The following is a 55,868-nucleotide window of genomic DNA, read 5'->3' on the forward strand; positions in this document are numbered from 1 at the left end:
GAGAGGAAAGTGGCCGTTTTTTCGATCAAAAGCGGCCCAAGCCCATGGGCATGCCCGATTGTGCGCCGCACGCCGCCGCGTTAAGCCTCGCTCATGAGCGCTACCGCCCCTGCCTGCCCGCAATGCACCTTGGAAGACACGCATCTTCAGGGAGCGAACCATGTCTGCCTCACCTGTGGCTATGAATGGCCCGCCGAGATTTCCGCGCCCGGGGGCGCTGACGAGGTGGTGCGCGATGCCAATGGCGTGGCGTTGGCCGATGGCGACACGGTGCTGGTGATCAAGGACCTTAAGGTGAAAGGCTCTTCGACAACGCTGAAGGTGGGAACCAAGATCAAGAACATTCGCGTGCGCGGCGGTGACCACGCGATTGAAGCCGGCAGCTACATGCTCAAAGCCGAGTTTCTGCGCAAGGCGTGAGGCGTTGCCGCCCCCATCGCCCATACCCCAAAATAACAAAGTTTTTTTGCTACTTTTTGTTCACAAAAAGTAGCCCTTCCTTGTCTGTCTTACTGCTGCACCTGGCTGATGCGCTGCGCGTCAAGCGCCCGCCAGGAGGCGTTGGCCGGTGCGTGGGCGATGGATTGTTTGAACAGCGTCAGGGCTTCGGGCGTGATGGTGCCGGCGCGTTCGGCCAGGGCTTCGCCGAGATAGGCCTCGCCCTGGCTGGCGTCGGCGGTGTTGGCCGGTTCGGCCGCCAGCCTTGTGCGGAGCAGGGCGATGAGCTGGTCGAGCTGCGCGTCGGCCTTCTGTTGCTTGGCCAGCCACTCCGTGTGGGGTTCGGAGGGAACATAGGGCGTGCTGCCCGGCAGATAGAGCGCGAAGGCGGCGATGGGGATGGCGATGAGGGTGAGGATCAGCAGGAGCCGTGCGTTGCCGTCCAAAGGGCGTTCTTTGAGGCTGTCGGCGGCGAGCAGGCGGCGCTCCACTTCCAGCTTGGCGGCGGCAAATTCCGGTGCGCCGATGCGCTGTTCGGCGAAATCGTGGCTGAGCTCATCGAGCTGCGCGCGGTGAATGGCGAGTGCGGCCGCGCGGCGGTCGCGCGGGCGGCCGCCGCGAAACGCGAGCGCCACGGGCGCAATCAGCACCAAGGCGAGGCCGAGCATGTAGAGAAAAATCATTGCAGCAATTCATCCAGGCGCTTGGCGTCTTCTGCGCTCAAAGGGGCGGGGGGCGTCACGCGGATGCGTCTTGCTACCCAGAAGATCAGCAGGCCGATGATCAGGGCGAGGGGCGGCGTGGCGTAGAGCAGGTAGGTGAGCGGCGTGAAAGGCGGCTTCAGCAGCACGAAAATGCCGTAGCGCTGCACCATGAACTGCATGATGCTTTTGTTGCTGTCGCCTTCCACAACGTGCTGGCGAATGATGATTCGCAGTTGCTTGGCGAGCGTGGCGGAGGAGCCTTCGATGCTCTCATTCTGGCAGACCAGGCAGCGCAGCTGGTCGCCGATCGCCTCGGCCCTGGTTTCCTGCGTCTGGGTCAGCGTCACGCCATCGCGCGTGACCATCTGCGCCTGGGCCAAAGCCGGCAGAAACGCCAGCAGAAATAACAATACCCGTTTCATGAATAACGGCGCAGCAGCTTGTTCAGCGTGCCGTTGACGATATCGGGGGTCAGCGGTCCGGCATAGCGCCAGCGCACGATGCCGGTTTTGTCGATGAGATAGGTTTCCGGCACGCCATAGACGCCCCAGTTGATGGCGGTAAGGCCGGAAATGTCGGTCGCGATGCGGGTATAGGGATTGCCGTTTTGCGCGAGATAGTGCGCGGCGGTGTCCGCCTTGTCCTCATAGTTGATGCCCCAGATGGTCAGGCCGTTTTTCGTCAGCCAGTCGAGCATCTGCGCTTCCTGCACGCAGGGAATGCACCAGGAGGCGAACCAGTTCACCAGCATCGGCCGGGGCGGCGCCAAAAGATCGAGATTGCTGAAGCCGGGGCCGCCATTCAGGCCGGGCAGCGAAAAAGCCGGTGGGCGCTTGCCGATGAGCGGCGAGGGCAGAGCGTGCGGGTCGTAATCGTTGCGCTGCATCCGGCGCAGGATGGTGTAGAAACCTTCGCCACCGACGACCGCGAGGGCGAGCGGGATGCCGAACAGCAGGCGCCGCCTTGTGGCCGACATCGCCATCTAGGCCGCCACCTCAGCCGGCTTTTTGCGCTTGGCGCGCGCCGGGGCGCCGACGCGCAGGCGCCGGTCGGAGAGTGAGAGCGCGCCGCCGAGCGCCATGATCAGCCCGCCGAACCAGATTTCCGGCGCGAGCGGGTGGCGGTTCAGGCGCAATTCCGCGCCGCCCCCGGCGGGCTCGTCAGAGAACACCGCGTAGATGTCCTGGAACCCGTTGGTGTTGATTGCGGCGTCGTCGGTGACGGTGCCCTGGGCGGCGAAATTGCGCCGCGAGGGGTGCAGGGTCAGGAAGGGGTGGCCGTGCGCGCTGAGCGTGACATCGGCGATGCGCTGCGAATAATCCGGGCCGGGCGCGCTGCGGATGTCTTCCAGGGTCCAGCTGTAGCCGCCGAGTTCGGTGGTCTGGCCCGGCTGCATGACGATGACCTTCTGGGTCGCCAGCGTCATGCCGGCAATGCCGAGTATGGTGACGCCGAAGCCGAGATGGCCGAGCGCGGCGCCGATCGCACTGCGGGGCAGGGACGCCAGCCGGGCGAAAGAGGCGCTGAGCGGCACGCGGAACAGGCGCAGCCGCTCCGCGAAGTCGGTGAGCGCGGCCAGCATCACCCAGGCGCCGCCGGCCAGGCCGAGCGCGGTGACCACATGGCGCTCGGCGGTGGTCACCAGGAACACCACCAAAGCCACGCCGGCGGCGAGCCACAGGCGGGCCAGGGCCGGGGCCAGGTCGGCGCGCTTCCAGGGCAGCAGCGGGCCGACGGCCATGGCGAGAATCAGCGGCGCGGTCAGAGGCAAAACCGTCTGGTCGAAGAACGGCGCGCCGACTGAAAGCTGGATGCCGAAGAACAGATCGACGAAGGGCGGATAGAGCGTGCCGACGAACACCACGGCGGCGATGGCGCAGAGGAAGATGTTGTTGAGCACCAGGGCGCTTTCGCGGCTGAGCGGCGCGAAGATCCCAGCGGCCGCCAGCACCGGGGCGCGCACCGCGAACAGCAGCAGCGAGCCGCCGATGGTCAGCCCCAGCAGCACCAGCAGGAACAGGCCCTGGCCCGGCGCGGCGGCGAAGGAATGCACGGAGTTGAGGATTCCGGAGCGGACCAGGAAAGTGCCGGACAGGCTGAGCGAGAAGGTGGCGATGGCCAGCAGCACCGTCCAGGCCTTCAGCGCCTCGCGCTTCTCCACCACGATCGCGCAATGCAGCAGCGCCGTGCCGGTGAGCCAGGGCAGCAACGCGGCGTTTTCCACCGGGTCCCAGAACCAGAACCCGCCCCAGCCCAGCGTGTAATAGGACCACCAGCTGCCGAGCGTGATGCCGGCGGTGAGAAAAATCCAGGAGAGCAGCGCCCAGGGGCGCACCCAGCGGCCCCAGGCGGCGTCGATCCGGCCTTCGATCAGTGCTGCGACAGCAAAGGCGAAGGCGACCGAAAAGCCGACATATCCGGCGTAAAGCACCGGGGGGTGGAAGGCGAGGCCGGGGTCCTGCAGGATCGGGTTAATGCCCGCCCCTTGCAGCGGCGGCGGCCAGAGCCGGGCCAGCGGGTCGGAGACGGTGAGGGTGAACAGCAGGAAACCGCCGGAGACGAGGCCGAGAACGCCGAGCACGCGGGCGCGCAGGGAGGCCGGCAGGTTATGGCCGAACAGCGCGACCACCCCGCCGCACAGTGAGAGGATGAAGCACCAGAGCAGGATCGAGCCGTCATGGTTCCCCCAGGTGCCGGTGATGCGGTAGAGCAGAGGCACGGCGCTGGACGAGAAATCCGCGACATTCTCGACCGTGAAATCGGAGACGATGCCGGCATAGATCAGGCACAGCAAGCTGGCACCGATCGCCAGCAGATGGCTGATCGCCAAAGCCGGGGTGGCGCGCATGGCCCGCGGGTCACGCAGGCCGGGGGCGAAAATGCCGACTACACCTTGCGCAAAGGCCAGCGCCACGGCGAGGGCCAGGGCGAAATGTCCGATCTCGGGGATCATGAACTCGTGCTTTTAACTTGCATTGTATTCCAGCTCGAGGCCGCTGGAGGCGGCCCGTAGATCGGGTTCCATTTGCCGGCCTGTTTCAGCGCCTGTTCCACGTCCTTGGGCATGTAGTCGGAACCGTGCTTGGCCAGCACGTCGCTGGCCGCGAACGTGCCGTTGGCGGTCATGGCGCCGATCGCCACCACGCCCTGGCCTTCGCGGAACAGATCCGGCAGCACGCCGGTGAAGGTCACCGGCACCGAGGCCTGGCCGTCCGTCACCCGAAACGAGGTGGTGGGCGCGTCGCTGCCCGCGGCGATTTTGGTGTTCACCGTGCCGACCTGGACGATGCCGCCGAGGCGGAAATCCACGCCGGGCGCCGGGTCTTTGGCGAGCACCTGACGCGGGCTGAGGAAATAGGTGAGGGTGGACGAGAAGGCGGCGAGCATCAGCCCGGTCGCGGCACACAGGCACAGGCCGCAGGTGAGAACCAGATAGAGGCGGCGTTTTTTGCGCGCCTGCATCAGCGGGTTTCCACCGCGCGCAGCCGGCGCAGGGCGCGGCGGTAGCGGGCGAAGGTGAGGGCGCCGATGCCGGCCAGGAACAGCACCGTAACGCCGTAACTGCCGTCGATGAAGGGGGCGAGGTTCATGAGTTGCGCTCCGCCGCGGCGAGCAGCAGGCCGCGTGCGCGCCGCTCCATGATAGCAGCGCAAATCCGCGCGCCGACGATGGTGACAAAACAGAGATAGAAGCCGAGCGAGGAGATGATCAGCGGGTAGAGCATCGTGATGTAGATCTTCGAGCCGCTGCCGAAGGAGATGCTGTTGCCCTGATGCAGCGTGTTCCACCATTGCACCGAGAACACGATGATCGGCAGGTTGATGGCGCCGACCAGCGCCAGGATGGCGGCGGCGCGGTGGCCATGAGCCGGATTATCGAACGCGCGGATCAGCGCGATATGGCCGAGATAGAGAAAGAACAGGATCAGCACCGAGGTGAGCCGTGCGTCCCACACCCAGTAGGCGCCCCATTCGGGCTTGCCCCAGAGCGAGCCGGAGACCAGGCACACGAAGGTGAAGCCGGCGCCGACCGGGCCGATCTCCTCCGCCGCGAGATCCGCCAGCGGATGCCGCCACACGATGGAGAAGAACGAGCAGACCGCCAGCGTGGCGTAGCCCGCCATCGAGACCCAGGCGGCGGGAACATGCACATACATGATGCGCGATGCGGCGCCCTGCTGCCAATCCGCCGGCGCGAATTCATAGCCCCAGACGATGCCGGTAACGGTGACGACGAGCGACAGGACCGCGAGCCATGGCAAAGCCGGTTGCACCAAGCGGAGGAAGCGTCCCGGATTGGCGAAACGGTGAAGCCAGGATCCGGTTTTGCCGACGCGGGCGGCAAGCAGCGCAGTATCCTTCATAATCTGGATGATATGGTATGGATGGTGGGATTTGAAGCCATGCGGTAAGGCATTAAGTTCGTGGCATGACAAATTATTGGCTGATCAAGTCCGAACCCGACGCGTTTTCCTGGGATGAACAGGTGAAAAATGGCGTGGAGCCTTGGACCGGGGTGCGCAATCACAGCGCAAAAAATAATCTCAAGGCGATGAGAAAAGGCGATCTCGCCTTCTTCTATCACTCGAACATCGGCCGGGAAATTGTCGGCATCGTGCGCGTGGCACGCGAAGCCTACCCCGATCCTACCGCCGAGTCGGGAGACTGGGTGTGCGTGGACATGCAGGCTGTGCGCCCTGTGCCGCGGCCGGTCCCGCTCGCCGAGATCAAGGCCGATCCGCGCTTCAGCAGCCTCGCGCTGGTGCGGCTCTCCCGGCTCTCCGTGGCGCCGGTGAGCGCGGAGCATTGGACCCAGCTTTGTGAACTGGGCGGCATTGAGAAAGGAGCGACATCATGACGGAGACGGCGATTTTGGGCGGTGGCTGCTTCTGGTGCACCGAGGCGGCGTTCAGCGAGCTTCGGGGCGTGAGCGCCGTGCAGTCGGGCTATGCCGGCGGCAACAGCGAAAACCCGACCTACAGGCAGGTCTGTTCAGGGACGACCGGCCATGCCGAAGTGGTGGAGGTCACCTTCGACCCGGCGGTGATCTCCTATGAGGATCTGTTGCGGGTGTTCTTCACCATCCATGACCCCACAACCCCGAACCGCCAGGGGGCGGATATCGGCACGCAATATCGTTCGGTCATTTTCTACACCAATCCGGACCAGGAAAAGGCGGCGCGGGCGGTGATCGCGGAATTCGATAAAGCCGGGGTCTGGGGGCACAAGATCGTCACGGAAGTTCAGCCGGCGCCGGCCTTCTGGCGGGCCGAGCCGGAGCATGACCAATATTTCGCCCGCAACCCGTTCGCCGGCTATTGCCAGGCGGTCATTGCACCCAAGGTCGCGAAGCTGCGCAAGCTGTTCGCGGAGCGGCTGAAGGCCTAGAGCGCGACGACTTTAAGCCGAACCATTTTATGGTTCGGCTTAAAGTCTGAATCGCCCTCTACCTTATCTCTCTCGAGCCTGAGGCGACGCTCAAAAGCGCGGCACGACCGTTCACGAAACTTGCTTGCGCCCCCTGCCGGGGCGTAAGCTTTCGGCCCGTCGCTGTTGCGACACGGCCTGCCGAGAGCGCATCTTCCAAAGCATTTTGGCATCGAAAAACAAGAAATAACAGGGGGTTGTGGTGCGTTTCTCGGGGGCGCTGATGCAACCGCGGAGGACCATGCCATGGCTGATCACAAACACCAGAAAGACCAGGACCAGAAGACCGAACACAAATCCTTCGCCCACTCTGAGGAGCGCCGGGAATTTCCTCACGGGCACGCGGAAATCCTCGAGATCGGCGGCACCAAGATCGGCCGCATGACCTTCGAGCCGGGGTGGCGCTGGTCGAAGGACGTGAAGCCGATCGTGCACACCAAAAGCTGCGAGGCGCCGCATTTCCAGTATCATGTGAGCGGCCGGCTCGCGATCCGGATGGATGACGGCACGGAATTCATCGCCGGGCCCGGCGACATCACCTCGCTGCCCAGGGGGCACGATGCCTGGGTGGTGGGCAACGAGCCGGTGGTGGTGGTCGACTGGTTCGGGGCGAGCAGTTACGCCAAGGCGCAATAAGGCCAGAAAGCGCTACTTTTTGTGAACAAAAAGTAGTTTTTTATTAGTTTGGGCCGTGCTGGTTTCGTCGCCCATGACCCAGCGTAACCAAAAGTTTTTGCGCCGCTTTTTTCAAAAAGCGGCTGCTTACTTGCTTTACAGCCTACGCAGCACGAACAGTTCGGCAAGCGAAGCCTCGATGGCCGCGCCGTGGGCGGCGTCGCGGGCTTCGATCATCACTTCGAGTTCGGCATCCTGCACCGAGGGGGACGAGAACAGGCGGTGATGCGCGACCTCGATGATGTTGCCGCCGCGCGCCCCGATGCGGGCGGCGACTTCCGCCAGCATGCCCGGCCGGTCCGGCATTTCCAGCACCACGCGCATGATGCGGCCATCGCGCAGCAGCGTGCGCATCAGCGTGTTGGCGAGAATGCGGGAATCGATGTTGGCGCCGCAGATCGGGATGCCGATTTTCTTGCCGCGGAACCGATCGGGGAAGGCGAGCACGGCGGCGAGGCCGGCGGCGCCGGCGCCCTCGGCCACCTGCTTGGCGTTCTCCACCAGGGCGGCAATGGCGCCTTCGATGTCGTGTTCGGTGACCACCAGGATTTCGACATTCAGCGCCCGCAGCACGCTGAGCGGCTTCTGGCCGATATCGCGCACGGCGATGCCCTCGGCGACGGTCGGGCCGCCGACCTCGATCGGCTTGCCGGCCAGGGCCTTGGCGAAGGCGGCGTAGTTTTCCACCTCGACGCCGAAGATTTCGAGGTCGGGCCGCAGCGCGCGCGCCACGGTGGCGCAGCCCGAGATCAGTCCGCCGCCACCGGCGGCGACCACCATCATGTCCAGGTCCGGCACGTCCTGGAGCATCTCCAGCGCCATCGTGGCCTGGCCAGCCATGACGCCGAGATCGTCATAAGGGTGCAGAAAGAACAGCCCGTCGCGCCGGGCCAGCTCATGCGCGTGGGCGGCGGCCTCGGCCAGGGTCTCGCCATGCAGCACCACTTTCGCCCCCCAGGCGGAGGTGCGGGTGACCTTGGTGGCCGGCGTATGCTTCGGCATGACGATGGTGGCGCTGATGCCGGCCAGAGCGGCGTGGCGCGCCACCGCCTGGGCATGGTTGCCGGCGGACATGGCGATGATCCCGGCCTCGCGCTCGGCGGCGCTCAGCAAGGCGATGCGGTTCGCGGCGCCGCGCTCCTTGAACGCCCCGGTGGCCTGCAAATGGTCGTATTTCAGGTAGATTTCCGCGCCGGTGAGGCGGGAGAGCGCATCGGAGCGCAAGAAGGGCGAGCGCAGGATGCGCCCCTCGATCCGCTGCGCCGCGGCCTCGATGTCGGCCAGGCTGAGCAAGGCGGCTTCCGGGCTGTGAGGTTGGGTCATGGAGCTTAGCCTAGAGCATGAGGGGAGCAGACGAATTCACACGAAAGGAAGGAAGCGGCCGCTTTTTGAAAAAAGCGGCGTAAAAACTTTTGTTATGCTGGGCCTGAGACCGTGTCGGCGCCAACACCCATGACCCAGCGTAAACAAAGTTTTTTTGCTACTTTTTGTTCACAAAAAGTAGTGCTTCCTTCCTGATGTCCTGAGGCGGCTCAGCCGTACGTGATTTTCAGGATTTCATAGGAACGGTCGCCGCCCGGCGCCGGCACGGCCACCGTGTCGCCGACGCGCTTGGCGATCAGCGCCTTGGCCAGCGGGGAGGTGATCGACAGGCGCGACTGCTTGATGTCGGCCTCATGCATGCCGACGATCTGATAGCAGACCTCCAGCTCGGTATCCTCGTCGATCAGGTGAATCGTCGCGCCGAATTTCACGGTGTCGCCGGACAGGCTAGCCGGGTCGATGACTTCGGCGGCGGAGATGATTTCTTCCAGTTCGGCGATGCGGCCTTCCACGAAGGACTGGCGCTCACGCGCGGCATGGTATTCCGCATTCTCGGACAGGTCGCCATGGCTGCGTGCCTCCGCGATGGCGCGGATGATCGCCGGACGCTCCTGGGCCTTGAGAGTGCGCAGCTCTTCCTCGAGCGAGGCAAGGCCGGACGCGGTCATCGGAAATTTCTGCACAGTATCTCCTCAGGGAAAACCCTGACGGGGTTGGGGTTGATGTAATAGCCCCCACCGGCGCCCCGTGAGAGCGCCGGTGTTGAGCTTAGAACGGTTGCGCAAAGTACGACTGAAGCGGCGCAACTTCAAGGCTGCCTGAAATTAAGGCAGAAATGGCGTGCGCCACGGCCCGTGCCGCCGAAATTGTGGTGAAGTTCGGCACGCCATGGGTCAAAGCGGAGCGGCGGATGTCGTAGCTGTCCGCCACCGATTGCGGGCCGCGCGCGGTGTTGATCACCAGCTGGATGTCGCCGGAGCGGATCGCATCCACGCAATGCGGCCGCCCTTCCAGCACCTTGTTCACCTTCTTCACCGGGATGCCGGCGGCGGCGATGTGCCTGGCGGTGCCGGAGGTGGCCATGATCGAGAAGCCGAGCTCCGCCAGGCGCCGCGCCACCGGCACGATCGCGGATTTGTCGGAATCCCGCACCGACAGGAACACCGTGCCGGACCGCGGCAGCGACACGCCGGCGCCGAGCTGCGCCTTGGCGAAGGCGCGGGCAAAATTGGTGTCCAGCCCCATCACTTCGCCGGTGGATTTCATCTCCGGCCCGAGGATCGTGTCGACATTGGGGAAGCGGGCGAAGGGGAACACCGCTTCCTTCACCGCCACGTGGCGTGTGGTCAGCGCATCATCGAGCTTGAAGCTCGACAATTTCTGCCCGGCCATGACCAGAGCGCCGATTTTCGCCACCGGCACGCCGGTCGCCTTGGCGACGAACGGCACGGTGCGCGAGGCGCGGGGATTCACCTCGAGCACATAGATCTCGTCATTTTGGATCGCATACTGCACGTTCATCAGCCCGACCACGCCGATGGCTTTCGCCATGGCGGCGGTCTGCGCACGCAGTTCCTCGACGATGGCCGGGGAGAGCGAATAAGGCGGGATCGAGCAGGCGGAATCCCCGGAGTGAATGCCGGCTTCCTCGATATGCTCCATCACCCCGGCGACATACACGGTTTCGCCGTCGGCGATGCAGTCCACGTCGACCTCGGAGGCCTCGTTCAGATAGCCGTCGATCAGGACCGGGTTTTCGCCGGACACGCGCACGGCCTCGCGCATGTAGCGGGCCAGCCCGGCGCGGTCATACACGATCTCCATGGCGCGCCCGCCCAGTACGTAGGAGGGGCGGATGACGACCGGGTAGCCGATGCGCTCGGCGACCGCCTCGGCCTGCTCGGTGGAGCGGGCAATACCGTTCTCCGGCTGGCGCAGGCCGAGTTTCTGCAGCAGGGCCTGGAAGCGCTCGCGGTCTTCCGCGAGGTCGATCGCGTCGGCGGTCGTGCCGAGGATGGGAATGCCGGCCTCTTCGAGCGCCTGGCTGAGCTTCAGCGGGGTCTGCCCGCCATATTGCACGATGCAGCCGAGCAGCGTGCCGTTCTGCTGCTCGGTGCGGATCAGTGAAATCACGTCCTCGGCGAACAGCGGCTCGAAATAGAGCCGGTCCGACGTGTCGTAATCGGTGGAAACGGTCTCCGGGTTGCAGTTGACCATGATGGTCTCGAACCCGGCCTCGCGCAGCGCGTAGGAGGCGTGCACGCAGCAATAATCGAACTCGATGCCCTGGCCGATGCGATTCGGGCCGCCGCCGAGAATGACGATCTTCTTGCGGTCGGTCGGCTGGGATTCGCACACCGGCGCGCCGTAACCGCCCTCGAAGCTGCCATACATGTAGGAGGTCGTGGAGGCGAACTCGCCGGCCGAGGTGTCGATGCGCTTATAGACAGGCGTGACGCCGAGCTTGAGCCGCGCCGCGGTGACGGCGGCTTCCTTTTGGCCGGTCAGCGCGGCCAGCCGCTTGTCGGCGAATCCCAGGGCTTTCAGGCGGCGGAACGACAGCGCGTCGCGCGGCAGGCCGTTCTTTTTAACCTCGGTCTCGGCATCGATGATCGTCTGCATCTGCCGCAGGTACCAGGGGTCGAATTTGCAGGCGGAAAAAATTTCCTCCACCGAAATGCCGGCGCGCAGCGCTTGCGCGGCCACCAGCAACCGGTCCGGGCGCGGGGTGGAGAGCGCGGCCTTGAAGGCATCCTGGGTGCCGTCGCCCGGAGCAGGGATCTCGTCGAGGCCGGAGAGCCCGGTTTCCAGTGAGCGCAAGCCCTTTTGCAGGGCCTCGGCGAAATTGCGGCCGATCGCCATCGCTTCGCCGACAGATTTCATCGAGGTGGAAAGCAGCGCCGGGGTGCCGGGGAATTTCTCGAAGGTGAAGCGCGGGATCTTGATCACCACATAATCGATCGTCGGCTCGAAGCTCGCCGGGGTGCCCTTGGTGATGTCGTTGCGCAGTTCATCGAGCGTGTAACCGACGGCGAGCTTCGCCGCGACCTTGGCGATCGGGAAGCCGGTGGCCTTCGAGGCCAGCGCCGAAGAGCGCGACACGCGCGGATTCATCTCGATCACCACCATGCGGCCGTCGGCCGGGTTGATGCCGAACTGCACGTTGGAGCCGCCGGTATCCACGCCGATGCGGCGCAGGCAGGCGATGGAGGCGTCGCGGAGGATCTGGTATTCCTTGTCGGTCAGCGTCAGCGCCGGCGCGACGGTCACGGAATCCCCGGTATGCACGCCCATCGGGTCGATGTTCTCGATGGAGCAGATGATGATGCAGTTATCCGCGCTGTCGCGGACCACCTCCATCTCGTATTCCTTCCAGCCGGCCACGGATTCTTCCACGAGGATTTCATCGGTGGGCGAGGCCTCGATGCCGCCGGCGCAGATCTCGAAAAATTCCTCGCGGTTATAGGCGATGCCGCCGCCGGTGCCGCCAAGGGTGAAGGACGGGCGGATCACCGCCGGCAGGCCCACCAGCTCCAGCGCCGCGGCCGCCTCTTCGCGGTTATGCGCGATCGCACTGCGCGGGCCGGCGATGCCGATTTCCGCCATGGCGTCGCGGAATTTCAGGCGGTCTTCCGCGCGGTCGATGACATCGGCCTTGGCGCCGATCAGCTCCACGCCGAGCCGCTCCAGCACGCCGGACTTGGCCAGAGTCATCGCCGTGTTCAGCGCCGTTTGCCCGCCCATGGTGGGGAGCAGCGCGTCCGGCTTCTCGCGGATGATGATCTTCTCGACCATCTCCGGCGTGATCGGCTCGATATAGGTGGCGTCGGCGAGCGACGGGTCGGTCATGATCGTCGCCGGGTTGGAATTGACGAGAATGACGCGGTAGCCTTCCTCGCGTAGCGCCTTGCAGGCCTGGGCGCCGGAATAGTCGAACTCGCAGGCCTGGCCGATGACGATCGGCCCGGCGCCGATGATCATGATGCTCTTGATGTCAGTGCGTTTGGGCATGGTGCTCTCTCGTCAGTCAGGCCGGACACGGCGCAGATATTGTTCAAACAACGGAACGGTAAAGGCGGTATCGCCATGGGCGGGGGCATAGACCATGCCCTTGGCGATGAGATTGTTGCGAGTCGGCGCGATCGATTGGGATGTCACGCCAAGCGCCGACGCGATTTCCGCCGAGCGGTACGGGCCCGTGCCGGGCAAGCCGGCCATGGCGCGCGCATAGTCGCGCTCGCGCGGGGTGAGGCGTTCGAAACGAACCTTGAAAAAACCTTCATCCAGCCTGTGCAAGGCTTTTTGGGTCGCGATTTCCACATCGGCTTTGGCGATCGGCGAGGCGCTGGCGGAATTCCAGGTCTGATAGCCCCATTCCTGCAGGAAAAACGGATAACCCTGCGTCCAGAGCAGAATCTCGTTCAATGCGGCCGGCTCAATCTCTTCGCCTTCCGATTTGATCGGCTTCTGGATGGCGTCGATGCTGTCGGAGGCTGTCAGCGCGCCGACCTGGGGAAAGTCGAAGAGCCGCTCGGCATAGGATTTCGAGCGCCCCATGAGGGCGGTGACCTGCGGCAGGCCGGCCCCGAACATCATGATCGGCAGGCCGAGCTGCGCCATGCGATGCACGGACATGATGAGCGCGCTCATTTCGGCTTCGCTGAGATATTGCAGCTCATCGATCAGCAGCACGACGTGCCGCTGCCGGTCCTGCGCCGCTTTGCCGATGGCGGCGAAGAGGTCCGGCAGGTCGACTTCCAGGTCGCCGCTATCCGCGATGCCGGCTTCCGGGTCGACATCCAAAGTAAGCTCGGCGTCGCCATATTTTACGCGCAGGCTGGCCATGAAGCTTTTGAAGATGCGCAAGGCACGCTTGGCATGTTCCGAAAGCGCGCCGAGCCGGTCCAGATCCAGCAGCAGGCGGCGCAAGGCAGGGACGAGCAGTTGCGGCAGGCTCTTATCCTCATGCGCCTCCAGGCTGATGCAAAAATATTGCCGATCCTGCGCCATCAGGCGGAACTCGTTCAGCAACACCGTCTTGCCGACGCCGCGCAGCCCGACGGCAACGAGGCCTTTGGCCGGGCGGCCCAGCTTCAGCCGGTCGAGCGCGATGCGCGCCTGCTCGACCAATTCCCACCGGCCGCTCAACTCTGGCGGGGGCGTGCCGGCGCCTGGCGCGAAGGGGTTGCGTACGGGGTCCATGCGGTACATATAGGGGCTTTAGTGATATATAGCAAAAAATCGCTATACACAGCTAAAGACGCTATCTTTTATCCGATCATCTCAACGAAACGCTTGAACAAATAGCTGGAATCGCTCGGCCCCGGGCTTGCTTCGGGATGGTACTGCACCGAGAAGACGCGCTTGGCCTGGCAGGCGATGCCTTCGTTGGAGCCGTCGAACAGCGAGACATGCGTGACCTCCACGCCCTCGGGCAAGCTCTTTTCGTCCACGGCGAAACCGTGATTCTGCGAGGTGATCTCCACTTTGCCGGTGGCGAGGTCCTTGACCGGCTGGTTGGCCCCGCGATGGCCGCGCTCGAGCTTGTAGGTCTTGGCGCCGAGCGCATGGGCGAGCAGCTGGTGACCGAGGCAGATGCCGAAAATCGGCACGCCTTCCTGCATCACGCCCTGAATCGCCGGCACGGCGTAAGCCGCCGTCGCCGCCGGGTCGCCGGGGCCATTGGAGAGGAACACGCCGTCGGGCTTGTGGCGTAGAATATCACTCGCCGTGGCATTGGCGGGCACGACGATGACGCGGCAGCCGGCCGAGGCGAGCGAGCGCAGGATATTGCGCTTGGCGCCGTAATCCACCGCGACCACCGTGCGTTTCGTTTCCGGCTGGGCAAAGCCATGCTCCCAGCTCCAGGTGCCGCCGGTCCATTCATAGGATTGCGTGCAGGAGACTTCGGCGGCCAGATCCATGCCGTCGAGCCCGGGCCAGGCGGCGGCGGTCTGCGCCAGCGCGGCGAGGTCGAACTTGCCGTCCGCGGGATAGCACAGCACCGCGTTCGGCGCGCCGAGATCACGGATGCGCAGGGTCAACGCGCGGGTATCGATTCCGACGATGCCGGGGATGCCCATTTTTTGTAGCCAGTCCTGCAGTGGCGCGGTCGAACGGTAATTCGAGGGCGCGGTGATGTCCTCTTTGATGACCAGCCCGCGCGCGAAAATATTCGTCGCCTCGGAATCGTCCGCGTTGGTGCCGACATTGCCGATATGCGGGAAGGTGAAGGTGATGATCTGGCCGGCGAAGGACGGGTCGGTCAGCGTTTCCTGATAGCCGGTCATGCCGGTGCTGAAGCAGAGCTCGGCCGCCAGGCTGGTGCCGTGCGCGCCGAAGCCGCGCCCCCAGAACACGCTGCCATCGCCCAGCACCAGGCAGGCGGTGGCGCCCGGTGGCGTTTCCGTCTGCGCGGACGTGCCATTCAACTCTTCCATGGTCAGCCCGGTTGCTGCCATAATGGCGGGCCAATGACGGGAAGGAATGGCGTTGCCGCTCCGCCATTTGCGGACGGCTTCGGGCGAGACCCCGGTCAGGGCGGCGGCGGCGTCGTTGCCGCCGAGACGGAGCAGAATATCGGCGATGGAAATGGACATAAAAACAGTTTACGGGAAGAATTATCCGGCTTCAATCGTTTTTGATGGTGCTGGAAATTTTTTCCGGGCGTGGTTGGCAAAGGAAGGGGAAGGCTTCTTTTTGTGAACAAAAAGAAGCAAAAAAACTTTATTTATGCTGGGCCAGGGGCGTTGGCGCTGACGCAGCCTGAGGCCCAGCATAATAAAAGTTTTTGCGCCGCTTTTTTTCAAAAAGCGGCCGCTTGCTTGCCGCCGTATCGTTGTCTTATCGCAGTTCTTTGAGGAGCAGAAAATTGAGTTTGCGTGAAACCATCACCGCCGCCGTGAAATCCGCCATGCTGGCGCGCGACGCCGAGCGGACCTCCGCCCTGCGCATGATCCAGGCGAAGCTGAAGGATACCGACATCGCCGCCCGGCCGAAGGGCGTCGAGGCCGTGCCGGATGAGGAAATTTTCGCCATGCTGCGCTCAATGATCAAATCGCGCCGCGATTCGGTAACCCTGTACCGCCAGGGCGGGCGCGAGGAGCTGGCCGCCAAGGAAGAGGCGGAGATCGCGGTGATTGAGGAGTTTTTGCCGCATACGCTGAGCGGCGGCGCGCTCCAGGCGGCGATTACCGAGGCGGTCGCGGCGTCCGGCGCCACCGGCGCGAAAGACATGGGCAAGGTCATCGGCGCGCTGAAGGCCAAGCACGGCGCGGCGCTCGACATGGCGGTGGCCTCCGCCGCGGTGAAGGCGGCGCTCGGAGCATGATGACTTTGGGTCAATCACGCTCCAAGCTTTTTCCTGCGAGCGATCGCATGGCTCAATCGAACCGCTTCGCGATTCGATTTCAAGCCATATCGCTCTAGCTGACCGCATGGCTCTCCCGCCGAATTTCCTCGATGAGTTGCGGGCGCGAACGCCGATCGCCGCGGTGATCGGCCGCTCCGTCAAGCTCGTCCGCTCGGGGCGGGAGACCAAGGGCTGCTGCCCGTTCCATGGGGAGAAGACTCCGTCTTTTTATGTTTATGACGACCATTACCATTGCTTCGGCTGCGGCGAGCATGGCGATGTCATCAGTTTCGTGATGAAGACGGGCGGCGCCGGCTTCATGGAGGCGGTGGAGACACTGGCCCAGGAAGCCGGGCTGGAGGTGCCCAAGGCCAGCCCGCAGGCGGCGCAGGCCGAGCAGCGCCGCGCCGGCATCACTGACGTGCTGGAAGCGGCCGGCGAGGTCTACCAGGACTGGCTCTGGGCGCCGGAGGGCAGGCCGGCGCTGGACTATCTGCGTGGGCGCGGCCTGACGGACATGACGATCCGGGCGTTCGGCTTGGGCTGGTCAGGCGAGGGGCGCGGCGCGCTGGCGGCCGCCTTGCGGGGCCGGAACATCAAGCCCGAGCAGCTCGTGGAGGCCGGGCTGATGAAGCAAAGCGAGCGCGCCCCGGTGGACATGTTTTTCGGCCGCGTGATGTTTCCCATCGCCGACCGGCGCGGCGGCAAGATCAGCTTCGGCGGCCGGCTGCTGGGTGACGGCCAGCCCAAATATGTGAACGGCCCGGAGACGGCGGCGTTTTCCAAGCGCCGCTCGCTCTATAATCTGCATGTCGCCCGCGAGGCGGTGCGCAAGGGCGAGCCCCTGATCGTCGTGGAAGGGTATATGGACGCGATCGCCCTGGTCCAGGCGGGGTTTCGCGGCGCGGTGGCACCGCTCGGCACGGCGCTGACCGAGGACCATCTCGACGAGATCTGGCGGCTGACGCCCAGCCCGGTGATCTGTTTCGACGCCGATGCCGCCGGGCGCCGCGCGGCGTTGAAAACCGTGGACCTGGCGCTCACGGGGCTGGCGCCGGACCGGACGCTGCGATTCTTGCGCCTGCCGGAAAAGGACGACCCGGACAGTCTGGTGAAACGCGAGGGGGCGGCTTCGTTCAGGGCCCGGCTGGACGCGGCGGAACCCCTGTCCTCGGCACTCTATGACATGCTGGCCGAGGGGGCCAGCCGCGCCACGCCGGAGGCACGCGCGGCGTTTCGCCAGCGTTTGGTGGAAACCGCCGGCCGTATCCCGGACAAGGGGCTGGCCGGGGAGTATCGGTCGCTGCTGCTCGACCGGTTTTTCGCCGAACGCGGCGGCAAAGCCGGCAAGGGCGCGAAACCAAGCAAAAGCCCCGCCTTCGTGCGCGCCCCTCTCCCGGATGGGGCGGAGGCCAATCTGCGCCGCGCCCGCCAGTTGCTGGCGATTTTGCTCCTGCACCCGGTTCTGATCCCCGAGGTGGAGGAGGCGTTCGCCCGCGTCGCCCTGCCGGACGCCTATGCGCGGCTGCGCGACGTGGTGAGTGGTTTTGCAAGCGGTCCAAAAACCCTTGACACGGACAGGCTGTTCACCCACTTGGGGAGCCTTGGGCTTGCCGACGAGGCAAGGCAGCTCCTGGTGGCCGCCGCCGCGGAGCACCGCCTCGATCCCGCGGCGAGCCCGGCCGAGATCGCGCGAACCTGGTGGAGTTGGTACATTTTGATGGATTTCAGCATCGACATGTTGCGCAGCCAGCGCGATGAGCAACAGCATTATTGGTCGGCACATCAGGACGATCCCGCCGCCTGGGCGCGGCTCGTGAAATATAACGAGCTGCTCCGCCAGGCCATGGCGGGGGAGCACGGAGCGGTGGATGGCTGACGACAATCGGCCCCGCTTCTTGCCTATTTCTGCTTCCTTCAAATAAACACCCCGTTTCGAATTCCCCGGAGTACCGCCTGACCATGGCAACGAAGCCCGCCGCCACCCCAGAACAGCCCGCACAGGAAGTCGAGGTCGACGCAAACGTGCTGGACACCCAGTCCGCCGCGGTTAAACGCCTGATCGCCAAAGGCAAGGAGCGCGGCTACATCACGTTCGATGAGCTGAACGCGGTTTTGCCGGCTGAACAGAATTCCTCGGAGCAGATCGAGGACATCATGGCGATGCTCTCGGAAATGGGCATCCAGGTGGTGGAAAGCGAGGAAGGCGAGGACCCGGAAGCCGCCTCCCTGGTCAAGGAAGAGCCGGCCGACGACGAAGAGGGGCCGGCCGGCAACGTGTCCGACAGCGCGGTCAGCCGCACCGACGACCCGGTGCGCATGTATCTGCGCGAAATGGGCACGGTGGAATTGCTCTCGCGCGAGGGCGAGATCGCCATCGCCAAGCGCATCGAGGCCGGGCGGGACATGATGATCCGCGGCCTCTGCGAAAGCCCGCTGACCTTCCGCGCCATCATCGCCTGGCATGAGGCGCTTAATAACGGCCGTGTGCTGCTGCGCGACGTGATCGACCTCGAAGCCATGGAAGCCGGCAGCGAGCCCGGCGCCGCGGAGGCGTTCGAAGCCAGCGAGGATATGGACGAGGACGAGGACGTCGAGGGCGCCGGCATGTCGCTGGCGGCTTTGGAGGAAAAGCTCAAGCCGGAGATTTTCACCCATTTCGAGGAAATCGAAAAACTCTATGACAAGCTGGCGAAGCTGCAGCAGAAGCGGCTCGACAACCTGACCGCCGGTGGCGACGTCAATTCGCGCTCGGAAAAGACGTATGAGAAGCTGCGCGACGAGCTGGTGGCCAAGGTCGAGCAGGTGCGGCTGCATAATAACCGCATCGAGGAGCTGGTGGCGCAGCTCAAGGTGCTGAACCAGCGCCTGAACGGGCTGGAAGGGCAGATTTTGCGCCTCGCCGAGAGCGCCAAGGTCACCCGCGAGGAGTTTCTGCAGCATTACCGGGGCCGCGAGATGGACCCGAACTGGATGCACGATATCGCCGAGCTGCCGGGCAAGAGCTGGAAGGAATTCGCGAAGAAATTCACGCCGCAGGTGAATGAGCTGCGGGCGCAGATCGGCAAGGTCGCTTCCGAGGGCGGGCTGCCGATCGAGGAATTCCGCCGCGTCTATACCACCGTGTCGCGCGGCGAGCGGGATTCCACCCGTGCCAAGAAGGAGATGATCGAGGCCAATCTGCGGCTGGTGATCTCGATTGCGAAAAAATACACCAATCGCGGCCTGCAATTCCTGGACCTGATCCAGGAAGGCAATATCGGCCTGATGAAGGCGGTCGATAAATTCGAATATCGCCGCGGCTACAAATTCTCGACCTATGCCACCTGGTGGATCCGCCAGGCGATCACCCGCTCGATCGCCGACCAGGCGCGCACCATCCGCATCCCCGTGCATATGATCGAGACGATCAACAAGCTGGTGCGCACCTCGCGGCAGATGCTGCACGAGATCGGCCGCGAGCCGACCCCGGAAGAGCTGGCCGACAAGCTCGGCATGCCGCTGGAAAAAGTGCGCAAGGTGCTGAAAATCGCCAAGGAGCCGATCTCGCTGGAGACGCCGATCGGCGATGAGGAAGACAGCCATCTCGGCGATTTCATCGAGGACAAGGGCGCAATCATTCCGCTCGACGCCGCGGTGCAGGCCAATTTGCGCGAGGCGGCGACGCGGGTGCTGTCATCGCTCACGCCGCGCGAGGAGCGCGTGCTGCGCATGCGCTTCGGCATCGGTATGAACACCGACCACACGCTCGAAGAGGTCGGCCAGCAATTCAACGTGACCCGCGAGCGTATCCGCCAGATCGAAGCCAAGGCCCTGCGCAAGCTGAAGCACCCGTCGCGGAGCCGCAAGCTGCGCAGCTTCCTGGACGACTGAGATGCTGGACTACACCCGCGCGCTGCCGGATGAGGTTGTCGACCGGGTTGTGGTGCGGGTGACGTTTTTGCGCATGAACCGGCGCCCGGCGCGGCCGTTCACGGTGCTGCCGCCGGGTTTCATCCTGCGGGTGGAGAGGCTGGATACGAAGACCTACCGGCAGATCTACGACGCCGTCGGCACGCCCTGGCTCTGGTGGCTGCGCCGGATGATGCCCGATGAACTGCTGCGCCAGCATCTGGCGAACCCGGCGGTGCGGGTCCATGTGCTGCGCAAGGATGGCGCGGTGCGCGGCTTTTTCGAGACCGATGCCAGTCATTGGCCGGATGTGAATCTCAATTATTTCGGCCTGGTGCCCGAGGAGATCGGCCACGGGCTTGGCAAATTGCTGCTCGATGCGGCGATTGACGCGGTGTTCCTGCGGACGCCGGGTCTGCACGGCATGACGTTGAACACCTGCACCGCCGACCATCCCCGCGCTTTGCCGAATTATCTGGCGGCCGGGTTTCAGGAGGTGAGGCATGTGCGGGAGGTATGGGACATTCCGCGCCGGCTCGGCTTCAAGATTCCGGAGCGTCTGCGCGGGTGAGCGCGGCCGTGCCAGCCTTGCTGTTTGGCGATGCGCGCTGTCTGGTGGTCGACAAGCCGGCCGGGTTGCCGGTGCATCCCGGCCGCGCCGGCGGCTCCAGCGTGGAGGATTTTTTCCCGCTCTGGCGGCGCGGCAAGGCCGGCCCCTGGGCGGCGCACCGGCTGGACCAGGACACTGCCGGATGCCTTGTGATCGCGTTGAAAAAGACCGCGCTCCTGGAAGCGCAAGCCTGCTTTGCCGCGGGGGAGGCGCAGAAGACCTATTGGGCGGTGGTGCAAGGCGTGCCAGTGGCGCAGGAAGGCGTGGTCGAACTGCCGCTCGGCAAAGTGACCACGGGCCGGGCCTGGAAAATGGCGCCGGACCAAAGCGCCCCGCGGGCGGTCACGGCGTGGCGGGTGCGGGGGCAGGGGGCTGGAATCGCCTGGCTGGAATTCGCGCCGAAAACCGGCCGGACGCATCAGATCCGCGCCCATGCCGCCGCGATCGGCCATCCGATCCTGGGCGATGCGGTGTATGGCGGCGGCGCCGGGCGGCTGCATCTGCTGGCCCGCGCAATTCGGCTGAAGCAGCCCGACATTTTTGCCACCGCCCCGGTGCCGCCCCATATGCGGGAGCGGATGAAGGAGTGCGGCTATGCAGAGATCTGAGTTCGAGCCGGGGCACTATGTCCGCCATCCGCACAAGCCGGAATGGGGACTGGGCCAGGTGCAGAGCGCCATCGGCCGGCGCGTGACGGTGATGTTCGAGAATGAAGGCAAGGTCGTGATCGATACCGGCGTGGTGGCGTTGGAAAGCGCAGAGGTGTATGAATAATAGAGTTTAAAACTTTTGTTTTCGCGGGCCTGCCTTCGAAAATCCGATTGCTTCGTATCTTGCAACGGGACCGGAAGACTCCGTAATAGCGCCATGATTGACCCTTTTGGCCGCACGATTTCTTATCTCCGCGTTTCGGTGACTGACCGCTGCGATTTTCGGTGCGTGTACTGCATGGCCGAGGACATGGTCTTCCTGCCGAAATCGGATTTGCTGACGCTGGAAGAGCTCGACCGGCTATGCCGCGCCTTCATTCGCCGCGGCGTGAAGAAGCTGCGCCTGACCGGCGGCGAGCCGCTGGTGCGGCGAAACATCATGCAGTTGATCAACAGCCTGGGCGGCGAGATCGGCAATGGGCTGGAAGAGCTGACTCTGACGACCAATGGCAGCCAGCTCGGCAAATATGCCGGCGATCTCGTGCGGGCCGGCGTGAAGCGCATCAATGTCAGCCTCGACACGCTGGATGAGCAGAAATTCGCCGCCATCACGCGCTGGGGCCGGTTGCCGCAGGTGCTGGATGGGCTGATGGCGGCGAAGGATGCCGGGCTCAAGGTGAAGATCAACGCCGTGGCGCTGAAAGGCGTGAACGAGGATGAGTTCGACCGCATGATCGAATGGTGCGGCCTGCATGGCTTCGATCTCTGCCTGATCGAGACGATGCCGATGGGCGAGGTGGATGAGGACCGCACCGCGCAATATCTGCCGCTTTCGGTGGTGCGGGCGAGACTCGGCCGGCGCTGGAGCTTAAGCGAGAGCAGTTACGTCACCGGCGGGCCGGCACGCTATATGTCGATCGCCGAGACCGGGCAGCGTCTCGGCTTCATCACGCCGCTGACGCATAATTTCTGCGAGAGCTGCAACCGCGTGCGCCTGACCTGCACCGGCACGCTGTATATGTGCCTGGGCCAGGACGACGCGGCGGATCTGCGCACCCCGCTGCGGGCCGCCGCCGATGACACGGCCTTGGACGCGGCCATCACCGAGGCGATCGCGCGCAAGCCGAAAGGCCACGATTTCGTGATCGACCGCCGCCATGCGCGCCCCGCCGTGGCGCGGCATATGTCGGTGACGGGCGGTTAGACGGAAAGAAAGGAAGGAGGCGCTACTCTTTGTGAACAAAAAGTAGCAAAAAAACTTTGTTATGCAGGGTCATGGGCGTTGTCGGCGACACAGCCTCAGGCCCAGCATAAAAAAGTTTTTGCGCCGCTTTTTTCAAAAAGCGGCTACTTTCTTTCTTAGTTTTTCTGGGCCTTCACGGCCCCGCATCCGGCAACAAAAATATCCACCGCCTGGCGCACGCGTTTTTCCAGCGCTTGCCGGGTGGGCGGGGCGCGGAAGCCGATCAGCACGCCGAGGTGAAATTCGCCGATTGCCATGCCGAACAGCATGGCTGCCATCTCCTTGGCCTGCTCGGCAGGGCAGCCATGCTGAACCGCGATGTCGGTGAGGCAGGATTCCAGCTGGCTTTTGGCTTTGCTTACGCGGTTGCGGTGAAACACCCGGCCGAGATCAGGACTGTGCGTATACTCCGCCATGATCAGCCGCAGGATGGCGATTTGCCCGGGCGAGAGCAGGAAGCGGGCAAGGGCCATAAGATTCGCCGTCAGCAGCTCGTGAATCGTCCAGTCGCTGTGCGGTTCGGGAAAATTCAGCAGAGAGTGCCGATGCGTGAGCAGGGCGCCGAACAGCTCCGCCTTGGAGTCGATCATCGTGTAGACGGTCTTTTTCGACATGCCGGCGGCTTTGGCGACGTCGCTCATTGTCGCCGTATGGTAACCTTTCGCCAGAAAAATATCTTCCGCCGCGGTGACCAGCTGCAGCATGCGGTCGGCATTGCCGGCCGCGGACGGCGCGGAGCTTCGGGGCGATCGGGCGGTTTTTGTTGGCGCCGGCATGTGTTGCAGAATAGCGTAATGCGGAAAACTGGCAAGTTTCCTTTGCTTGAATCGTTGGTCGCACGTCATTCGGAAAACACTCGCTTGACCAATAAAATGAACGCGGTTAGGTGGGTGGCATGAAACCAACGGGTTTCCTTCTCCGTGCCTGCGCTCCGCTGCTCACTGCCGGCCTGACGGCTTGCGCGGTGGGTCCGGATTTTCATCAGCCGCCCGCGCCCCAAGTGGCGCTGACGCCCACCAAGCTGCCTGCCGCCACCGTTCCGGCCGATGGCAAGGTGCAATATTTCCGCGACGGCGCCGACATCGCGGGCGATTGGTGGTCGCTCTATCACAGCGCCGAGCTGAATGCGCTGATCGAGGCGGCGCTCGCGCATAACCCGACCTTGCAGGCCAGCCAGCAGACGCTGATTCAGGCGGAAGAGACGGTCCGCGCTCAGCAGGGTGGTTTGTTCCCCAGCGTGTCGGCGGGCTTCCAGGTCACGCGCGAAAAGGTTTCGTCGGCAGAGTTTGCCACGTTCGGGGCGACCGGCCAGGTGACCACGGCGACCATTCCGCCCTTCACGCTTTATAACACCGACCTCAGTGTTTCTTACGCGCCGGACGTGTTCGGCGGGTTGCGCCGGCAAATCGAAAGCCAGGCCGCGCAAGCCGACTACCAGCGCGACGAGCTGGAGGCGGCGTATCTCACATTGACCAGCAACATCGTCACCGCGGCAGTCACGGAAGCATCGCTGCAAGGGCAGATCGACGCCACGAACAAGGTGATCGATGCGGAGCGCCAGGTGTTGTCGATTCTCGTCACCCAGGTCGGGTTGGGCGGCGTGGCGCAGGCGCTGGTGTTGCAGGAGCAGGCGACGCTTTCCGCCGCCGAGGCCACGTTGCCGCCGCTGCAGTCGCAACTGGCGCAGACGCGCAACCAGTTGGCCGTCTATGTCGGCACCTTTCCGGGCGATTTCCACGAGGCCGATTTCACTTTGGCCGATCTGACCCTGCCGCAGGACGTGCCGGTGAGCCTGCCCTCGGCGATCGTGGCGCAGCGGCCTGATATCCAGGCGGCGGCCGCCCAATTGCATGCCGCCTCGGCCGATCTCGGTGTCGCCGATGCCAACCTGCTGCCGCAATTCACGCTGACCGCGCAGCTCGGCCACCAGGCCTTGACCACCGGCACGCTGTTCACGCCGCAGAGCCTGATCTGGAGCCTGATGGCGGGCGTCACGCAGCCGCTGTTCGAAGGCGGCACGCTGACGGCGCAGCGCCAGGAAGCTTTGGCGGCGCTGCGCGCGGCCGGCGCGCGCTACCAGGCCACCGTGCAGTCCGCCTTCCAAAACGTTGCCGACGCGCTGCAGATCCTGCAATATGACGCCATGACGCTGGCGGCCGCGCAGGCGGCCGAAAATGCCGCGGCGAACAGCCTGGCGGTGACTACGGCGCAATACAGGCTCGGCGGCCAACCGTTCACGGCGGTGCTGACCGCCCAGACCACGTATCAAAACGCGGCGATCGCCGAGGTGAAGGCGGCGGCCGCACGGCTGACCGATAGCGCGGCGCTTTACCAGGCCCTGGGTGGCGGCTGGTGGCACCGCCAGGACGTCGCCAGCACCTGTTGCGGCATTATTCCATGAGGGTGACGAGATCATGAGTACGGCTAGCAAAACCGCATTGCGCATGGTTCTCATGCTGATCGTTGTCGGCCTGGTGTTCGGCGGCGTGTTCGGCTACGGCGCGGTGCGCAGCATTTTCATTGCCAAATTCCTCGCGGGTTTCGGCAACCAGGCGCAGACGGTGGCCACCACCACCGCCACCACGTCGAGCTGGCAACCGACGCTGAGTTCGGTCGGCAGCATCGTGGCGGTCAATGGCGCCAATCTGTCCGCGGAAGTGGCCGGCATTGTCGACACCATCGATTTCAGGTCCGGCGAGGATGTGCCGGCCGGCGCGCTGCTGCTGACGCTGCGGCCCAACAACGACCCGGCCGTGCTGGCGCAATTGCAGGCGACCGCCGCCCTCGATGAAATCAATTATGAACGCGATGTGAAGCAGTTCCGCGCCAATGCCATCGCGCAGAGCCAGGTGGATACTGACCGCGCCAACCTGCAGGCCGCCCAGGCCCAGGTGCAGGCGCAGCAGGCGCTGATGGTGGAGAAGCATGTCCGCGCGCCGTTTGCCGGACGGCTCGGCATCCGCGAGGTCGATATCGGCCAGTATCTGTCGGTCGGCACCGCCATCGTCACGCTGCAGCAGCTGAACCCGCTTTATGTCGATTTTTATCTGCCGCAGCAGGCGCTGAGCCAGCTGCAAGTAGGGCAGAGCGTGAATGTCGCGGTCGATGCTTTCCCCGGCCGGACGTTCCCCGCGAAAATTTCCGCCCTGAATACGGTGGTGGACAACACGACCCGCAGCGTGCAGGTGCGCGCCACGCTGGCGAACGACGATCTGCTGCTGCGGCCGGGCATGTTCGCCACCATCAAGGTCGAGACCGGGACGCCGCAGGAACTCGTCACGCTGCCGCAGACGGCGCTTACCTACAATCCTTACGGCACCACCGTGTATACGGTGCAGCACCAGGCCGGAGCGCAAGGCAAGCCGCTGCTCACCGCGCAGCAGGTGTTCGTCACCACCGGGGATACAAGGGGCGACCAGGTTGCGGTGCTCACCGGCGTCGCGCCTGGCACCGAGGTGGTGACCGCCGGCCAGCTGAAGCTGCGCAACGGCGCGCCGGTTGTGGTGAACAACACGGTCACGCCGCCGAACGATCCCAACCCCACGCCGCCGAACGAGTAGCGCGATGAAACGTTTTACCGATCTTTTCATCGCCCGTCCGGTGCTCGCCATTGCGGTGAGCATCCTGATCCTGGTGCTGGGCCTGCGCGCCATCGGGTCGCTGCCGGTGCAGCAATATCCCCAGACCGAGAACGCCACCATCACCATCACCACCACCTATCCCGGCGCGTCGCCGGATGTGGTGGCCGGGTTCGTGACGACGCCGATCGAGAACGCGGTCGCCCAGGTCAACGGCATCGACTACATGACGTCGACCAGCGACACCAGCACCAGCACCATCACCATCAATCTGGTGCTGAATCACGATCCGGACGCGGCGCTGACCGAAATCACCGCCAAGGTGAACTCGATCCTCAACCAGCTGCCGTCCGGCACGCAGCAGCCGGTGCTGACCCTGCAGGTGGGGCAGACGATCGATGCGATGTACATCGCCTTCCGCAGCACCGTGCTCTCGGCCAATCAGATCACCGATTACGTCACGCGCGTGGTGCAGCCGCAATTGCAGGCGGTGAGTGGCGTGCAGACCGCGGAGATTCTCGGTGGCCAGAATTTTGCCATGCGTGTCTGGCTCAATCCGCAGAAGCTCGCGGCTTATGGCCTGACGGCCTCGAACGTATGGACGCAGCTCGGCAACAACGACTTCATCGCCGCTTTGGGCAATACCAAGGGCACGATGACGCAGGTGACGTTGACCGCCTCCACCGCCCTGCACACGCCTGAGGAATTCGGCAACCTGATCCTGAAACAGGCGAATGGCGCGATCATCCATCTGCGCGATGTCGCCGACGTGTCGCTCGGCGCCGACGATTACGACCAGCATGTGACGTTCGACAACAAGCAGGGCGTCTATATCGGCATCAAGGTGGCGCCGGGCGCGAACCTGATCAACGTCATCGGCGGCGTGCGCAATGTCTTTCCCTCGATTCAGGCGAATCTGCCGAGCGGTCTGACAGGCACCATTGTTTATGACTCCACGGAATTCGTGAACGCCTCGATCCATGAGGTGCTGATGGCGCTGCTCGAGGCGATGGTGATCGTCACCTTCGTGGTGTTCGCCTTCCTCGGGTCGCCGCGCTCGGTGTTGATCCCGGTGATCGCGATCCCGCTGTCGCTGATCGGCGCTTTCGCGATGATGGCGGCTTTCGGCTTCTCCATCAATCTGCTCACGCTGCTCGCGCTGGTGCTCGCCATCGGCCTCGTCGTGGACGATGCGATCATCGTGGTGGAAAACGTCAACCGCCATCTCGATGACGGACAAAATCCGATCCTGGCGGCGCGCGAGGCGGCCAAGGAGCTGGGCGGGCCGATCATCGCCATGACCGTCGTGCTGATCGCCGTCTATGTACCGATCGGCCTCCAGAGCGGCTTGACCGGCGCGCTGTTCACGGAATTTGCCTTCACGCTGGCCGGCGCGGTGACGATTTCCGCCATCGTCGCGCTGACGCTGACGCCGATGCTTTCCTCGCGTTTCCTTAAGCCGATCGATCGCGCCCATCCCAATTGGGAAGGTAAGCTGATCGGCTTCATCGACCGCCGGTTCAACGAGGTGCATCATGTCTATACCAGGATGCTGAGCAGCAGCCTGGAAACGATTCCGGTCACTCTGGTGTTCGCAGCCATCATCCTGAGCAGCATTTATTTCCTGGCGCAGGGGTCGAAGAGCGAACTGGCTCCGATGGAGGACCAGGGCGCGGTGCTGCTCTCCGCCACCTCGGCGCCGGACGCGACGATGACGCAGCGCGCCATGTGGGACACGTATCTCAACTCCGTCGTTCTGAAGCTTCCCGAAACCGAGCACACATTCCAGATCGACGTGCCGGGCACGGAAATTGTCGGGTCGGTGCTCAAGCCGTGGGATCAGCGCACCCGCACGGCCGACACGCTGCAGACGGTCCTGCAGAACGAGGCCAATGCCGACGATGCCGGCCAGCAGGTTGCGGCCTTCCAGTTGCCGCCGCTCCCGGGCAGCCAGGGTTTGCCGGTGCAGTTCGTCATCAAGACGACCGATGATTTCACGCGGCTTTATCCCACCAGCCAGGCGTTGTTGCAGGCGGCGCTGCGGAGCGGCAAGTTCATCTTTCTGCAGAGCGATCTCAAGCTCGACCAGCCGCAGGCGAACATCATCATCGACCGCGCCAAGGCGGCCGATCTCGGGCTCAACATGTCGGATGTCGGCGCCGTTCTCGGTGAGGCGCTCGGTGGCGACTATGTGAATTATTTCGACCTCGACGGCCGCTCTTACAAAGTGATTCCGCAGGTGCAGCGCACGTCGCGCCTGAATGTCTCGCAGTTGAACAATTATTACGTGACATCGGTGAACGGCATCAACGTGCCACTCTCCTCGATCGCCCGCATCGAGAACACGGTGATCCCGGAAACCATCAATCACTTCCAGCAGCAGAATTCCGCGACCCTGCAAGGCGTGGCGGCGCCAGGCGTGAGCCAGGCGGAGGCATTGAAGACCCTGCAGGATCTGGCGACAAAAATTCTGCCGCCGGGCGACCATATCGATTATGGTGGGCAGATGCGGCAGTTCGTGCAGCAGAGCAGCAGCTTCATTCTCACCTTCATCTTCGCCGTTATCATCATCTTCCTGGCACTTTCGGCGCTGTTCAATTCCTTCCGCGATCCGCTGATCATTCTGGTTTCGGTGCCGCTGTCGATCGCCGGGGCGATGAGTTTCATCTATCTCGGCTTCGGCGGTCTGTCGCTGAACATCTACACCGAGGTCGGGCTGGTGACGCTGATGGGGCTGGTCTCCAAACACGGCATCCTGATGGTCGAAGTGGCGAACGAGGCGCGTCTGGCCGGCATGGGCAAGCGCGAGGCGATCGAATACGCCGCCAATATCCGGTTGCGGCCGATCCTCATGACCACCGCCGCCATGGTACTGGGCGTGGTGCCGCTGATCATCGCGACCGGGGCAGGGGCGGCGTCGCGCTACGCGATGGGCATGGTCATCGCCGGCGGGCTCTCGATCGGCACGATGTTCACCCTGTTTGTGGTGCCGGCGGTGTACATGGTTCTGGCCGGTAAGAAACAGGCGGAAGCCGAACCGGAGGCAAAGCCGGCGCCGGCTGAGTAAGCAAGAAAGGCTACTTTTTGTGAACAAAAAGTAGCAAAAAAACTTTATGACTCTGGGCGGAGGGGCTGAAGGTTCCGGCGGTGCGTAGCACCGTTGGAATAGGCTCGGAGGGCATGGGCTGTGTCGGCGACAACGCCCATGGCCCAGCGTAACAAAAGTTTTTTGTGCCGCTTTTTTCAAAAAGCGGCCACTTTCTTCCTCTTGCCATGCGACGCTTCACGGTTTGATGTCGTAACGTTTTTGTGGCACGTTCAGCGTGCCATGCCAAAGGCCCGTTCCACTGCTGGTTTTGCCGACGCGGCGCCGCTATTCGGCGGGCTGTCGCCGGAAAACCGTCCGGCCAAGCCGGCTTTGGGCGTGGAGGGGCACCGTGCCAGGCTGCGGGCGCGCTTTCTGGCCGGCGGGCCCGACGCCATCGCCGAGCATGAGCTGATCGAAATGACCCTGTTCATGGCGCTGCCGCGGCGGGACACCAAGCCGCTCGCCCGGGCGCTGCTTGCGCGTTTTGGCTCCTATGCCGCGGCGATTTCCGCCAGCGTGCCGGACTTGCTCGAGGTCGAGGGCCTGGGTGAAGCCGGCGCGGCGGCGCTGAAAACCGTGCAGGCGGCGGCGCTGCGCCTGGCCAGGGCCGAAGTGCTGCACCGCCCGGTTTTGAACAACTGGGACCGGCTGATCGACTATTTGCAGGCCGTCCTGTCGCGGGAAAAGATCGAGCAGTTCCGCGTGCTGTTCCTGGATAACCGCAACCGGCTGCTGGCCGACGAGGCGCAGAGCACCGGCACGGTCAACCACACGCCGGTTTATCCGCGCGAGGTGGTGAAGCGGGCGCTGGAGATGCACGCCAGCGCCATCATCCTGGTCCATAACCATCCCAGCGGCGATCCATCCCCCAGCGTGGAGGACATCGAGATGACGCGGGAGATCAAGCGCGCGGCCGAGGCGCTTGCCATCACGCTGCACGACCATGTCATCATCGGCAACGGCGAATGGCTGAGTTTCCGCAAGACGGGTTATCTATGAGGCCCAGCCCGTGAGCACCGCCATGCGCAGCCGGGCGATGATCCGGCCGTCGCGCTGCGGCATCTGGCCCAACGCCGCCGGAAACAATGCCGCCGGCACGAATGTTTTGCGCCGCGCGCGCAAGGCGTTGGTCTCGCCGGCATCGCGCAGATCGTGCAGCAGCGCCAACGGATTGGCGTATAATAACTCGATCTCTTCCACATCGGCGACGGGGAGTGAAAACCCGGCGCGCTGGAGCAGACCGGCGCAATCGGAGAGTTCCGGAAAGGGAGACACGCGCGGGCTGACGCCGCCGGTCAGGCTTTCTTCCGCCTCGAGCAGGGCGGTGCGCAGATCCTGCAGCGTGCCGAGCGCCGGCAGGCTGGCGAGCAGCAGCCCCTCCGGTTTCAGGGCCCGGCGCAACTGGATCAGCGCGCCGGGCAGGTCGGTGAACCAGTGCAACGACAGATGCGCCACCACCAGATCGTATCGTTGCGGCTCCAGGCGGAAATCTTCGGACTCGATCAATAACGGGGTGCCGCCCGCGCGGGCCGCCATAAGCGCGGATATATCCGCGCTGTCCACGCTCATGCCACGCTGGCGCAGCGCCGGCGCGATCGCGCCGCGGCCGCCGAAATCCAGTGCGGTGGTGAAGCGCCGGCTGGTATCGTCCAGACGGTCGAGCACGCGTTCGGCGAGATCGCTGAGCACCGGGGCGAGATGCGCGATGCGCGGCGCCGCCCGGTCGCGATGCCGGCGCACCGCGTCGAAATCGAAAATCTGCTCCACATGAAAACCTTTCTGACGCAGCTGCTGGATACGCTTCTGCCGCCGTCTTGTCTCGCCTGCGACGCGCAGGTGGCGGCGGATGGGCAGTTTTGCGCCGCCTGCTTCCGCCGCATGAATTTCATTTCCGCGCCGTTCTGCGAGTCCTGCGGCGTGCCACTGCCGTTTGCGGGCGCGGCGGGTGAGGGCGGGTGCTGCCAGCGTTGTGAAATCTCGCCGCCTGCCTTCACTCAGGCGCGGGCGGCGTTGCGGTATGATGCAGCCTCGCGCGGGGTGATCACGGCGTTTAAATACGCCGACCGCACCGAGGCGGCGCGCGGTATCGCCCAGCTGATGCTGCGCCCGGGCCGCGAGCTGCTGGCGCGCGCCGACCTGCTGGTGCCAGTGCCGCTGCATCCCGCGCGGCTGCGCTGGCGTTGTTATAATCAGGCGGCCCTGCTGACGAGCCGCCTTTCCCGGCTGACGGGCCGGCCATGCGCCCTCGACGCGCTGCGCCGGGAGAAGGCGACGGCGCCGCTGGAACGGCTGAGCCGGGCCGGCCGCGAGGCGGAGCTGGCGGGTGCCATCGTCCCGCGCCAGGGCTTCACCGCCACGAACCAGACCGTGCTGCTGATCGACGATGTGATGACCACCGGCACCACCGCCAATGCCTGCGCCCTGGCGCTGCGCGCTGCCGGCGCCGCGCGGGTGGACGTGCTCACCGCCGCGCGCGTGGCCGATCCCAGCCTTGCCTGAGGGAGATCTTGCATAATGCACTGCCTCGGCTAGATGAATCATTATGCCCGTGATCGAGATTTACACCCAGGATTTCTGCCCCTTCTGTGCCCGCGCGCTCAGCCTGCTGCGCAAAAAGGGCGTCGAATTCATGGAAATCTACGCCCCGCCGGGCTCGGCCCGGCGCGCGGAGGCGCAGGAGCGGGCCGGCGGCAAAACATCGGTGCCGCAGATTTTCTTCGATGGGAAACTGATCGGCGGCTGCGACGACATGATGGCGCTCGAGCATGCCGGCAAACTGGACCCGTTGCTCGGCCTATGATCCACTATCAGCTGCGTTGCGACGCGGCTCATGAATTCGATGGCTGGTTTGCCAACAGCGAAGGCTTTGAAAGCCAGGCGCAGCGAGGGCTGGTCGCGTGCCCGGTCTGCGGGGACACCAAAGTCACGCGCGCGCTGATGACGCCAGGCATTCCGCGCAAGGGGGAGAAAGCCCCGGAGGCCGCACCGCCGGCCCCGGCGCCGGTCAGCCCCGCGGCGGGCGGGGCGATCCCCGATGCCGTGCGCACCGCGTTGCAGCGTCTGCGCCAGGAGGTCGAGGCCCATTGCGACTATGTCGGCGCCGATTTTGCCGAAGAGGCGCGCCGGATTCACCATGGCGAGGCCGAGCGGCGCGGGATTTACGGCGAAAGTTCCGAAGAGGAGGCTGCCTCCCTCGCGGAAGAAGGCATCGACATCGCGCGCATCCCCTGGGTGCGGCGGACGGATAGCTAACAGCAGGAAGACAGCAGGAAGAAAGCGCTACTTTTTGTGAACAAAAAGTAGCAAAAAAACTTTATTATGCTGGGTCATGGGCTTTGTCGCCGATAACGCCCGTAGCCCAGCATAACAAAAGTTTTTGCGCCGCTTTTTTCAAAAAGCGGCGACTTGCTTTCCTTTTCTTCCTTAACCGTTGCCGATCAGCACGCCGGTGGCGAACACCAGCGCGCCGCCGAACGCCACTTGAATCGTCGCGCGGAGCGGCGAGGTATCCATGAAGCGCCAGCGCACCCACGAGATCGCCGCCAGTTCCACCACCACCACGCAGATGGCGACAAGCAAAGCAAGATGCAGGTTGGGGATGAGGAAGGGCAAAGTGTGACCCAGGCCGCCCAGCATCGTCATGAGTCCGGTCACCGCGCCGCGAATATAGGGCGTGCCGCGCCCGGTCAGGCTGCCGTCATCGGAGAGCGCTTCGGCGAAAGCCATGGAAATGCCGGCGCCCACCGAGGCGGCGATGCCGACGATGAAGGCGGAGAAAGGATGATGCGTGGAAAAGGCGGCAGCGAAAATCGGTGCGAGGGTGGAAATCGACCCGTCCATCAGCCCGACCAGACCCGGTTGCACATATTGCAGCATGAAAATCTGCTTGGCCCGCGCATCCTCGCTCTCGCGGGTGTGCGTGGGCAGATTTTCCGCCGAGAGCGTGTCGGCGCGGTGCTCGTGCTCCTGCTCCGCCTCGGCCAGGTCGCCGAGCAGCTTGCGGATCGAGACATCGGTCGCGCGCGCGGCCGCCTGGCGGTAGAAGCGCTGGGTTTCGGATTCCATGCTCTCGGCGAGCTTGCGGACATCGTCGATGCTCGGCTTGGGCAGCTGCCAGACCGGCTTGCGGGCGCTGAAGCCGCGCACATCCTGGCGGCGGATCAGCGGAATATGGTCGCCGAATTTCTGCTGGTAGATGTCGAGCAGGCGATGCCGGTGCTCGTTCTCCTCAACGGCCATGGCCGTGAAGATCTTTGCCGAAGCCGGGAAATCCTCGCGCAGCCGTTCGGCGATGTCGTTATAGATGCGGCCGTCCTCTTCTTCAGCGCCGATCGCCAGCGCCAGGACCTCACGTTCGGAAAGCTGTGAGAAATCTCGCATGGAATACTCCTTATCGGAGGGTCATCTGACTGCGGAACGCGCGCCGGTCAAGCCGATAATATCTACTTGCGAATGCGTTTCATTGGCAAAAAAACCGAGGTTTTTCGCGGGTTTTCCCGGGTCGCTGGCAGGCGGGGTTGCCAAAGTCGCAAGACCGTACGATACGGAATCGAAATTAATTGTCAGTTCGTGGCGGATTCGTAAAAAATGTTGTGGGGGATTTCCGAGACCATTGCCGCTTCTGTGCGGGGCGGAGGGGAAAGCGGCCTGCGCTCGCCGCCGCCGGGCTGCCTGGCTTGGCGGTGCCGGCGGCGGCATCGCGGGGGGCGCATTTCCCAAGGAACGGCAATATTGGGAGGCCAACATAGCGGCGGACATAGCAGGGTTTCGTTAAGCTCTGGCCGGCATGATGCGGCGGCAGCTTCATGATCGAATGGCTGCCACGCGATTGCATCATAGTCTTGCCAAAATTGGCGTTCTTTCTAGGCGCATCGCAGCAAGGAGAAGGCCATGGAAGGCACAGACTACATGCGGAAGCTGGAAGAGCTGGACTGGCTGTTCAACGACCCGGAGGCGCCGGTGGAACCCGCCCGGCTCTGGCGCTTGCTCGCCGAACTGGTCCGGCACGATCGCGCGCCACTCGGCAGGAATCCGCCTGCCCGGCACTGACAGAAGCCGCGCGCGGCAGGACTCACGCCAGCCTGGCCTGCGCGTCACGCGCGTTCGCCCTTGGAGGTCCGGGCGGGAATCGAACCCACATTCGCGGATTTGCAGTCCGCTGCATCACCACTCTGCCACCGGACCTCAAGGCGCGCGGGTCCGCTGTATATCCTCGGGTCGGTCGCGCCGGTCAAGCCATGTGTGTCAGGCTTGTATCAGAATGGTTCATTCGCTGCACCGCAGCGGTGCCGCAGTTGAGTTATGCTTGGGCCGGCCGCTATAAGGGCCTCCATCATCGTTTGGACAGAAGGCTTTCCATGGCAAACCAGACCGCTCACGATATTGCGCGCGAAAAAATGGTCGACAGCCAGGTGAGGCCGAATCTGGTGCATGACGACCGCATCATCGACGCGATGCGCGCCTTGCCGCGCGAGGCGTTCGCCCCTTCCGGCGCCTTCGCCTATGCCGATGCGGATATCGATCTGGGGCAGGGCCGTTACCTGCTCTCGCCAATGGTTACCGCCCGGCTGGCGCAATTGGTGATGGCGAGCAGTCCCGCCCATGTGCTCGTGGTCGGCGCCGGCAGCGGCTATGCCGCCGCCGTGCTGGCGGCCTGCGGCGCGCAGGTGGTGGCGCTGGAGGAGGAAACCCGCCTCGACACCGGCGCGCTGGCCCGATTCGCCCCGAAGGTCGAAGCCGTCACCGGGAAGCTCGCCGCCGGCTGGCCTGCCTCCGGCCCGTATGATGCGATTTTCATCGATGGCGCGGTGCCCGCCATTCCCGCGATTTTCGCCGCGCAGCTAACGCCGGGTGGGCGGCTGGTGACGATCTTGGCCGATCATGACGAGCCGGCCGGCCTGGGCCGCGGCGTGGTCGCCGAGGCGACCGGCAACGGTTTTGCCGTGGTGAAAATGTTCGACTGCACGGCGCGCATTCTGCCCAGCTTCCGGCGCGCGCCGGAATTTGCTCTGTGAGGCGTGCCGGTCCGTTGCGCGGATTTTTGTTGTGCGGCGCTGCCGCCGGCGCCGTTTTGGCCGTGCCGCATGCGGTCCGGGCTGCGGAGCCGACCACGCTGACCCAGGCTCTGGCCGAAGCGTACGCGAATAACGCGACGCTGCAGGAGCAGCGCGCCTCCTTGCGCGCCACCGACGAGACCGTGCCGACCGCTTTGTCCGGCTGGCGCCCGACTGTCACGTTTTCCGAAACCGCCGGTCACATCAGCGGCAATGAGACGGAGCCGGTGACGTCGCTGGACGTCGCCGCCGGCAAGACCACGTTCCCCGTTGGCCGCAGCGAATCGCTCGCGCAGATCACGCTGACGCAGCCGATCTATAGCGGCGGCAAAGTGGTCGCCTCGACGCATCAGGCGAAGAACTCGGTCTATGCCGCGCGGGCGCAGCTGCTCGCCGCCGAGCAGACCGTCTTCCTCAATGTCGTGACCTCCTATGTCACGGTGATCACCGACGAGCAGGTGCTGGCGCTCGACCAAAGCAACCAGGAAGTGCTGGCACAGCAGCTGCTGGCGACCAACGACCAGTTCAAGGTCGGCGAGATCACGCTCACCTCGGTGGCGCAGGCCCAGGCGGCACTCGCCCAGGCGAAGGCGCAGGTCGAGATCGCCGCCGGCAACGTGCAGATCGCACGCGAGAATTTCCGCGCGCTGGTCGGCGACTACCCGGGCAAGCTGCGGCCGCCGCAGCCGTTGGAGCTGCCGGTAAACTCCAAGGACCAGGCGGCCAATGAAGCCATCGCCAATAACCCGAGCGTGGTCGCGGCGGAATTCACCGATGCCTCCAACAAGGATGCGGTGGATGTGGCCTTCGGCAGCCTGCTGCCGCAATTGAACCTGCAGGTTGCAGGCTTCAACGAACAGAACCCGGTGCTGCCGGAGTCCAAGATCACCGGCGGTGAGGTGCTGGGCGAGCTGAGCGTGCCGCTTTACCAGGGCGGCGCGGAATATTCCGCCATCCGCGCGGCCCGCGCCAGAGAGCAGCAAAGCTTCGCCGCGATCCTCGATGCGCAGCGCACCGCCTACGAACAGGCGACCCAGTCCTGGGTCGGGCTGGTATCGTCCCGCGCCGCGATCATCAGCACCAATGCCGAGATCCAGGCCAATGCCATCGCCCTGGAAGGGACCGAGCGTGAGCAGCTGGTCGGGACCCGCACCACGCTGGACGTGCTGAACGCGCAGCAGCTGCTGCTGAACAGCCAAGTGCAGCAGGTGCAAAATATCGCGACATTGGTGGATAATTCCTATACGGTGGCGGCGGCGATCGGCCGTCTCACCGCCACCGATCTCGCCCTTCCGGTCACGCATTATGATGACCAGAAATACTATAACGCGGTGAAATATGCCGGGTTCGGTACCGGCGAGTCGGCGGACAGGGCGGTGGGCGTCGCCCCCAATGGTATCTTGCTCGATGCGAGCGGCCACCCGATCACAGCAGACGAGCCAGTGCCGCCTCAGGCACCCTGAGAGGCAAGTTGATGAGCGACTCAAACGGCTTAGGGACTCACGGCGGCGCCCGTGAGCCTTCTATGGATGAGGTTCTCGCCTCGATCCGTCGTATCCTCAAAGAGGATGAACAACAGGAAGAGACGGCCTCCACCGCCGACGCCGAGGATGAGATCCTGGTGCTCAGCGCCGAGATGGAGGCGAAGCCGGAGGAGGTCTCCGTGCCGCTGGAGTCCGAGGCGATCCCCCCAAGCTCGCCCCGGAACGAGACTGAAATGGAGCAAGCGATGGACGAACACGGGCAAAACAAGGCCGGACTGGTCAGCGATATGGCAACGGCGGAAATCACCAGCGCGCTGGGCTCGCTGGTCCGCGGCGTGAGCCAGGACCGTTCGGTCGCGGTCAGCCGTGGCGGCGTCACGCTGGAGGAGATGGTCCGCGAGGAGATCCGCCCGGTGCTGAAAGCCTGGCTGGATGCCAATTTGCCGGGCCTGGTCGAGCGCGTGGTCCGCGCCGAGATCGAGCGCGTCATCGATCGCACCAAGCTGTAATTTTTCACCTCCTCGCCCCTTAAGTAAAAGACCGGAAATTATCTGTGAGCACGCTGGATAAGCATTTTGACCCGGCCGCCTGTGAAGGCCGGATTTATCGCCTTTGGGAAGAATCCGGCGTATTCGCCGCCCACCCGTCACGCGCTGCGGCGCCCTACACGATCATGATGCCGCCGCCGAACGTGACCGGCACGCTGCATGTCGGCCACGCTTTGACCAACGTGCTGCAGGATATTTTCATCCGCTATCGCCGCATGCAGGGGCGCGACGTGCTGTGGCAGCCCGGCACCGACCATGCGGGGATCGCCACGCAAATGGTGGTCGAGCGGCTGCTGGACCAGGAGCAGACGTCCCGCAAGGCGTTGGGGCGCGAGACGTTTCTCGCCCGCGTGTGGCAGTGGAAGGAAGAATCCGGCGGCGCCATCACCCAGCAGTTGCGCCGCCTCGGCGCCTCGCCGGACTGGGCGCGCGAGCGCTTCACCATGGATGACGGGCTCTCCGCCGCTGTCCGTGAAGTGTTCTGCACCTTGCATGAGCAGGGGCTGATTTATCAGGACAAGCGCCTGGTGAACTGGGACCCGGCGCTCCAGACCGCGATTTCCGATCTCGAGGTCGAGAGCCGGGACATGAAGGGTCATATCTGGCATATCCGTTACCCGGTCGAAGGCGGCGGGGAGATCGTCGTCGCCACGACGCGCCCGGAGACGATGCTCGGCGATACCGCCGTCGCGGTGAATCCGGTGGATGAGCGTTACAAGGACATGGTGGGCCGGCAGGTTATTTTGCCGCTCACGGGCCGGCGCATTCCCATCATCGCTGACGAATATTCCGACCCGGAGAAGGGCACCGGGGCGGTGAAAATCACGCCGGCGCACGATTTCAACGATTTCGAGGTCGGCAAGCGGCATGGGCTCGCGATGCCCTCGATTCTCGACCGCGCCGGGCGCATCACCCTGGCCGAACTGGGCGAGATGCCGGAATTCGTCCGGTCCCTGGAGGGTGAGGAGCGTTTTGCCGCGCGCAAGAAAATCGTCGCGGAGCTGGAGCGGCTGGAACTCCTCGACAAAATCGAGCCGCACGCCAATGCCGTGCCTTATGGCGACCGCTCCGGCGTGCCGATCGAGCCGCTGCTGACCACGCAATGGTATTGCAATGCCGGCGTGCTGGCCCAGCCGGCGATCGCGGCGGTGGAAAGCGGCAAGGTCAAATTCGTTCCCCAGCAATGGGAAAACACGTTCTTCGCCTGGATGCGCGACATCCAGCCTTGGTGCATTTCCCGCCAGCTCTGGTGGGGGCACCGCATCCCCGCCTGGTACGGGCCGGACAACGCGGTGTTCGTGGCGCGCGATGCGCAGGCCGCCCAGGCCCAGGCCGACGCGCATTACGGGCGGCACGAGGCGCTGACCCAGGATGACGATGTCCTCGACACCTGGTTCTCCTCCGCGCTCTGGCCGTTCTCCACGCTGGGCTGGCCGGAACAGACCCCGGAACTGGCCAAATACTATCCCACAGACATGCTGGTGACGGGCTTCGACATCATCTTTTTCTGGGTCGCCCGGATGATGATGATGGGGCTGCATTTCATGGGCGATGCGCCGTTCCGCACCGTGTATATTCACGGCCTGGTGCGTGACGAGCGCGGCCAGAAAATGTCCAAGTCCAAGGGCAATGTCATCGACCCGCTGAGCCTGATCGACGCCTACGGCACCGATGCGCTGCGCTATTCCGTGGCCGCCGCCGCCGGGCAGGGGCGCGATGTGAAGCTCGGCGCGAAGATCGTCGAGACCAATCGCAGCTTCATCACGAAAATCTGGAACGCCGCGCGCTTTTTGGAGATGAACGGCTGCAAGCCCAACCCGGCCTTCGATCCCGCGGGCGCGAAGCTGCCGCTCAGCCGCTGGATCCTCGACGCCGCCAACGGCGCCGTGGCCGAGGCGAGCGCTTCGTTGGAGGCGTTCCGGCCGAATGATTATGCCAATGCCTGCTACCGCTTCGCCTGGGGCGATTTTTGCGACTGGTTCGTGGAATTCGCCAAGCCCGGTTTCGCGACCGCGGACGCGGCGGAAATCCGCGATGTCGCGGCTTACGTGCTGGGTGTTCTGCTCCGGCTGATGCACCCGCTGCTGCCCTTCGTCACCGAGGAATTGTGGGACCATTTCGGCTACGGCCCGCAAGGCTCGCTGATCCGCGCCGCCTGGCCGGACGCGATCCCGGTGTTCGAGGCCGGGGCGGCGCGCAACGAAGTCGCCTGGGTGGTCAATCTGATTTCCGAAGTCCGCACTGTGCGTTCGGAAATGAACGTGCCGCCTTCCATCAAGAGCCCCGTGCTGCTGAAGGACGCCGCGTCCCAAAGCCTGGCCTGGGCCGATGCCTGGGGCGAGCCGATCGCGCGCATGGCCCGCGCCAGCGAGATCGGCCCGGTCCTGGGCGATGTGCCGAAAGGCTCGGCGCAGGCGGTGCTGGGCGAAGCAACCATCGTCCTGCCCTTGGCCGAGATTATCGATCTCGAAGCCGAGCGCGTCCGGCTCAAAGCCGCCCGTGGCAAGGCCGAAGCGGAACTGGCCAAGGTGGTGCAGAAGCTCGCCAATGAGGATTTCGTGAAGCGCGCGCCGGAGGCGATCATCGAGGAGAACGAAGAGCGACGTCGCAGTTTCTCCGCCGAGATCACGCGCCTCGATGCCGCTCTGCTGCGCATTGCGTAGGAAGACAGGAAGGAAGTAAGCGCTACTTTTTGTGAACAAAAAGTAGCAAAAAACTTTATTTACTCTGGGTCATGGGCGTTGGCACTGACACAGTCTCAGGCCCAGCATAACAAAAGTTTTTGCGCCGCTTTTTTCAAAAACCGGCTCTTCCTTCTCTTCTCTTGTGCGGCGCGGACCGCCTGCCATAAATGCCCGGACCACTGAAGGACGCTCAACCATGAAAAAAACCTGGGACAAGTCTAAACTGCCGTCACGTCACACGACGGTTGGCCCCGACCGCGCGCCCCATCGCTCTTATTATTATGCGATGGGCCTTTCCGAGGAAGAGATCGCGCAGCCGTTCGTCGGCGTCGCCACCTGCTGGAACGAGGCCGCGCCCTGCAACATCGCGCTGTCGCGCCAGGCGCAGTCGGTGAAGCGTGGCGTTAGCGAAGCCGGCGGCACCCCGCGTGAGTTCACCACCATCACCGTCACCGACGGCATCGCCATGGGCCACCAGGGCATGAAATCCTCGCTCGTCTCGCGCGAGGTGATTGCCGATTCCGTGGAGCTCACCGTGCGCGGCCATGGCTATGATGCGCTGGTCGGCGTGGCCGGCTGCGACAAGTCATTGCCCGGCATGATGATGGCCATGCTGCGCCTCAATGTCCCGTCGGTGTTCATGTATGGCGGCTCGATCCTGCCCGGCCGCTTCAAGGATAAGGACGTGACGGTGGTGGACGTGTTCGAGGCGGTCGGCCAGCACGCCGCCGGCAACATGTCGGCTGAGGATCTGCACGAACTGGAATGCGTGGCCTGCCCCTCCGCCGGTGCCTGCGGCGGCCAGTTCACCGCCAACACCATGGCGACCGTCTCCGAGGCCATCGGCCTGGCGCTCCCCGGCTCGGCCGGCGCGCCGGCCCCTTATGAAGATCGCGACCGCTTCGGCGTGCTCTCCGGCCAGGCGGTGATGCAGCTGATCGAAAAGCAGCTCCGTCCGCGCGACATCTGCACCCGCAAGGCGTTCGAAAACGCCGCCGTGGTGGTGGGCGCCACCGGCGGCTCCACCAACGCCGCGCTGCATTTGCCGGCGATGGCCAACGAGGCCGGCATCCGCTTTACCCTGCAGGACGTGGCGGACATCATGCGCCGCACGCCCTATATCGCCGACCTGAAGCCGGGCGGAAAATATGTGGCGCTCGACGTGTACAAGATCGGCGGCATTCCGGTGATCCTGAAATCCCTGCTCGATGCCGGGCTGCTGCATGGCGACTGCATGACCGTGACGGGCAAGACCCTGGCGGAAAACCTCGCCGACGTCGTGTTCCCCGAGAACCAGGACGTGGTGTTCCCGGTCTCCAAGGCGCTCTCCAAGACCGGCGGCGTGGTCGGCCTCATGGGCAACCTCGCGCCGGACGGCGCGATCGTGAAGGTGGCCGGGCTGAAGAACCAGGTCTTCACCGGCACCGCGCTCTGCTTCGACTGCGAGGAAGACGCCTTCGCCGCCGTGCAGGCCCGCGCCTACAAGAAGGGCGACGTGATCGTCATCCGCTATGAAGGGCCGAAAGGCGGCCCCGGCATGCGCGAGATGCTCTCCACCACCGCCGCGATCTATGGCCAGGACATGGGCGAGCACGTGGCGCTGATCACCGACGGCCGCTTCTCCGGCGGCACCCGCGGCTTCTGCATCGGCCATGTCGGGCCGGAAGCGGCTGTCGGCGGGCCCATCGCCCTGCTGCGCAACGGTGACAAGATCACCATCGATGCGATCAAGGGCACCATCGACGTGGATTTGCCGGAGGCCGAACTCGCCGCCCGCCGCGCCGAATGGAAGCCGCGCCCGACCGACTATAATTCGGGCGCGATCTGGCGCTTCGGCCAGAATGTCGGCCCGGCCTATCTCGGCGCGCTGACTCATCCCGGCGCGGCTGCGGAAACGCACAGCTTCGCGGACCTGTAAGGAAGGCGCTTCTTTTTTGAAAAAAAGAAGCAAAAAACTTTTTTTAAGCTGGGCCGTGCTGGTTTCAACGCCACCGGCCCAGCGTAAATAAAAGTTTTTGGTGCCGCTTTTTTCAAAAAGCGGCTGCTTCCTTAATAAAAAATGGCGGCCATTGGCCGCCATTTTCGTCTGTTAGCGTTGCTATGCCTGGTTTAGCCGATCTGGGCTTCGGCAAACTCGTAGTTAGCGATTTTGTCGAGCCAGTTGGTGATGTAGTCGGGACGGCGGTTGCGGAAATCGAGATAGTAGCTGTGCTCCCACACATCGAGGCCGAGCAGCGCCTTGCCTTCGCCGGTGGCGAGCGGGTTGGAGCCGTTCGGGGTCTTGGTCACTTTCAGCTTGCCGTCGGTGCCGAGCACGAGCCAGGCCCAGCCGGAGCCGAACTGGCCCACGCCGGCGACCTTGAACGCGTCCTTGAACGCCTGGACCGAGCCGAAATCCTGCACCAGCTTGGCTTCCAGCTTGCCGGGGATCTTGCCGCCGGTGGCGCTCATGTTCTTCCAGAACAGGTTGTGGTTCCAATGCTGGCCGGCATTGTTGAACACCGGCGCCAGTTCCGGCTTGTTGTAGGAGAGCTTGATGATCTCTTCGAGCGACTTGCCCTGCAGGTTGGCGTCTTTCTCGACGAAGCCGTTCAGCGCGGTGACATAGGCCTGATGGTGCTTGCCGTGATGCAGCTCCAGGGTCTCCTGGCACATGCCGGCGCCGGCCAGCGCGCTGGTGGAATAGGGAAGGGCGGGGAGTTCGAAAGCCATGTGGCGGTCTCCAATATTTGTTTCGTCGCGTTGATTAGCTATGGACGCTTCATGGCATCGTCAAGCGACCTCCTGCTCCGTCTGCGTGCCGCCGATCCGGACCGTTTCTTCTGCACGCTGTTCGCGCCGGCGGAAAAGCGCGAAGCGCTGGCGCTGCTGTATTTGTTCAATCATGAGCTGGCGCGGGCGCGCGAGGTGGCGTCGCAGCCGATGCTGGCGCTGATCCGGCTCACCTGGTGGCGCGAAGTCGTCGAGGGGCAGCGCAAACTTCATGAAATCGCCACGCCGTTGAGCGCCGCGCTGGAGGCCGGCATTTTCCAGCCGGAGGATCTGTTGGCGCTGATCGAGGCGCGGATGCAGGAGGCCGAGTCGGAGATCCCCGACCTCGAACATTTTTTACGTTACGCGCGTGGCACAGCGGGGCGGTTGGCCCGTATCGCCGGAAAATGTCTGGGCGCCGATTCGCAGGTCGTGGAAGATCTCGGCACCGCTTACGGCATCGCCGGTATCCTGCGCGCCGCCCCCTATCTGCGCGCGCAGAACCGCTCCTTGCTGCCAGCCGATGGCACGCCGGAGACGCAGATCATTGCCGCGGCGCGGCGCCTCTTCAGCGCGCCGCCGCCCCGGCCTGCGCTTGCGGCCGCGCTGCCGGCGGTGTTCGCGAAACGCGATCTGGGCCGCGCCAACCCGGCACGCACGCTGGGCGACCGCCTGGCAGTGGCCTGGGCGGCGGTTACAGGCCGGTTGTGAAGGCCTGGCCGGTGAGGCGCTCGGCCTGTTCCCACAACGCTTTGGCCACCACCGTATCGCGCGCCCGCGGCGCGATTTTTGCCGCACTTGGCGGGCCGCGGAACTCCTTGAAGCCGATCGGTCCGTAATAGCCGCCGGGCGTGACAGTCGGCGCCGTGGCGGCGAGCAGGGTCGGCAACGCGCCCGCCGCCGAGGAATGGGTCACGAAGCGGCCGAAGACCGGCCAGAGACGCCCCATCAGGCTGCGTTGGCCGGGCCCGTTCGCCACGATCTCGGTGGCCGCGATGCCCGGATGCGCCGCCAAGCTGGTGATGCCCCAGCCGCCCGCATCGCTGCGGCGTTGCAGCTCCAGGGCGAACATCAGCATTGCCAGTTTCGATTGCTCGTACACGCGCCAAGGGTTGTAGTTTTTTTCCGCGTGCAGATCGTCCAGGGCGATCCGGCCGCTCCGGTGGGCGATGCTGCTGATCTGCACCACGCGCGGCGCTGGCGCCTTCATCAGCAGTGGCAGCAGCCGTGCCGTGAGCAGGAAATGGCCGAGGAAATTGACCCCGATCTGGGTTTCGAACCCGTCCATGGTCAGGCGCCGCCGCTTCAGCCCCATCACCCCGGCATTGTTCACCAGAATATCCAGCTTGCCGTGGTCGGCCTTCATGCGCGCGGCGAAATCCCGGACTGAGGCGAGGCTGGCGAGGTCGAGCCTTTCGAACCGCACCAGCGCGTGGGGGACCGCCGTCTTGATGCGGGCCACCGCCGCCTCGCCGCGCGCAGGGTCGCGCGTGGCGACGATCACCTCCGCCCCGGCGCGCGCCAGTTCCAGCGCGGTATCGTAACCAATGCCGCTATTGGCCCCCGTAACGATCGCGAATTTGCCGTTCTGCGGCGGAATGTCGGCGACGGTCCACGGGGCCATAGGGGTGTTCTCCAAGAAAGTGGCCGCTTTTTTGAAAAAAAGCGGCGCAAAAAAACTTTTTACTATGCTGGGCCATGGGCTGTGTCGACGACAACGCCCATGCCCTAGCGTAACAAAGTTTTTTTGCTACTTTTTGTTCACAAAAAGTAGCGCTTTCTTTCCTTGCTTCAGGCGCTCAGGCGTTTCGCCGCTCCCACGGCAAAATAAGTCAGGATGCCGGAACAGCCGGCGCGCTTGAAGCCGAGCAGGCTTTCCATCATCGCGCGGTCATGGTCGAGCCAACCATTGCGCGCCGCCGCCACGATCATCGCGTATTCGCCGGACACCTGATAGGCGAAGACCGGCATTTCAAAGCGTTGTTTCACGAGGCGGACGATGTCGAGATACGGCATGCCGGGCTTCACCATCACCATGTCGGCGCCCTCGGCGATGTCCATCGCCACCTCGGCCAGCGCCTCTTCGGCATTGGCGGGGTTCATCTGATAGGTCTTCTTGTCGCCTTTCAGCGCGCCGCCGGAGCCGATCGCATCGCGGAACGGTCCGTAGAAGGCCGAGGCGTATTTGGCCGCGTAGCTCATGATCCGCGTATTGATGAAGCCGCTCTCATCCAGCCCGGCGCGGATCGCGCCGATGCGCCCGTCCATCATGTCGGAGGGGGCGATGATGTCGATGCCCGCCGCCGCCTGGTTCACCGCCTGGGCGACGAGGATTTTCACGCTGTCCTCGTTATGCACGTAGCCGTCGCGCAGCACGCCGTCATGGCCGTGGTCGGTATAGGGGTCGAGCGCCACGTCGCCGACCAGGGCGATGTGCGGATATTCTTTCTTCAGGATCCGCGCAGCGCGGCACATCAGGTTGTCCGGGTTCAGCGCCTCGGTGCCCTCGGCATCCTTGTGCTCGCGCGGCGTGGCCGGGAACAGCGCGAGGGCCGGAATGTTCAGCGACGCTGCTTCCTCGACATGGCGGGCCAGGCCGTCCAGCGCGGTGCGGAACACGCCCGGCATGGAAGCAACCTCCTCCGCCGCGCCGGTGCCTTCGCGGATGAAGATCGGCCAGATCAAATCGTCGACCGAAAGCTTGTTTTCGGCAACGAGGCGCCGCGTGGCGTCGTCATGGCGGTTGCGGCGCAGCCGCGTGGCGGGAAAGGTGCGGTTGATCATGATCTGGCAATCCGAATTGTTATAAACAGGCGCCGGCGGAATATCGGCCAGAACCGCCGGTAAGGCCAGACTTTCGCCGCAAGCCAGAGTTCTCGGATCAGGCGATTGCGGGGCTGACAATTTGACAGGAGTGAACCCTGCGGCTAGCTGGCGGGTTTCCATCGAGACGGTCCATCCTTTGCAGATGCGGGGGCAGATGCGGGATGATGCGTGCCCAAGCGTCCCTGCCGGCCCTGCCGAACAGCCGGTCGCGTACGTAAGAATTGAGCGGAGCCAAGCAGCCATGTCGTCGCCGACCACCAACAGCGCCACGATTGCTGCCCGGTCCAAATGGCGGCGACGCATGTCGTTCCTGGCGGTCTTCGGGCCGGGCCTGGTGGTCATGCTCGCCGACAGCGATGTCGGCTCGATCGTCACCGCCGGGCAAAGCGGCGTGCAATGGGGCTATAAGCTGCTGTTTCTGCAGGCGCTCCTCACACCCGTGCTTTATATTGTGCAGGAACTCACCGTGCGGCTCGGTGTGTTCACCGGGCGCGGCCATGGCGAGCTGATCCGCGAGGCGTTCGGCCCGGGTTGGGCCTGGCTGTCGGCCGCCGGGCTGGCGGTGGCGACGATCGGCGCGCTGCTCACGGAATTCTCCGGCGTTGCCGGCATCGGCGATCTCTATGGCGTGCCGCATGCGGTTTCGCTGCCGCTGGCGGTGGCGGCTCTGCTGGCCGTGGTGCTCACCGGGTCCTACCGGCGGGCGGAGCGCGCGGCCCTTGTACTCGGCCTGTTCGAACTGGTGTTCTTTTTCGTCGCCTGGGCGGCGCGGCCGGACCTGGCGCAGATGGCGCGGGAGTCCGTGCAGGTGCCGTTGTTCAACGCGAATTTCGAATATCTGGTCGCGGCGAATATCGGCGCGGTGATCATGCCCTGGATGATCTTCTACCAGCAATCGGCGATCGCCGATAAAAAACTCACGCTCGCCGACTATAAACTGGCGCGTTGGGATACGGCGATCGGCGCGGTGATCACGCAGGCGGTCATGGCCGCGGTGCTGGTTGCCGCCGCCGCCTCCATCCGTCCGCACGCACCGCAGGCCAGTCTCTCCACTGTGGGGCAGATGAGCCAGGCGATGACGCCGTATCTCGGGGCGCGAGCGGGCAAGCTGGTATTCGGCCTCGGCGTGCTGGGGGCCGGCATGGTCGCCGCCATTGTCGCGTCGCTGGCTCTGGCCTGGGGGATTGGCGAGGTGGCGGGCCGTAAACGGTCGTTGGAGCACCATCCGCTGCAGGCGAAATGGTTCTACGGCGTCTATACGATGTGCGTGGTTGGCGGCGCGGCGTTGGTCGGTTTCTATCCCGATCTGATCTCGCTGAATGTCGGCGTGCAGGTGCTGAACGCGCTGCTGCTGCCGCTGGTGCTGGGCTTCCTGGTGCGGCTGGCGATGGTGACCCTGCCCGAGGCGCAGCGGCTCAAGGGCACTTACCTGGTCGTGGTGCTCGTCATTGCCGTCATCACCTGTGCCTTCGGCGTGCTCGGCGGGGTGGGCGGGCTGATCTGGCCGTAAAGCAGGGAAGCAAGCAGCCGCTTTTTGAAAAAAGCGGCGCAAAAACTTTTGTTTACGCCGGGCCTGAGGCGGTGAAACGGCACGGGCCCAAAGTAGCAAAGTTTTTTTGCTACTTTTTGTTCACAAAAAGTAGCGCTTGCTTTCTTGCTTCCTTTTGCCATTTTCGCGGCCCAGGGTTTCCGCAGCGCGGGGCGTCGCGGTTTCCTTTGCCGAAGCCGCCATGGTAGATGGCGCTATGACTCGTTCCTTGATCGTGGCCCTCGGGGCTGACCATGGCGGTGTCGCCCTCAAGAACCGGCTGGCTGCCGTGCTGATCGAGGGCGGGCATCAGGTTCAGGATTTCGGCACCGATGGTCCGGCCAGCGTCGATTATCCCGATTTCGCGCATGCGGTATGCGCGGCGGTCACGGAGAAGCGCGCCGATTTCGGCATTCTTGTGTGCGGCACCGGCATCGGCATGAGCATCACCGCCAACCGTTACCCCGACATCCGCTGCGGGTTGGTGCATGATGTGACCACCGCGCGGCTCACCCGCGCGCATAATGATGCGAATGTGCTGGCGCTCGGTGCCCGCATTATCGGCGAAGAGGTGGCGCTGGATATTCTTGGCGCGTTCCTTTCTACCCCCTATGAGGGCGGGCGGCATGACCGCCGCCTCGCGAAACTGAACAAGACGGAGCCGACCGAATGAACGACCAGACCGCGCCGCAGAATTTGCAGCGCTTTTTTAATGCCCCGTTGGCCGAAATTGATCCCGAGATCGCGGGCATTCTGCGGCAGGAACTGGTGCGCGAGCAGGACGGTATCGAACTGATCGCCTCGGAAAACATCGTGTCCGCCGCCGTCATGGAAGCGCAGGGCTCGGTTCTGACCAACAAATATGCCGAAGGCTATCCCGGCAAGCGCTATTATGGCGGCTGCGGTCCCGCCGACCTCGCGGAGACGCTCGCCATCGAGCGCGCGAAAAAACTGTTCAATGCCGGTTTCGCCAATGTGCAGGCCAATTCCGGCAGCCAGGCCAACCAGTCGGTGTTTCTGGCGCTGCTGCAGGCGGGCGACACGGTGCTCGGCATGTCGCTGGCCGCCGGTGGGCATCTGACCCATGGCGCCGCGCCGAACATGTCCGGCAAATGGTTCAATGCCGTGCAATACGGCGTGCGCAAGGAAGACGGCCTGCTCGACTATGAGGAGCTGGAAGCCCTGGCGCGGAGCAAGAAGCCGAAACTGATCATCGCCGGCGGCTCGGCCTATCCGCGTTTCATCGATTTCCCGCGCATCCGCGCCATCGCCGACGAGGTGGGGGCGTATTTCATGGTGGACATGGCGCATTTCGCCGGCCTGGTCGCGGCTGGGATTTTCCCCTCGCCATTGCCGCACGCCCATGTGGTCACCACCACCACGCACAAGACCCTGCGCGGTCCGCGCGGCGGCATGGTGCTGACCAATCACGAGGAGATCGCGAAGAAGATCAACTCCGCGACGTTCCCCGGCCTGCAGGGTGGGCCGCTCATGCATGTGATTGCCGCCAAGGCCGTCGCCCTCGGCGAAGCGCTGCGCCCGGAGTTCAACGCCTACCAGAAGGCGGTGGTGGCGAATGCCAAGACCCTGGCGGAAACGCTGATCGCGCAGGGGCTCGCCATCGTCACCGGCGGCACCGACAGCCATCTGCTGCTGGTCGATCTGCGGCCGAAGAACACCACCGGCAAGGCGGCGGAAGTGAGCCTGGAGCGTGCCCACATCACCGCCAACAAGAACGCCATTCCCTTCGACCCGCAGAAGCCCGCGATCACCTCCGGCATCCGCCTGGGCAGCCCGGCCGCCACCACGCGTGGTTTCGGCGTCGCCGAGTTCCGTGACATCGGGCTGATGATCGGCGAGGTGCTGGATGGGCTGGCGAAGTCCAATGACGGGACCAACGAGGCGGCGGAGCAGGCTGTGGGCGCGCGGGTGAAAGCCCTGTGCGCGCGCTTCCCCATCTACGCCAGATAAGGAGCTGAGATGCGCTGCCCGTTCTGCGGTGAGGCTGATAGCCAGGTCAAGGACAGCCGCCCCACCGAGGACGGCAGCGCGATCCGCCGCCGCCGCTTTTGCCCGAGCTGCCATCAGCGTTTCACGACGATCGAGCGCGTGCAGCTGCGCGAGCTGACCGTGGTGAAGGCGGACCAGCGCCGCGTGCCCTTCGACCGTGACAAGCTCGCCCGTTCGGTGCGCATCGCGTTGCGCAAGCGCCCGGTGGATGACGAGCAGATCGAGCGCATCGTCAGCGGCATCGTGCGTCAGCTAGAAGCCAGCGGCGAGACCGAGGTGAAGAGCCACGATATCGGCGAACTGGTGATGGAGACGTTGAAAACCGTCGATACCGTGGCTTATGTGCGCTTCGCCTCGGTCTATCGCGATTTCCGCGAAGGCAAGGATTTTGAAGCATTTCTCGACCATATGGGCGCGTTGCCGAAACCGGCCGAACCCGGTGAGTGAGGCATGAGCGACGAAGCCTATATGCGGGCCGCCCTGGCGCTGGCGCGGCGGGGACTGGGCGAGACCGCGCCCAACCCCTCGGTCGGCTGTGTCATCGTGCGGCAGGGACGGGTCGTGGGCAGGGGGCGCACCGCCACCGGCGGCCGGCCGCATGCTGAAGTGGCGGCGTTGGCGATGGCCGGGGAGCAGGCGCGCGGCGCGACCGTCTATGTCACGCTGGAACCTTGCAATTTTACTGGAAAAACAGGGCCTTGCACTGAGGCGTTGATCGCCGCCAGGGTGGCGCGCGTGGTGATCGGCGCGACCGATCCGCACCCCAAGGTCAATGGCGCCGGCATTCAGCGGCTGCGCGCGGGCGGGATTTCCGTCACCACGGGCGTTCTGGAAAAAGAGTGCGGCGCCGTGATTTCCGGCTTCGTCATGAGCATCACCCAGGGGCGGCCCTTGGTGCGGCTCAAGCTCGCCTCGACGCTCGATGGCCGCATCGCCACCAGCACGCGCGAATCGGCCTGGCTGACCGGCGAGCCGGCGCGGCGCGCCGCGCATGCGATGCGCGGCCGGCACGATGCCGTGCTGGTCGGCGTCGGCACCGTGCTGGCGGACGATCCTGAACTGACCTGCCGGATCGCGGGGTTCCGCAAGGCGCCTCTGGTGCGCATCGTCATCGACAGCCATCTGCGCACGCCGCTGATGAGTCGGCTGGTGCGCGGCGCCGCGGAACATCCGCTCTGGCTGCTGCATCGCGACGGCGCCGACCCGGCGCGCCGCAAGGCGCTGCAGGCGGCCGGCGCGAAAACCATGGAAATGCCCGCCTCCAGCGCCGGCGTCGATCTTCCGGCGGCGGCCAGAATGCTGGCGCAGGAAGGGCTGACGCGGATTCTCTGCGAGGGCGGCGGCACGCTTGCGGCGGGATTGCTGCGCGCCAATCTGGTGGACAGGCTCGCCTGGTTCCATGCCCCGGGGATCATCGGCGGCGATGGCTGGCCGGCGGCGCAGGCCTTCGGCGTCGCCAAGCTGGCCGCGATGCCGCGTTTCATCCCCATGGCGTGCGAACGCTGGGGCGATGACTGGCTGACAACCTATCGAAAGGCGCCTTGATGTTTACGGGATTGATCACCGGGGTCGGCACGGTCCGCAGCGTGAAGCCGATCGGCGATGGCAGCGACGCGCGTTTCGTCATCGCCACGCCGGACAATGAGCCCTGGCGCGGCGCGGAAAAGAAGCTCGGGGCCTCGATCGCCTGTTCCGGCTGCTGCCTCACGGTGATCGAAGCGGGACCGGATTGGTTCGCCGTGGAGGTTTCGGCCGAGACGCTCTCTCTCACCACGCTGGGAAACTGGCGGGAGGGAACCAAAATCAATCTCGAAGGGTCGTTGCGGCTGGGCGACGAGCTCGGCGGGCATCTCGTCTCCGGCCATGTCGACGGGCTGGCCAAAACGCTGTCGGCGACGCCGGAAAATGGTTCCACGCGGTGGGTGTTCGAATTGCCCGCCGCCCTCGCGCCGTTCGTCGCGCCGAAAGGCAGCATTGCCGTCAATGGCGTGTCGCTGACCGTGAACGAGGTGGACGGCCGCAAATTCGGCGTCAACATCATTCCGCACACCGCCCTTCACACCAATTTCTCAACCCTTGCGGTGGGGGATTTCGTGCACATAGAAATCGACATGCTGGCGCGCTACGTGGCGCGCCTCGCGCAATTTTCCCAGGCGTGATTTGTTCGCGCCTGACGCTACGGCCGGCCGGCTCCATCGCCGCTCCGGTGCTTTGAAAGGAATCGCCAGATGGAAGGCCTGAAATCGACGCTGAAATCGGCGGGGCTGCATGATTACATCGCCTCCGCCGCGGAGATCATCGAGGAGGCGCGCGCGGGGCGGCTGTTCATCCTGGTCGATGACGAAGACCGCGAGAATGAGGGCGACCTGGTCATCCCCGCGCAGTTCGCCACCCCGGATGCGATCAATTTCATGGCCAAGCATGCGCGCGGGCTGATCTGCCTGGCGATGACGAAGAACCGCTGCGAGCGGCTCGGCCTGCCGCTGATGAGCCAGGCCAACGGCTCGCGGCACGAAACCGCCTTCACCGTCTCGATCGAGGCGCGGGAAGGGGTGACCACGGGCATTTCCGCGGCCGATCGCGCGCATACCGTGGCGGTGGCGATCAACCCGGAGCTCGGACGCGAGGACATCGTCTCGCCCGGTCATGTGTTTCCGTTGATGGCGCGCGAGGGCGGCACCCTGGTGCGCGCCGGCCATACCGAGGCGGCGGTGGACATCGCCCGCCTCGCCGGGCTGATCCCCGCCGGCGTGATCTGCGAGATCATGAATGATGACGGCACCATGGCCCGCCTGCCGGACTTGGTGGCGTTCGCGCAGCGGCATAATCTCAAGCTCGGCACCATCGCCGATTTGATCGCGCATCGCCGCCGCACCGAGCGGCTGGTCAAGCGCGGTGAGCAGGGCCTGGTGCCCGGCCCGCAGGGCGGGCTGTGGCGCATGGTCGCCTATCAAAGCAAGGTCGATGGCGTCGAGCATGTGGCGCTGGTGAAGGGCGACATTTCCGGCGCGGAACCGGTGCTGGTGCGCATGCACGCGGTCGATACGATCAGCGACCTGCTGGGCGGCGCGCATGTCGATAGCCTGCACGGCGCGTTCGCGCAGATCGCCGCGGCCGAGCGCGGCGTGGTGGTGCTGATCCGCGAGAACCGCCCCGGCGCCGTTTCCGAACGCATCCGCGACCTCGTCGCAGGCAAGCGCACCGAACCGGCGCTGCGCGATTACGGCATCGGCGCGCAGATTTTACTCGATCTCGGCGTAAAGGACATGATTTTGCTTTCCAACCACAAACGCACGATCGTTGGTCTGGAAGGCTACGGTTTGAACGTGGTCGAACAGCGCGGCATCGAAGGGGTGGCCGGCTGATGAGCACCGCTGACGCTCCGCTCCCCGTCGCGCCGCGCCTGGCCGGCGCAGCCCCGCGAATCCTCGTCATCAGCGCGCCTTATTACGACCAGGTCGTGAACGGCATGATGGCGGCGGCGCGGGAGATTCTCGCCCAGGTCAATGCCGACCTCACCATTGTCGAGGTGGCCGGCGCCTATGAACTGCCCCAGGCGCTTGCCATTGCGCTGCGCGTGGGGCGCAAATTCGACGGTTACATCGCGCTCGGCTGCGTCGTGCGCGGCGAGACCGACCATTATGATTTCATCTGCGGCGCCGCCATGGACGGGCTGATGCGGGTGGCCACCGGCCACGCCGTGTGCCTGGGCACGGCGCTGCTGACCGTGGATACCGTGGACCAGGCACTGGCGCGCAGTGCCGAGACCGGCGCCAACAAGGGCGCGGAAGCGGCGGTGGCCTGCCTCAAGCAGATCGCCCTGGCGCGGAACCTGGCGCCGTGAGCGGGCGGCCGAGAACGCTGGCGCGCGTCGCCGCCGTGCAGGCGCTGTACCAGGCCGAGCAGGCCGGTACGAGCCCGGAGACGGTGATCGACCAGTTCGTGCGCCACCGCATCGGCGGGGTTCCCGCCGGCGGGTTGGACGAAGGGCGGGTGCCGGAGGCGCATGTGCCGCTGTTCGCCAGCATTGTCCGCACCGCGACGACGCAGCAGGACACGATCGATTCCATGCTGGTCGCCGCGTTGCCGGAGAGCTGGCCGCTCGCCCGGCTCGACCCGGTGCTGCGCGCGCTGATGCGCGCCGGCGGCGCCGAATTATGGTTGAGCGACGGGCCGCCGGCGAAAGTCGTCATCAACGAATATATGGACGTCGCCTACGGTTTCTTCACAGGAGACGAGCCGCGCATGGCCAACGGCGTGTTGGACCGTCTGGCGCATCTGTTGCGCCCGGCGGAATTTCAGGCCGGCTGATGACGGACGAATTCTCCCGGATCGCCCGGTATTTTGTGCCGCTGGCGGGGGAGGAGGGGCTGGGCCTGGCCAACGACGCGGCGGTGCTGAAGCCGCCGCCGGGGCGTGAGCTGGTGCTCACCGTGGATCAGATGCTGGAGGGCGTGCATTTCCTCTCCGGCGACGATCCGGCCTTGATCGCGCGCAAATTGCTGCGGCGAAACCTTTCGGATCTGGCGGCGATGGGCGCGGTGCCGATGGGCTATCTGCTCACCACCGCGCTGCCGGCAGGGCTGGAGGAAACTTGGCTCGCCGGTTTTTCGGCCGGGCTGGCGGAAGACCAGAAGATCTACGGCATCAGCCTGTATGGCGGCGACAGCTCCTCGGCGCGGCACGATATCTCGCTCTCCGCCACCCTGATCGGTCATGTCGCGCCGGGGGCGGCGCTCAGCCGCGGCGGGGCGGCGCCCGGGGACGAAATCTGGGTGACCGGGACCATTGGCGATGCCGCCCTGGGGCTGAAAGCGCGCTTCGGCAAACTGGCCGACCCAACCGGCTATCTGACCGGGCGCTCGCTGCTGCCGGAGCCGCGCGTGGGCCTGGAGTTGGCCGGCATCGTTTCCGCGGCGATCGACGTTTCCGACGGGCTGCTGCAGGATCTCGGCCATATCTGCAGGCAATCCGGCGCCGGCGCGGTGATCGTGGCGGATGATGTGCCGGCCTCAAAGCAGGCCGCCGCGTTCGGCGCCGCCATGCTGGAAGCGCGGCTAACGGATGGCGATGATTACGAACTGGTCGTCACCGTGCCGCCGGACCGCGTGGCGGCCTTCAAATCCGCCTGCGGGGCGCTGCCCGTCACGCGCATCGGCCATATGGTCGCAGGTGAGGGTGTCGAGGTGCGCGATCGGGCCGGCGGGGTTTTGCGCTTCGGCAAGGCCGGCTGGCGGCATTTTTAAAAGAAAGGAAGTGGCCGCTTTTTGAAAAAAGCGGCGCAAAAACTTTTTGGACTTTGGGCCGGCGGCGTTGGAAACAGCGCGGGTCAATACAGAAAACCCCCTACGCCGTGCGTCAGGGGGTTTTGCAACCGTTAAGCCGAAAAGGCTTTTACTTGATCTTGGCTTCCTTGAACGGGACGTGCTTGCGCACCACCGGGTCGTACTTGTTGAATTCGAGCTTGCCGGTCTGCGCGCGGGCATTCTTCTTCGTCACGTAGAAGAAGCCGGTGTCGGCGGTGGAAATGAGCTTGATTTGAACGACGTTCGATTTGGCCATGATGTCAGAATCTCCAGAAGCCCGCCCTATGAAGCAAAACGGGTCATTTCGTCAAGGGTTGGAGCCGTGCTGGTCTCACCGCCACCGGCCCAGAGTAACAAAAGTTTTTGATGCCGCTTTTTTCAAAAAGCGGCCGCTTACTTACTACGGCAACAGCGCCGTCTGATAAGCCGCGGGATGGGTGAGCAGGAAGGCGGCCGTGTTCATATCAAGGTCGCTGCCGATCGCCGCCGGGCAATGGTCGCGCACATTCAGGATGGTATCGACCGGCGCGGGGGCGCGTATGGCGCGGGAGGCCGCCAGGGCCGGGGTCATCAGGTTCCGGCCGTTGGCCAGGGCCGCGACCTGCGTGACCAAAGCCTGCTCGCCCAGGCTGGTGCAGACCTGCGGCATGACGCCGAGCATTTGCAGCGGCCAGCCATCGGGGGCCAGCACTCGGCTCCAGGTCACGAACAGCTCGCCGCCATCGGGCAGGCTGGTGACGGTCTGCACAAGGCCCTTGCCGAGGGTTGTGGAGCCGATGACCACGGCCCGGTGGTCATCGGCCAGGGCGCCCGAGAGGATTTCCGACGCGCTGGCGGTTTGCCCGTCCACCAGCACAACGATTCTGATGCCGCCGGTCAGGTCCGAGCCCTCGGCGCGGAATACCTGGTCCGCATCCGGGTCGCGTCCGCTGGCATTGGCGATCGGGCCGGCGGCCATCAGCGAATCGGCGACCAGAACGGCCTGGCGCAGCACGCCGCCGCGATTGCCGCGCAGATCGATCACGAGCCCGGTGGGGGGCGGGTTCGTCGCCATCAGCGTTGCGATCATGGCGGAAAACTGGTCGCCGGTGCCGGCGTTGAAGTCGGTGATTTTCAGCGCCGCGATGCCGGGGGCGGGCGAGTGCTCGGAGATCACGGTCTGCGGCGGAATCAAAGCGCGGGTGAGCGTGACGTTCTGCACCGCGCCGCCCGCTTCCGGGTCGGCCAGACGCAGCGTGACAGTGCTGCCGAGAAGGCCCGGCATCGCGTTATTCAGCCGGGTGGTTTCCGCGGGATAAGCGGGGCGGCCGTTGACCCCCAAGACCCGCGTGCCCACCGCCAGGCCGGCATTCGCCGCCGGACTGTCGGCGGCGATGGCGCCGATGGTCACGAACTTGCCCTCGGCGGCGAAGGTCACGCCGGTGCCGGCGAGGCCGGTGACCATCAGTTGTTCCCGGGCGGCCTGTAACGGCGGCTCGTAGCGCGAATACGGGTCGAAATGGTTGAACAGCTCGTCGAAAAAGCTGCTGATCAGCCCCTGGGTGCCGGCCTGCTGCAAAGCCGGCGAAACGGCATAGGCCGCCGCCGCCACCTTCGCCGCCACGCGTCCCCAGGCCTGCGCATCGTTGGCAGGGGGGGTGGGCACCGCGGCGATGATCTGATTGGGGCCGTAGAGCAGGATTTCGTCGCCCTGCAACTGCG

General features: G+C 64.7%; 55 protein-coding genes and 1 tRNA gene (1 of these 56 running past the window's edge). 35 read left to right on the plus strand and 21 right to left on the minus strand.

All coding sequences use genetic code 11. The features are described 5' to 3' along the window. The first annotated feature begins 93 nt into the window (after positions 1-93). A complete protein-coding gene (locus tag VNC39_RS03825) occupies positions 94-420 on the plus strand; it encodes a zinc ribbon domain-containing protein YjdM (protein WP_325396342.1) in 327 nt (108 codons plus the stop codon). Positions 421-509: 89 nt separating this feature from the next. On the opposite strand, the gene ccmI is transcribed toward VNC39_RS03825, so the two are convergent. The 7 genes from ccmI to VNC39_RS03860 are packed head-to-tail and all read right to left on the minus strand — an operon-like array spanning position 510 to position 5,505. Then, a complete protein-coding gene (ccmI, locus tag VNC39_RS03830; RefSeq protein WP_325396344.1) occupies positions 510-1,121 on the minus strand; it encodes a c-type cytochrome biogenesis protein CcmI in 612 nt (203 codons plus the stop codon). Next, on the minus strand, positions 1,118-1,564 hold the full coding sequence (locus tag VNC39_RS03835; RefSeq protein ID WP_325396346.1) for a cytochrome c-type biogenesis protein: 447 nt from the start codon (positions 1,562-1,564) through the stop codon (positions 1,118-1,120). Before VNC39_RS03835 ends, ccmI begins: the two co-directional genes overlap by 4 nt. Then, complete coding sequence (locus VNC39_RS03840; protein WP_325396348.1) at positions 1,561-2,124, minus strand: DsbE family thiol:disulfide interchange protein; 564 nt, start codon at positions 2,122-2,124, stop codon at positions 1,561-1,563. Before VNC39_RS03840 ends, VNC39_RS03835 begins: the two co-directional genes overlap by 4 nt. Then, positions 2,125-4,095 carry a heme lyase CcmF/NrfE family subunit gene (locus VNC39_RS03845; protein WP_325396350.1) on the minus strand — a complete coding sequence of 657 codons (1,971 nt, stop codon included), beginning with the start codon at positions 4,093-4,095 and terminating at the stop codon, positions 2,125-2,127. Next, on the minus strand, positions 4,092-4,604 hold the full coding sequence (gene ccmE / locus VNC39_RS03850; protein ID WP_325396352.1) for a cytochrome c maturation protein CcmE: 513 nt from the start codon (positions 4,602-4,604) through the stop codon (positions 4,092-4,094). The genes VNC39_RS03845 and ccmE overlap by 4 nt, the downstream gene beginning before the upstream one ends. Next, positions 4,604-4,732, minus strand: a complete 129-nt coding sequence (ccmD, locus tag VNC39_RS03855; protein WP_325396354.1) for a heme exporter protein CcmD — start codon at positions 4,730-4,732, stop codon at positions 4,604-4,606. Before ccmD ends, ccmE begins: the two co-directional genes overlap by 1 nt. Next, the gene (locus VNC39_RS03860) at positions 4,729-5,505 is read right to left on the minus strand and encodes a heme ABC transporter permease (protein WP_325396356.1); all 777 of its coding nucleotides are present in this window, start codon (positions 5,503-5,505) and stop codon (positions 4,729-4,731) included. The genes ccmD and VNC39_RS03860 overlap by 4 nt, the downstream gene beginning before the upstream one ends. Positions 5,506-5,570: 65 nt before the next feature. On the opposite strand from VNC39_RS03860, the gene VNC39_RS03865 reads away from it, so the two are divergent. From VNC39_RS03865 to VNC39_RS03875, 3 genes are all read left to right on the plus strand, one after another. Beyond that, a complete protein-coding gene (locus tag VNC39_RS03865) occupies positions 5,571-5,999 on the plus strand; it encodes an EVE domain-containing protein (protein WP_325396358.1) in 429 nt (142 codons plus the stop codon). Next, on the plus strand, positions 5,996-6,529 hold the full coding sequence (gene msrA / locus VNC39_RS03870; RefSeq protein WP_325396360.1) for a peptide-methionine (S)-S-oxide reductase MsrA: 534 nt from the start codon (positions 5,996-5,998) through the stop codon (positions 6,527-6,529). Before VNC39_RS03865 ends, msrA begins: the two co-directional genes overlap by 4 nt. Before the next feature lie 285 nt (positions 6,530-6,814). Then, on the plus strand, positions 6,815-7,204 hold the full coding sequence (locus VNC39_RS03875; RefSeq protein WP_325396362.1) for a cupin domain-containing protein: 390 nt from the start codon (positions 6,815-6,817) through the stop codon (positions 7,202-7,204). A gap of 135 nt (positions 7,205-7,339) precedes the next feature. On the opposite strand, the gene VNC39_RS03880 is transcribed toward VNC39_RS03875, so the two are convergent. The 5 genes from VNC39_RS03880 to carA form a co-directional block, all read right to left on the minus strand. Further along, on the minus strand, positions 7,340-8,536 hold the full coding sequence (locus tag VNC39_RS03880; protein ID WP_325396498.1) for a threonine ammonia-lyase: 1,197 nt from the start codon (positions 8,534-8,536) through the stop codon (positions 7,340-7,342). Positions 8,537-8,775: 239 nt separating this feature from the next. Next, the gene (greA, locus tag VNC39_RS03885) at positions 8,776-9,249 is read right to left on the minus strand and encodes a transcription elongation factor GreA (protein ID WP_325396364.1); all 474 of its coding nucleotides are present in this window, start codon (positions 9,247-9,249) and stop codon (positions 8,776-8,778) included. An 85-nt stretch (positions 9,250-9,334) separates the two neighbouring features. Next, entirely contained in the window at positions 9,335-12,577 is a 3,243-nt protein-coding gene (carB, locus tag VNC39_RS03890; RefSeq protein ID WP_325396366.1) for a carbamoyl-phosphate synthase large subunit, read from the minus strand. Positions 12,578-12,589: 12 nt separating this feature from the next. Continuing rightward, positions 12,590-13,768 carry an AAA family ATPase gene (locus tag VNC39_RS03895; protein WP_325396369.1) on the minus strand — a complete coding sequence of 393 codons (1,179 nt, stop codon included), beginning with the start codon at positions 13,766-13,768 and terminating at the stop codon, positions 12,590-12,592. A gap of 68 nt (positions 13,769-13,836) precedes the next feature. Further along, complete coding sequence (carA, locus tag VNC39_RS03900) at positions 13,837-15,165, minus strand: glutamine-hydrolyzing carbamoyl-phosphate synthase small subunit (RefSeq protein WP_325396371.1); 1,329 nt, start codon at positions 15,163-15,165, stop codon at positions 13,837-13,839. Positions 15,166-15,437: 272 nt separating this feature from the next. On the opposite strand from carA, the gene VNC39_RS03905 reads away from it, so the two are divergent. The 7 genes from VNC39_RS03905 (at position 15,438) to moaA (ending at position 22,272) form a co-directional block, all read left to right on the plus strand. Continuing rightward, entirely contained in the window at positions 15,438-15,896 is a 459-nt protein-coding gene (locus VNC39_RS03905) for a GatB/YqeY domain-containing protein (protein ID WP_325396373.1), read from the plus strand. A 106-nt stretch (positions 15,897-16,002) separates the two neighbouring features. Next, positions 16,003-17,796: a DNA primase gene (gene dnaG / locus VNC39_RS03910; protein ID WP_325396374.1), complete on the plus strand. Its 1,794-nt coding sequence runs from the start codon at positions 16,003-16,005 to the stop codon at positions 17,794-17,796. Positions 17,797-17,879: 83 nt separating this feature from the next. Further along, positions 17,880-19,790, plus strand: a complete 1,911-nt coding sequence (gene rpoD / locus VNC39_RS03915; protein WP_325396376.1) for an RNA polymerase sigma factor RpoD — start codon at positions 17,880-17,882, stop codon at positions 19,788-19,790. A gap of 1 nt (position 19,791) precedes the next feature. Further along, on the plus strand, positions 19,792-20,379 hold the full coding sequence (locus VNC39_RS03920) for a GNAT family N-acetyltransferase (RefSeq protein WP_325396378.1): 588 nt from the start codon (positions 19,792-19,794) through the stop codon (positions 20,377-20,379). Further along, entirely contained in the window at positions 20,376-21,026 is a 651-nt protein-coding gene (locus VNC39_RS03925) for an RluA family pseudouridine synthase (RefSeq protein WP_325396380.1), read from the plus strand. Before VNC39_RS03920 ends, VNC39_RS03925 begins: the two co-directional genes overlap by 4 nt. Further along, the gene (locus VNC39_RS03930) at positions 21,013-21,192 is read left to right on the plus strand and encodes a DUF3553 domain-containing protein (RefSeq protein ID WP_325396382.1); all 180 of its coding nucleotides are present in this window, start codon (positions 21,013-21,015) and stop codon (positions 21,190-21,192) included. Before VNC39_RS03925 ends, VNC39_RS03930 begins: the two co-directional genes overlap by 14 nt. A gap of 93 nt (positions 21,193-21,285) precedes the next feature. Then, positions 21,286-22,272, plus strand: coding sequence for a GTP 3',8-cyclase MoaA (moaA, locus tag VNC39_RS03935; RefSeq protein WP_325396384.1), 987 nt, complete (start codon positions 21,286-21,288; stop codon positions 22,270-22,272). A 155-nt stretch (positions 22,273-22,427) separates the two neighbouring features. On the opposite strand, the gene VNC39_RS03940 is transcribed toward moaA, so the two are convergent. Continuing rightward, complete coding sequence (locus VNC39_RS03940; protein ID WP_325396386.1) at positions 22,428-23,015, minus strand: TetR/AcrR family transcriptional regulator; 588 nt, start codon at positions 23,013-23,015, stop codon at positions 22,428-22,430. 191 nt (positions 23,016-23,206) lie between these two features. Here VNC39_RS03940 and VNC39_RS03945 point away from each other — a divergent pair, with 191 nt between their 5' ends. From VNC39_RS03945 to radC, 4 genes are all read left to right on the plus strand, one after another. Beyond that, positions 23,207-24,712, plus strand: coding sequence for an efflux transporter outer membrane subunit (locus tag VNC39_RS03945; RefSeq protein WP_325396388.1), 1,506 nt, complete (start codon positions 23,207-23,209; stop codon positions 24,710-24,712). 13 nt (positions 24,713-24,725) lie between these two features. Then, the gene (locus VNC39_RS03950) at positions 24,726-25,871 is read left to right on the plus strand and encodes an efflux RND transporter periplasmic adaptor subunit (protein ID WP_325396390.1); all 1,146 of its coding nucleotides are present in this window, start codon (positions 24,726-24,728) and stop codon (positions 25,869-25,871) included. 4 nt (positions 25,872-25,875) lie between these two features. After that, positions 25,876-28,956 carry an efflux RND transporter permease subunit gene (locus tag VNC39_RS03955; protein ID WP_325396392.1) on the plus strand — a complete coding sequence of 1,027 codons (3,081 nt, stop codon included), beginning with the start codon at positions 25,876-25,878 and terminating at the stop codon, positions 28,954-28,956. A gap of 261 nt (positions 28,957-29,217) precedes the next feature. Continuing rightward, positions 29,218-29,976 carry a RadC family protein gene (gene radC, locus VNC39_RS03960; protein ID WP_325396394.1) on the plus strand — a complete coding sequence of 253 codons (759 nt, stop codon included), beginning with the start codon at positions 29,218-29,220 and terminating at the stop codon, positions 29,974-29,976. Here the strand turns inward: radC and VNC39_RS03965 are convergent. Further along, the gene (locus tag VNC39_RS03965) at positions 29,971-30,744 is read right to left on the minus strand and encodes a methyltransferase domain-containing protein (RefSeq protein WP_325396396.1); all 774 of its coding nucleotides are present in this window, start codon (positions 30,742-30,744) and stop codon (positions 29,971-29,973) included. The two genes, radC and VNC39_RS03965, sit on opposite strands and share 6 nt — an antisense overlap. On the opposite strand from VNC39_RS03965, the gene VNC39_RS03970 reads away from it, so the two are divergent. From VNC39_RS03970 to VNC39_RS03980, 3 genes are read left to right on the plus strand one after another with little or no spacing between them, the layout of a single operon-like run. After that, positions 30,745-31,476 (plus strand): ComF family protein, encoded by a 732-nt coding sequence (locus tag VNC39_RS03970; RefSeq protein ID WP_325396398.1) that lies wholly within the window; start codon positions 30,745-30,747, stop codon positions 31,474-31,476. A 43-nt stretch (positions 31,477-31,519) separates the two neighbouring features. Continuing rightward, positions 31,520-31,777, plus strand: coding sequence for a glutaredoxin 3 (gene grxC, locus VNC39_RS03975; RefSeq protein ID WP_325396400.1), 258 nt, complete (start codon positions 31,520-31,522; stop codon positions 31,775-31,777). Continuing rightward, positions 31,774-32,229, plus strand: a complete 456-nt coding sequence (locus VNC39_RS03980) for a DUF1178 family protein (protein ID WP_325396402.1) — start codon at positions 31,774-31,776, stop codon at positions 32,227-32,229. Before grxC ends, VNC39_RS03980 begins: the two co-directional genes overlap by 4 nt. 171 nt (positions 32,230-32,400) lie before the next feature. Here the strand turns inward: VNC39_RS03980 and mbfA are convergent, their stop codons facing one another. Continuing rightward, positions 32,401-33,357, minus strand: coding sequence for an iron exporter MbfA (gene mbfA, locus VNC39_RS03985; protein ID WP_325396404.1), 957 nt, complete (start codon positions 33,355-33,357; stop codon positions 32,401-32,403). Positions 33,358-33,867: 510 nt separating this feature from the next. On the opposite strand from mbfA, the gene VNC39_RS03990 reads away from it, so the two are divergent. Beyond that, on the plus strand, positions 33,868-34,026 hold the full coding sequence (locus VNC39_RS03990; protein ID WP_325396406.1) for a hypothetical protein: 159 nt from the start codon (positions 33,868-33,870) through the stop codon (positions 34,024-34,026). 61 nt (positions 34,027-34,087) lie between these two features. On the opposite strand, the gene VNC39_RS03995 is transcribed toward VNC39_RS03990, so the two are convergent. Further along, positions 34,088-34,161: transfer RNA gene (locus VNC39_RS03995), tRNA-Cys, on the minus strand. 173 nt (positions 34,162-34,334) lie between these two features. Between VNC39_RS03995 and VNC39_RS04000 the strand changes: the two genes are divergently transcribed. From VNC39_RS04000 to ilvD, 5 genes are all read left to right on the plus strand, one after another. After that, positions 34,335-34,991: a protein-L-isoaspartate O-methyltransferase family protein gene (locus tag VNC39_RS04000; protein WP_325396408.1), complete on the plus strand. Its 657-nt coding sequence runs from the start codon at positions 34,335-34,337 to the stop codon at positions 34,989-34,991. After that, entirely contained in the window at positions 34,988-36,493 is a 1,506-nt protein-coding gene (locus VNC39_RS04005) for a TolC family outer membrane protein (RefSeq protein WP_325396410.1), read from the plus strand. The genes VNC39_RS04000 and VNC39_RS04005 overlap by 4 nt, the downstream gene beginning before the upstream one ends. A gap of 62 nt (positions 36,494-36,555) precedes the next feature. Then, positions 36,556-37,023: a DUF2497 domain-containing protein gene (locus VNC39_RS04010; RefSeq protein WP_325396412.1), complete on the plus strand. Its 468-nt coding sequence runs from the start codon at positions 36,556-36,558 to the stop codon at positions 37,021-37,023. 44 nt (positions 37,024-37,067) lie between these two features. After that, positions 37,068-39,725 (plus strand): valine--tRNA ligase, encoded by a 2,658-nt coding sequence (locus tag VNC39_RS04015; RefSeq protein WP_408840145.1) that lies wholly within the window; start codon positions 37,068-37,070, stop codon positions 39,723-39,725. Positions 39,726-39,942: 217 nt separating this feature from the next. Beyond that, positions 39,943-41,664: a dihydroxy-acid dehydratase gene (gene ilvD, locus VNC39_RS04020; RefSeq protein ID WP_325396414.1), complete on the plus strand. Its 1,722-nt coding sequence runs from the start codon at positions 39,943-39,945 to the stop codon at positions 41,662-41,664. Positions 41,665-41,855: 191 nt separating this feature from the next. Here ilvD and VNC39_RS04025 read toward each other — a convergent pair whose 3' ends face one another. Then, positions 41,856-42,458 (minus strand): superoxide dismutase, encoded by a 603-nt coding sequence (locus VNC39_RS04025; protein WP_325396416.1) that lies wholly within the window; start codon positions 42,456-42,458, stop codon positions 41,856-41,858. Between the two features lie 51 nt (positions 42,459-42,509). On the opposite strand from VNC39_RS04025, the gene VNC39_RS04030 reads away from it, so the two are divergent. Beyond that, positions 42,510-43,208, plus strand: coding sequence for a squalene/phytoene synthase family protein (locus tag VNC39_RS04030; RefSeq protein ID WP_325396418.1), 699 nt, complete (start codon positions 42,510-42,512; stop codon positions 43,206-43,208). Here VNC39_RS04030 and VNC39_RS04035 read toward each other — a convergent pair. Continuing rightward, positions 43,192-44,121 carry an oxidoreductase gene (locus tag VNC39_RS04035; protein WP_325396420.1) on the minus strand — a complete coding sequence of 310 codons (930 nt, stop codon included), beginning with the start codon at positions 44,119-44,121 and terminating at the stop codon, positions 43,192-43,194. The two genes, VNC39_RS04030 and VNC39_RS04035, sit on opposite strands and share 17 nt — an antisense overlap. A 167-nt stretch (positions 44,122-44,288) precedes the next feature. After that, positions 44,289-45,281 (minus strand): porphobilinogen synthase, encoded by a 993-nt coding sequence (gene hemB / locus VNC39_RS04040; RefSeq protein ID WP_325396422.1) that lies wholly within the window; start codon positions 45,279-45,281, stop codon positions 44,289-44,291. Positions 45,282-45,564: 283 nt separating this feature from the next. Between hemB and VNC39_RS04045 the strand changes: the two genes are divergently transcribed. The 10 genes from VNC39_RS04045 (at position 45,565) to thiL (ending at position 54,107) form a co-directional block, all read left to right on the plus strand. Next, on the plus strand, positions 45,565-46,833 hold the full coding sequence (locus VNC39_RS04045) for an NRAMP family divalent metal transporter (protein ID WP_325396424.1): 1,269 nt from the start codon (positions 45,565-45,567) through the stop codon (positions 46,831-46,833). A gap of 235 nt (positions 46,834-47,068) precedes the next feature. Beyond that, complete coding sequence (gene rpiB, locus VNC39_RS04050) at positions 47,069-47,524, plus strand: ribose 5-phosphate isomerase B (RefSeq protein WP_325396426.1); 456 nt, start codon at positions 47,069-47,071, stop codon at positions 47,522-47,524. Next, complete coding sequence (glyA, locus tag VNC39_RS04055; protein WP_325396428.1) at positions 47,521-48,822, plus strand: serine hydroxymethyltransferase; 1,302 nt, start codon at positions 47,521-47,523, stop codon at positions 48,820-48,822. Before rpiB ends, glyA begins: the two co-directional genes overlap by 4 nt. A gap of 9 nt (positions 48,823-48,831) precedes the next feature. Next, a complete protein-coding gene (nrdR, locus tag VNC39_RS04060; protein WP_325396430.1) occupies positions 48,832-49,308 on the plus strand; it encodes a transcriptional regulator NrdR in 477 nt (158 codons plus the stop codon). 3 nt (positions 49,309-49,311) lie between these two features. Further along, complete coding sequence (gene ribD / locus VNC39_RS04065) at positions 49,312-50,406, plus strand: bifunctional diaminohydroxyphosphoribosylaminopyrimidine deaminase/5-amino-6-(5-phosphoribosylamino)uracil reductase RibD (protein ID WP_325396432.1); 1,095 nt, start codon at positions 49,312-49,314, stop codon at positions 50,404-50,406. Beyond that, positions 50,406-51,020 carry a riboflavin synthase gene (locus VNC39_RS04070; RefSeq protein WP_325396434.1) on the plus strand — a complete coding sequence of 205 codons (615 nt, stop codon included), beginning with the start codon at positions 50,406-50,408 and terminating at the stop codon, positions 51,018-51,020. Before ribD ends, VNC39_RS04070 begins: the two co-directional genes overlap by 1 nt. 69 nt (positions 51,021-51,089) lie before the next feature. Further along, a complete protein-coding gene (gene ribB / locus VNC39_RS04075) occupies positions 51,090-52,226 on the plus strand; it encodes a 3,4-dihydroxy-2-butanone-4-phosphate synthase (RefSeq protein WP_325396436.1) in 1,137 nt (378 codons plus the stop codon). Then, on the plus strand, positions 52,226-52,705 hold the full coding sequence (gene ribH / locus VNC39_RS04080) for a 6,7-dimethyl-8-ribityllumazine synthase (protein WP_325396438.1): 480 nt from the start codon (positions 52,226-52,228) through the stop codon (positions 52,703-52,705). Before ribB ends, ribH begins: the two co-directional genes overlap by 1 nt. Next, positions 52,702-53,172 (plus strand): transcription antitermination factor NusB, encoded by a 471-nt coding sequence (gene nusB / locus VNC39_RS04085; RefSeq protein WP_325396440.1) that lies wholly within the window; start codon positions 52,702-52,704, stop codon positions 53,170-53,172. Before ribH ends, nusB begins: the two co-directional genes overlap by 4 nt. Next, complete coding sequence (gene thiL / locus VNC39_RS04090; RefSeq protein WP_325396442.1) at positions 53,172-54,107, plus strand: thiamine-phosphate kinase; 936 nt, start codon at positions 53,172-53,174, stop codon at positions 54,105-54,107. Before nusB ends, thiL begins: the two co-directional genes overlap by 1 nt. A 148-nt stretch (positions 54,108-54,255) precedes the next feature. Here the strand turns inward: thiL and rpmG are convergent, their stop codons facing one another. Together rpmG and VNC39_RS04100 are read right to left on the minus strand one after the other, a co-directional pair. Next, entirely contained in the window at positions 54,256-54,423 is a 168-nt protein-coding gene (gene rpmG, locus VNC39_RS04095; protein WP_325396444.1) for a 50S ribosomal protein L33, read from the minus strand. A 144-nt stretch (positions 54,424-54,567) separates the two neighbouring features. Further along, positions 54,568-55,868 carry the 3' portion of a S41 family peptidase gene (locus VNC39_RS04100; RefSeq protein ID WP_325396446.1) on the minus strand. The gene runs 226 nt beyond the window's last position, so only the last 1,301 of its 1,527 coding nucleotides appear in the window; the start codon falls outside the window, past its right edge; its stop codon occupies positions 54,568-54,570.

Source organism: Acidocella sp. (genome assembly GCF_035535915.1).
Taxonomy (GTDB): Bacteria; Pseudomonadota; Alphaproteobacteria; order Acetobacterales; family Acetobacteraceae; genus Acidocella.

Bases quoted from the DNA above. Each gene is read 5' to 3' on its own strand.
- VNC39_RS03825 (WP_325396342.1), top strand. From the start codon at position 94: ATGAGCGCTACCGCCCCTGCCTGCCCGCAATGCACCTTGGAAGACACG.
- ccmI (WP_325396344.1), bottom strand. From the start codon at position 1,121: ATGATTTTTCTCTACATGCTCGGCCTCGCCTTGGTGCTGATTGCGCCC.
- VNC39_RS03835 (WP_325396346.1), bottom strand. From the start codon at position 1,564: ATGAAACGGGTATTGTTATTTCTGCTGGCGTTTCTGCCGGCTTTGGCC.
- VNC39_RS03840 (WP_325396348.1), bottom strand. From the start codon at position 2,124: ATGGCGATGTCGGCCACAAGGCGGCGCCTGCTGTTCGGCATCCCGCTC.
- VNC39_RS03845 (WP_325396350.1), bottom strand. From the start codon at position 4,095: ATGATCCCCGAGATCGGACATTTCGCCCTGGCCCTCGCCGTGGCGCTG.
- ccmE (WP_325396352.1), bottom strand. From the start codon at position 4,604: ATGCAGGCGCGCAAAAAACGCCGCCTCTATCTGGTTCTCACCTGCGGC.
- ccmD (WP_325396354.1), bottom strand. From the start codon at position 4,732: ATGAACCTCGCCCCCTTCATCGACGGCAGTTACGGCGTTACGGTGCTG.
- VNC39_RS03860 (WP_325396356.1), bottom strand. From the start codon at position 5,505: ATGAAGGATACTGCGCTGCTTGCCGCCCGCGTCGGCAAAACCGGATCC.
- VNC39_RS03865 (WP_325396358.1), top strand. From the start codon at position 5,571: ATGACAAATTATTGGCTGATCAAGTCCGAACCCGACGCGTTTTCCTGG.
- msrA (WP_325396360.1), top strand. From the start codon at position 5,996: ATGACGGAGACGGCGATTTTGGGCGGTGGCTGCTTCTGGTGCACCGAG.
- VNC39_RS03875 (WP_325396362.1), top strand. From the start codon at position 6,815: ATGGCTGATCACAAACACCAGAAAGACCAGGACCAGAAGACCGAACAC.
- carB (WP_325396366.1), bottom strand. From the start codon at position 12,577: ATGCCCAAACGCACTGACATCAAGAGCATCATGATCATCGGCGCCGGG.
- VNC39_RS03895 (WP_325396369.1), bottom strand. From the start codon at position 13,768: ATGGACCCCGTACGCAACCCCTTCGCGCCAGGCGCCGGCACGCCCCCG.
- carA (WP_325396371.1), bottom strand. From the start codon at position 15,165: ATGTCCATTTCCATCGCCGATATTCTGCTCCGTCTCGGCGGCAACGAC.
- dnaG (WP_325396374.1), top strand. From the start codon at position 16,003: ATGGCTCTCCCGCCGAATTTCCTCGATGAGTTGCGGGCGCGAACGCCG.
- rpoD (WP_325396376.1), top strand. From the start codon at position 17,880: ATGGCAACGAAGCCCGCCGCCACCCCAGAACAGCCCGCACAGGAAGTC.
- VNC39_RS03920 (WP_325396378.1), top strand. From the start codon at position 19,792: ATGCTGGACTACACCCGCGCGCTGCCGGATGAGGTTGTCGACCGGGTT.
- VNC39_RS03930 (WP_325396382.1), top strand. From the start codon at position 21,013: ATGCAGAGATCTGAGTTCGAGCCGGGGCACTATGTCCGCCATCCGCAC.
- moaA (WP_325396384.1), top strand. From the start codon at position 21,286: ATGATTGACCCTTTTGGCCGCACGATTTCTTATCTCCGCGTTTCGGTG.
- VNC39_RS03940 (WP_325396386.1), bottom strand. From the start codon at position 23,015: ATGCTGCAGCTGGTCACCGCGGCGGAAGATATTTTTCTGGCGAAAGGT.
- VNC39_RS03945 (WP_325396388.1), top strand. From the start codon at position 23,207: ATGAAACCAACGGGTTTCCTTCTCCGTGCCTGCGCTCCGCTGCTCACT.
- VNC39_RS03950 (WP_325396390.1), top strand. From the start codon at position 24,726: ATGAGTACGGCTAGCAAAACCGCATTGCGCATGGTTCTCATGCTGATC.
- VNC39_RS03955 (WP_325396392.1), top strand. From the start codon at position 25,876: ATGAAACGTTTTACCGATCTTTTCATCGCCCGTCCGGTGCTCGCCATT.
- radC (WP_325396394.1), top strand. From the start codon at position 29,218: ATGCCAAAGGCCCGTTCCACTGCTGGTTTTGCCGACGCGGCGCCGCTA.
- VNC39_RS03970 (WP_325396398.1), top strand. From the start codon at position 30,745: ATGAAAACCTTTCTGACGCAGCTGCTGGATACGCTTCTGCCGCCGTCT.
- grxC (WP_325396400.1), top strand. From the start codon at position 31,520: ATGCCCGTGATCGAGATTTACACCCAGGATTTCTGCCCCTTCTGTGCC.
- VNC39_RS03980 (WP_325396402.1), top strand. From the start codon at position 31,774: ATGATCCACTATCAGCTGCGTTGCGACGCGGCTCATGAATTCGATGGC.
- mbfA (WP_325396404.1), bottom strand. From the start codon at position 33,357: ATGCGAGATTTCTCACAGCTTTCCGAACGTGAGGTCCTGGCGCTGGCG.
- VNC39_RS03990 (WP_325396406.1), top strand. From the start codon at position 33,868: ATGGAAGGCACAGACTACATGCGGAAGCTGGAAGAGCTGGACTGGCTG.
- VNC39_RS04000 (WP_325396408.1), top strand. From the start codon at position 34,335: ATGGCAAACCAGACCGCTCACGATATTGCGCGCGAAAAAATGGTCGAC.
- VNC39_RS04010 (WP_325396412.1), top strand. From the start codon at position 36,556: ATGGATGAGGTTCTCGCCTCGATCCGTCGTATCCTCAAAGAGGATGAA.
- ilvD (WP_325396414.1), top strand. From the start codon at position 39,943: ATGAAAAAAACCTGGGACAAGTCTAAACTGCCGTCACGTCACACGACG.
- VNC39_RS04025 (WP_325396416.1), bottom strand. From the start codon at position 42,458: ATGGCTTTCGAACTCCCCGCCCTTCCCTATTCCACCAGCGCGCTGGCC.
- VNC39_RS04030 (WP_325396418.1), top strand. From the start codon at position 42,510: ATGGCATCGTCAAGCGACCTCCTGCTCCGTCTGCGTGCCGCCGATCCG.
- VNC39_RS04035 (WP_325396420.1), bottom strand. From the start codon at position 44,121: ATGGCCCCGTGGACCGTCGCCGACATTCCGCCGCAGAACGGCAAATTC.
- hemB (WP_325396422.1), bottom strand. From the start codon at position 45,281: ATGATCAACCGCACCTTTCCCGCCACGCGGCTGCGCCGCAACCGCCAT.
- VNC39_RS04045 (WP_325396424.1), top strand. From the start codon at position 45,565: ATGTCGTCGCCGACCACCAACAGCGCCACGATTGCTGCCCGGTCCAAA.
- rpiB (WP_325396426.1), top strand. From the start codon at position 47,069: ATGACTCGTTCCTTGATCGTGGCCCTCGGGGCTGACCATGGCGGTGTC.
- glyA (WP_325396428.1), top strand. From the start codon at position 47,521: ATGAACGACCAGACCGCGCCGCAGAATTTGCAGCGCTTTTTTAATGCC.
- nrdR (WP_325396430.1), top strand. From the start codon at position 48,832: ATGCGCTGCCCGTTCTGCGGTGAGGCTGATAGCCAGGTCAAGGACAGC.
- ribD (WP_325396432.1), top strand. From the start codon at position 49,312: ATGAGCGACGAAGCCTATATGCGGGCCGCCCTGGCGCTGGCGCGGCGG.
- VNC39_RS04070 (WP_325396434.1), top strand. From the start codon at position 50,406: ATGTTTACGGGATTGATCACCGGGGTCGGCACGGTCCGCAGCGTGAAG.
- ribB (WP_325396436.1), top strand. From the start codon at position 51,090: ATGGAAGGCCTGAAATCGACGCTGAAATCGGCGGGGCTGCATGATTAC.
- ribH (WP_325396438.1), top strand. From the start codon at position 52,226: ATGAGCACCGCTGACGCTCCGCTCCCCGTCGCGCCGCGCCTGGCCGGC.
- thiL (WP_325396442.1), top strand. From the start codon at position 53,172: ATGACGGACGAATTCTCCCGGATCGCCCGGTATTTTGTGCCGCTGGCG.
- rpmG (WP_325396444.1), bottom strand. From the start codon at position 54,423: ATGGCCAAATCGAACGTCGTTCAAATCAAGCTCATTTCCACCGCCGAC.